The sequence below is a fragment of the Arthrobacter sp. UYCu712 genome (assembly GCF_040547005.1).
GTDB lineage: Bacteria > Actinomycetota > Actinomycetes > Actinomycetales > Micrococcaceae > Arthrobacter.
Genome location: NZ_JBEPOZ010000019.1, coordinates 1 through 57,377, shown reverse-complemented (window position 1 = coordinate 57,377; position 57,377 = coordinate 1). Strand labels below are relative to the sequence as shown.

At 67.4% G+C, this 57,377-nt stretch carries 48 protein-coding genes, 4 tRNA genes and 1 riboswitch (1 of these 53 running past the window's edge); of the genes, 28 read left to right on the top strand and 24 right to left on the bottom strand.

The window, feature by feature from the left end; all coding sequences use genetic code 11:
- The 3 genes in view from ABIB51_RS16840 to ABIB51_RS16830 are tightly spaced (at most 45 nt apart) and all read left to right on the top strand, a layout consistent with a single transcriptional unit that may run on beyond the window.
- Window positions 1-151 carry the 3' portion of an MFS transporter gene (locus tag ABIB51_RS16840; protein WP_354190034.1) on the top strand. 1,109 nt of this gene lie to the left of the window's left edge, so only the last 151 of its 1,260 coding nucleotides appear in the window; the start codon falls outside the window, past its left edge; its stop codon occupies window positions 149-151.
- Between the two features lie 45 nt (window positions 152-196).
- Window positions 197-1,195, top strand: a complete 999-nt coding sequence (locus tag ABIB51_RS16835; protein ID WP_354190032.1) for a hypothetical protein — start codon at window positions 197-199, stop codon at window positions 1,193-1,195.
- Between the two features lie 39 nt (window positions 1,196-1,234).
- Complete coding sequence (locus tag ABIB51_RS16830; protein WP_354190030.1) at window positions 1,235-1,414, top strand: hypothetical protein; 180 nt, start codon at window positions 1,235-1,237, stop codon at window positions 1,412-1,414.
- A gap of 136 nt (window positions 1,415-1,550) precedes the next feature.
- Here the strand turns inward: ABIB51_RS16830 and ABIB51_RS16825 are convergent, their stop codons facing one another.
- The 7 genes from ABIB51_RS16825 to ABIB51_RS16795 form a co-directional block, all read right to left on the bottom strand.
- Window positions 1,551-2,396 carry an aldo/keto reductase gene (locus ABIB51_RS16825; protein ID WP_354190028.1) on the bottom strand — a complete coding sequence of 282 codons (846 nt, stop codon included), beginning with the start codon at window positions 2,394-2,396 and terminating at the stop codon, window positions 1,551-1,553.
- Window positions 2,397-2,501: 105 nt separating this feature from the next.
- Window positions 2,502-2,957 (bottom strand): hypothetical protein, encoded by a 456-nt coding sequence (locus tag ABIB51_RS16820; protein ID WP_354190026.1) that lies wholly within the window; start codon window positions 2,955-2,957, stop codon window positions 2,502-2,504.
- 7 nt (window positions 2,958-2,964) lie between these two features.
- Window positions 2,965-3,609: a bacterial proteasome activator family protein gene (locus ABIB51_RS16815; protein ID WP_354190024.1), complete on the bottom strand. Its 645-nt coding sequence runs from the start codon at window positions 3,607-3,609 to the stop codon at window positions 2,965-2,967.
- Between the two features lie 147 nt (window positions 3,610-3,756).
- A complete protein-coding gene (locus ABIB51_RS16810) occupies window positions 3,757-3,948 on the bottom strand; it encodes a YbdD/YjiX family protein (RefSeq protein ID WP_354190022.1) in 192 nt (63 codons plus the stop codon).
- A gap of 13 nt (window positions 3,949-3,961) precedes the next feature.
- Window positions 3,962-6,262 (bottom strand): carbon starvation CstA family protein, encoded by a 2,301-nt coding sequence (locus tag ABIB51_RS16805; RefSeq protein WP_354190020.1) that lies wholly within the window; start codon window positions 6,260-6,262, stop codon window positions 3,962-3,964.
- A 166-nt stretch (window positions 6,263-6,428) separates the two neighbouring features.
- Entirely contained in the window at window positions 6,429-6,965 is a 537-nt protein-coding gene (locus ABIB51_RS16800; RefSeq protein WP_354190018.1) for a PadR family transcriptional regulator, read from the bottom strand.
- A 163-nt stretch (window positions 6,966-7,128) separates the two neighbouring features.
- Window positions 7,129-8,112, bottom strand: coding sequence for an NAD(P)H-quinone oxidoreductase (locus tag ABIB51_RS16795; protein WP_354190016.1), 984 nt, complete (start codon window positions 8,110-8,112; stop codon window positions 7,129-7,131).
- A 160-nt stretch (window positions 8,113-8,272) separates the two neighbouring features.
- Between ABIB51_RS16795 and ABIB51_RS16790 the strand changes: the two genes are divergently transcribed.
- The 3 genes from ABIB51_RS16790 to ABIB51_RS16780 all read left to right on the top strand — a co-directional run bounded on the left by ABIB51_RS16790 (window position 8,273) and on the right by ABIB51_RS16780 (window position 14,875).
- A tRNA-Ser gene (locus ABIB51_RS16790) sits at window positions 8,273-8,360 on the top strand.
- Between the two features lie 734 nt (window positions 8,361-9,094).
- Window positions 9,095-9,898: a VOC family protein gene (locus ABIB51_RS16785; RefSeq protein ID WP_354190014.1), complete on the top strand. Its 804-nt coding sequence runs from the start codon at window positions 9,095-9,097 to the stop codon at window positions 9,896-9,898.
- A 423-nt stretch (window positions 9,899-10,321) separates the two neighbouring features.
- Window positions 10,322-14,875 (top strand): ExeM/NucH family extracellular endonuclease, encoded by a 4,554-nt coding sequence (locus ABIB51_RS16780; protein ID WP_354190012.1) that lies wholly within the window; start codon window positions 10,322-10,324, stop codon window positions 14,873-14,875.
- A gap of 117 nt (window positions 14,876-14,992) precedes the next feature.
- On the opposite strand, the gene ABIB51_RS16775 is transcribed toward ABIB51_RS16780, so the two are convergent.
- A complete protein-coding gene (locus ABIB51_RS16775; RefSeq protein WP_354190010.1) occupies window positions 14,993-17,005 on the bottom strand; it encodes an FAD/NAD(P)-binding protein in 2,013 nt (670 codons plus the stop codon).
- A 95-nt stretch (window positions 17,006-17,100) separates the two neighbouring features.
- On the opposite strand from ABIB51_RS16775, the gene ABIB51_RS16770 reads away from it, so the two are divergent.
- From ABIB51_RS16770 to ABIB51_RS16755, 4 genes are all read left to right on the top strand, one after another.
- On the top strand, window positions 17,101-19,392 hold the full coding sequence (locus tag ABIB51_RS16770) for a prolyl oligopeptidase family serine peptidase (protein ID WP_354190008.1): 2,292 nt from the start codon (window positions 17,101-17,103) through the stop codon (window positions 19,390-19,392).
- Window positions 19,393-19,477: 85 nt separating this feature from the next.
- A tRNA-Ser gene (locus tag ABIB51_RS16765) sits at window positions 19,478-19,565 on the top strand.
- 216 nt (window positions 19,566-19,781) lie between these two features.
- The gene (locus tag ABIB51_RS16760; protein WP_354190006.1) at window positions 19,782-21,494 is read left to right on the top strand and encodes a phytoene desaturase family protein; all 1,713 of its coding nucleotides are present in this window, start codon (window positions 19,782-19,784) and stop codon (window positions 21,492-21,494) included.
- Window positions 21,491-22,990: an MFS transporter gene (locus tag ABIB51_RS16755; RefSeq protein WP_354190004.1), complete on the top strand. Its 1,500-nt coding sequence runs from the start codon at window positions 21,491-21,493 to the stop codon at window positions 22,988-22,990. The genes ABIB51_RS16760 and ABIB51_RS16755 overlap by 4 nt, the downstream gene beginning before the upstream one ends.
- Here ABIB51_RS16755 and ABIB51_RS16750 read toward each other — a convergent pair.
- Window positions 22,935-25,136, bottom strand: coding sequence for a RecQ family ATP-dependent DNA helicase (locus ABIB51_RS16750; protein WP_354190002.1), 2,202 nt, complete (start codon window positions 25,134-25,136; stop codon window positions 22,935-22,937). The genes ABIB51_RS16755 and ABIB51_RS16750 overlap by 56 nt on opposite strands.
- A gap of 146 nt (window positions 25,137-25,282) precedes the next feature.
- Between ABIB51_RS16750 and ABIB51_RS16745 the strand changes: the two genes are divergently transcribed.
- From ABIB51_RS16745 to ABIB51_RS16725, 5 genes are all read left to right on the top strand, one after another.
- The gene (locus tag ABIB51_RS16745) at window positions 25,283-26,695 is read left to right on the top strand and encodes a phosphomannomutase/phosphoglucomutase (RefSeq protein WP_502916162.1); all 1,413 of its coding nucleotides are present in this window, start codon (window positions 25,283-25,285) and stop codon (window positions 26,693-26,695) included.
- Between the two features lie 7 nt (window positions 26,696-26,702).
- Window positions 26,703-27,230 carry a hypothetical protein gene (locus ABIB51_RS16740; RefSeq protein ID WP_354189998.1) on the top strand — a complete coding sequence of 176 codons (528 nt, stop codon included), beginning with the start codon at window positions 26,703-26,705 and terminating at the stop codon, window positions 27,228-27,230.
- 20 nt (window positions 27,231-27,250) lie between these two features.
- Window positions 27,251-27,700 (top strand): RrF2 family transcriptional regulator, encoded by a 450-nt coding sequence (locus ABIB51_RS16735; protein ID WP_354189997.1) that lies wholly within the window; start codon window positions 27,251-27,253, stop codon window positions 27,698-27,700.
- Between the two features lie 270 nt (window positions 27,701-27,970).
- On the top strand, window positions 27,971-29,101 hold the full coding sequence (locus ABIB51_RS16730) for a metallophosphoesterase family protein (RefSeq protein ID WP_354189995.1): 1,131 nt from the start codon (window positions 27,971-27,973) through the stop codon (window positions 29,099-29,101).
- Window positions 29,102-29,243: 142 nt separating this feature from the next.
- Window positions 29,244-30,404: a globin domain-containing protein gene (locus tag ABIB51_RS16725; RefSeq protein WP_354189993.1), complete on the top strand. Its 1,161-nt coding sequence runs from the start codon at window positions 29,244-29,246 to the stop codon at window positions 30,402-30,404.
- Window positions 30,405-30,553: 149 nt separating this feature from the next.
- Here ABIB51_RS16725 and ABIB51_RS16720 read toward each other — a convergent pair whose 3' ends face one another.
- On the bottom strand, window positions 30,554-32,380 hold the full coding sequence (locus ABIB51_RS16720) for a phosphoenolpyruvate carboxykinase (GTP) (protein ID WP_354189991.1): 1,827 nt from the start codon (window positions 32,378-32,380) through the stop codon (window positions 30,554-30,556).
- Between the two features lie 277 nt (window positions 32,381-32,657).
- Between ABIB51_RS16720 and ABIB51_RS16715 the strand changes: the two genes are divergently transcribed.
- The 5 genes from ABIB51_RS16715 to ABIB51_RS16695 all read left to right on the top strand — a co-directional run bounded on the left by ABIB51_RS16715 (window position 32,658) and on the right by ABIB51_RS16695 (window position 37,839).
- Window positions 32,658-32,731: transfer RNA gene (locus tag ABIB51_RS16715), tRNA-Arg, on the top strand.
- 112 nt (window positions 32,732-32,843) lie between these two features.
- Entirely contained in the window at window positions 32,844-34,301 is a 1,458-nt protein-coding gene (locus ABIB51_RS16710) for a dihydrolipoyl dehydrogenase family protein (RefSeq protein ID WP_354189989.1), read from the top strand.
- A gap of 135 nt (window positions 34,302-34,436) precedes the next feature.
- The gene (locus ABIB51_RS16705; RefSeq protein WP_354189987.1) at window positions 34,437-35,138 is read left to right on the top strand and encodes a P-loop NTPase family protein; all 702 of its coding nucleotides are present in this window, start codon (window positions 34,437-34,439) and stop codon (window positions 35,136-35,138) included.
- Entirely contained in the window at window positions 35,135-37,180 is a 2,046-nt protein-coding gene (locus tag ABIB51_RS16700; RefSeq protein ID WP_354189985.1) for a YhgE/Pip family protein, read from the top strand. The genes ABIB51_RS16705 and ABIB51_RS16700 overlap by 4 nt, the downstream gene beginning before the upstream one ends.
- A complete protein-coding gene (locus ABIB51_RS16695; protein ID WP_354189983.1) occupies window positions 37,177-37,839 on the top strand; it encodes a TetR/AcrR family transcriptional regulator in 663 nt (220 codons plus the stop codon). Before ABIB51_RS16700 ends, ABIB51_RS16695 begins: the two co-directional genes overlap by 4 nt.
- Before the next feature lie 433 nt (window positions 37,840-38,272).
- On the opposite strand, the gene ABIB51_RS16690 is transcribed toward ABIB51_RS16695, so the two are convergent.
- The 5 genes from ABIB51_RS16690 to ABIB51_RS16670 all read right to left on the bottom strand — a co-directional run bounded on the left by ABIB51_RS16690 (window position 38,273) and on the right by ABIB51_RS16670 (window position 42,169).
- On the bottom strand, window positions 38,273-39,427 hold the full coding sequence (locus ABIB51_RS16690) for an EamA family transporter (RefSeq protein ID WP_354189981.1): 1,155 nt from the start codon (window positions 39,425-39,427) through the stop codon (window positions 38,273-38,275).
- A gap of 97 nt (window positions 39,428-39,524) precedes the next feature.
- Window positions 39,525-40,052: a hypothetical protein gene (locus ABIB51_RS16685; protein WP_354189979.1), complete on the bottom strand. Its 528-nt coding sequence runs from the start codon at window positions 40,050-40,052 to the stop codon at window positions 39,525-39,527.
- Window positions 40,053-40,168: 116 nt separating this feature from the next.
- The gene (locus tag ABIB51_RS16680) at window positions 40,169-40,696 is read right to left on the bottom strand and encodes a SixA phosphatase family protein (RefSeq protein ID WP_354189977.1); all 528 of its coding nucleotides are present in this window, start codon (window positions 40,694-40,696) and stop codon (window positions 40,169-40,171) included.
- Between the two features lie 55 nt (window positions 40,697-40,751).
- Window positions 40,752-40,955, bottom strand: a complete 204-nt coding sequence (locus tag ABIB51_RS16675) for a dodecin family protein (protein WP_354189975.1) — start codon at window positions 40,953-40,955, stop codon at window positions 40,752-40,754.
- A 353-nt stretch (window positions 40,956-41,308) separates the two neighbouring features.
- On the bottom strand, window positions 41,309-42,169 hold the full coding sequence (locus ABIB51_RS16670; RefSeq protein ID WP_354189973.1) for a winged helix-turn-helix domain-containing protein: 861 nt from the start codon (window positions 42,167-42,169) through the stop codon (window positions 41,309-41,311).
- 632 nt (window positions 42,170-42,801) lie between these two features.
- On the opposite strand from ABIB51_RS16670, the gene ABIB51_RS16665 reads away from it, so the two are divergent.
- From ABIB51_RS16665 to ABIB51_RS16655, 3 genes are all read left to right on the top strand, one after another.
- Window positions 42,802-43,542: a response regulator transcription factor gene (locus tag ABIB51_RS16665; RefSeq protein WP_354189971.1), complete on the top strand. Its 741-nt coding sequence runs from the start codon at window positions 42,802-42,804 to the stop codon at window positions 43,540-43,542.
- Between the two features lie 97 nt (window positions 43,543-43,639).
- Window positions 43,640-45,118, top strand: a complete 1,479-nt coding sequence (locus ABIB51_RS16660) for a HAMP domain-containing sensor histidine kinase (protein WP_502916161.1) — start codon at window positions 43,640-43,642, stop codon at window positions 45,116-45,118.
- Window positions 45,119-45,314: 196 nt separating this feature from the next.
- A riboswitch (cyclic di-AMP (ydaO/yuaA leader) is annotated at window positions 45,315-45,474 on the top strand.
- Window positions 45,473-46,273, top strand: a complete 801-nt coding sequence (locus tag ABIB51_RS16655) for an aggregation-promoting factor C-terminal-like domain-containing protein (protein ID WP_354189967.1) — start codon at window positions 45,473-45,475, stop codon at window positions 46,271-46,273. Its footprint overlaps the riboswitch before it by 2 nt.
- Before the next feature lie 78 nt (window positions 46,274-46,351).
- Here ABIB51_RS16655 and ABIB51_RS16650 read toward each other — a convergent pair whose 3' ends face one another.
- From ABIB51_RS16650 to ABIB51_RS16640, 3 genes are all read right to left on the bottom strand, one after another.
- Entirely contained in the window at window positions 46,352-46,729 is a 378-nt protein-coding gene (locus ABIB51_RS16650) for a VOC family protein (protein WP_354189965.1), read from the bottom strand.
- Between the two features lie 93 nt (window positions 46,730-46,822).
- Window positions 46,823-47,458, bottom strand: coding sequence for a uracil phosphoribosyltransferase (gene upp, locus ABIB51_RS16645; protein WP_354189963.1), 636 nt, complete (start codon window positions 47,456-47,458; stop codon window positions 46,823-46,825).
- Window positions 47,459-47,470: 12 nt separating this feature from the next.
- Window positions 47,471-48,334: a phosphatase PAP2 family protein gene (locus ABIB51_RS16640; protein ID WP_354189961.1), complete on the bottom strand. Its 864-nt coding sequence runs from the start codon at window positions 48,332-48,334 to the stop codon at window positions 47,471-47,473.
- A 61-nt stretch (window positions 48,335-48,395) separates the two neighbouring features.
- Between ABIB51_RS16640 and ABIB51_RS16635 the strand changes: the two genes are divergently transcribed.
- Entirely contained in the window at window positions 48,396-48,899 is a 504-nt protein-coding gene (locus tag ABIB51_RS16635; RefSeq protein WP_354189959.1) for a nucleoside deaminase, read from the top strand.
- Here ABIB51_RS16635 and ABIB51_RS16630 read toward each other — a convergent pair whose 3' ends face one another.
- From ABIB51_RS16630 to ABIB51_RS16615, 4 genes are read right to left on the bottom strand one after another with little or no spacing between them, the layout of a single operon-like run.
- Window positions 48,900-50,192 carry a DNA glycosylase AlkZ-like family protein gene (locus ABIB51_RS16630; protein WP_354189957.1) on the bottom strand — a complete coding sequence of 431 codons (1,293 nt, stop codon included), beginning with the start codon at window positions 50,190-50,192 and terminating at the stop codon, window positions 48,900-48,902.
- A gap of 4 nt (window positions 50,193-50,196) precedes the next feature.
- Entirely contained in the window at window positions 50,197-51,372 is a 1,176-nt protein-coding gene (locus tag ABIB51_RS16625; RefSeq protein ID WP_354189955.1) for a glycosyltransferase family 4 protein, read from the bottom strand.
- Between the two features lie 9 nt (window positions 51,373-51,381).
- Window positions 51,382-51,780 carry a 6-pyruvoyl trahydropterin synthase family protein gene (locus tag ABIB51_RS16620; protein ID WP_354189953.1) on the bottom strand — a complete coding sequence of 133 codons (399 nt, stop codon included), beginning with the start codon at window positions 51,778-51,780 and terminating at the stop codon, window positions 51,382-51,384.
- 3 nt (window positions 51,781-51,783) lie between these two features.
- Window positions 51,784-52,806 carry a zinc-dependent alcohol dehydrogenase gene (locus ABIB51_RS16615; protein WP_354189952.1) on the bottom strand — a complete coding sequence of 341 codons (1,023 nt, stop codon included), beginning with the start codon at window positions 52,804-52,806 and terminating at the stop codon, window positions 51,784-51,786.
- A gap of 139 nt (window positions 52,807-52,945) precedes the next feature.
- Between ABIB51_RS16615 and ABIB51_RS16610 the strand changes: the two genes are divergently transcribed.
- The 4 genes from ABIB51_RS16610 to ABIB51_RS16595 all read left to right on the top strand — a co-directional run bounded on the left by ABIB51_RS16610 (window position 52,946) and on the right by ABIB51_RS16595 (window position 55,546).
- Window positions 52,946-53,030: transfer RNA gene (locus tag ABIB51_RS16610), tRNA-Ser, on the top strand.
- A 212-nt stretch (window positions 53,031-53,242) separates the two neighbouring features.
- Window positions 53,243-53,947: an SOS response-associated peptidase gene (locus ABIB51_RS16605; protein ID WP_354189950.1), complete on the top strand. Its 705-nt coding sequence runs from the start codon at window positions 53,243-53,245 to the stop codon at window positions 53,945-53,947.
- On the top strand, window positions 53,944-54,993 hold the full coding sequence (locus tag ABIB51_RS16600) for a hypothetical protein (protein WP_354189948.1): 1,050 nt from the start codon (window positions 53,944-53,946) through the stop codon (window positions 54,991-54,993). Before ABIB51_RS16605 ends, ABIB51_RS16600 begins: the two co-directional genes overlap by 4 nt.
- Before the next feature lie 115 nt (window positions 54,994-55,108).
- Window positions 55,109-55,546, top strand: a complete 438-nt coding sequence (locus tag ABIB51_RS16595) for a hypothetical protein (protein WP_354189946.1) — start codon at window positions 55,109-55,111, stop codon at window positions 55,544-55,546.
- Between the two features lie 39 nt (window positions 55,547-55,585).
- Here ABIB51_RS16595 and ABIB51_RS16590 read toward each other — a convergent pair whose 3' ends face one another.
- Both ABIB51_RS16590 and ABIB51_RS16585 read right to left on the bottom strand, forming a co-directional pair.
- Entirely contained in the window at window positions 55,586-57,085 is a 1,500-nt protein-coding gene (locus ABIB51_RS16590; RefSeq protein WP_354189944.1) for a hypothetical protein, read from the bottom strand.
- 110 nt (window positions 57,086-57,195) lie between these two features.
- A partial coding sequence (locus tag ABIB51_RS16585; protein WP_354189942.1) for an IS3 family transposase occupies window positions 57,196-57,377 on the bottom strand: 182 nt, incomplete at its 5' end.

Sequence of the window (57,377 nt, the reverse complement as noted above, 5' to 3'; positions counted from 1 at the left end):
GGCCTTCGAGGGGGCGGGATTGCTGGCGGGCGGGGCCCTGTACGGTGCGCTCTACAACACGATGCCCCTGCTGATCGGGGCGGTGGCAACGCTGCAGGCGGTCGCCTTTGTGGTCCTCCTGGTGACCCTGCGGACCTCGCGTCACTCTTGAGACCGCGGTAGCCAGGGGCGGGGCCACTGCTTCTATGATTCATGCATGGGAGAGCTGGAGCTAGCGGGCATTGCGGCAGGACTCTATGCCCTGCCATTCGACGACTTTGTGGCCGCCCGGACGGCCGCGGCGAAAGACGTGGCCGCCGCAGCGCCCGCAAAGGGACCGGCGGCACAGCAACAGCGGTCCCTCGCCGCGGACGTGCGGTTGCTGCCCAAGCCGTCCGTGGCAGCGTGGACCGTGAACATGCTCGCGGTGCAAAGGCCCGAAACGCTCCGTGAACTCGCCGAGCTGGGGCAGTCCATGCGCGCCGCGCAATCGGCCCTCGACGCGGCGGAACTCCGTCAGTTGGCCCAACAACGGCGGCAGCTCCTGGCCGCGGCCGTCCGGGATGCCCAGGCAGTGGCAGCTGGGAACGGCCGGAAGATCAGCGGTGCGATCGCTACGGAAGTGGAAGAGACACTGCGCGCCGCCACGGCGGACGAAGGCGCCGCGGCGGCGGCACAGAGCGGGCGCCTGCTCCGGGCACTGTCCGCCGACGGCGTCGACGTCGTCGACCTGGCCGGCGCCGTGGCGCTGCCCTCCGTTGCTGTCCCCACGACAGCTCCGTTTTCCTCGACAGCCTCGTCCGGCGCTTCCCGGACCGCAGCCCTTTCCGGACCTTCCCGGACGGCGCAACCGGCGGCCCAACCCCGGCTGCGGGCAGTGAGGGAGGAACCCCGGCCGGCCACGCCGTCGGCGCTGGAGCGCGCCCGGGCCGCGTTCGACGAGGCCGAACAGGCCGCGCGGGAGGCCACCGAAGAAGCCCTGCGGTCCGGGCACGAACTGGGCGAGGCTCGGTCGCTCGCGGCCGGGCTGGCCGATGCGGCACGCCGCCTCAGGCAGCAGCTGGAGCAGACTGAACTGGACCTCAAGGCGGCGCGCAAACGGCACGAGGTGGCCGCCGCACAGGCACAGCAGGCAGTCCGGGCCTCGGACAGGGCACAGCGCAAGGAGGACCTCGCCCGGGAGCGGGTGCTGCGGCTTGGCAACACGCCGGGCTAGGGACCGGATACTGTCGTAGGCCGGTTGCACACTTAATTCATGGAAACGAACCAGTACTTTGAAGTGACGTATCTGGACACCGACTGCGGCCGGGTCCGCACCGAGGCCTTCGACGCCGCCGCCGATGCCGAGCGTTTCGCGAGCCGCCGGGTTCAGGACGAGGACGGCTGGGCGGTCATCGACGCCGTCCCGCTGCTGCAGCACAAGAAGGCCGCCTGAGCCGCCGGAGCATCGGACGGCGAACCCGACGGACCTGCCCAGCAGAAAGGGCCCCCACCCGTATCGGGTGAAGGCCCCTGCCGCGGTCCGTGGTTCAGCTGCCTAGTTTATCCGGCGGCTGAGGCGAACCGTTGGGCTAGGCGAAGTCGGAGACTGCCGGGTCGGGGCCGATCCGTCCGGCGCCCTCCGCCGAGTTGTCCAGGCCGTTGATGGCCTGCACGTCGGTCTCATCCAGCGTGACATCCAGCGCCGCGTAGTTCTCGCGGATCCGGGACTCGGTCACGGACTTGGGGATGACGACGTTGCCGATGGCGAGGTGCCACGCGATCACGATCTGGGCCGGCGTGGCGTTGTGCTTCGCCGCGATCTGGGCGATCACGGCGCTCTCCAGGAGTTCGCCGCCCTGGCCCAGCGGCGACCATGCCTGGGTGAGGATACCCTTGGAGGCGTTGAACTCACGGAGGTCGGCCTGGTTGAAGAACGGGTGCAGTTCGACCTGGTTGATGGCCGGCACAACGCCGGTCTCGTCGATCAGGTGCTGCAGGCCTTCCTTGGTGAAGTTGGAGACGCCGATGGTCTTCACACGCCCCTGCTTCTGCAGCTCGATGAGCGCCTTCCAAGTGTCGACGTACTTGTCCTGCTTCGGCTGCTGCCAGTGGATCAGGTACAGGTCCAGGGTCTCGAGGCCAAGCCGCTCCATGGAGGACTCGAACGCCTTCAGCGTGGACTCGTAGCCCTGGTCCGCATTCCACAGCTTGGTGGTGATGAAGATTTCCTCGGGCTTGAGGCCGGAGCGCTCGATCGCACGGCCGACTCCTGCTTCGTTGCCGTAGATCTTCGCGGTGTCGATATGGCGGAACCCGGCTTCGAAGGCCTGGACAACCACCTTTTCGGCTACATCGTCTTCAACCTGCCACACCCCGTAGCCGAGCTGGGGGATGGTGTTGCCGTCATTGAATGTCAGTTCCGGAGAAGAAGTCATCCGCCCATCCTGCCAACCTCCGCGCGGTCCTGCCAGTGCAGAGGCAACGCTAAGCTAGCCGCGTAACCGGGAATACCTGCAGGCCGCGGTTCGTCGCAGGAGGTCTCAGTCCCCGGCGGAGGCTTCGGCAAGACGCCTTTCGGCGTCGCTGACGTGTTCCTGCACCGATTCTGCCCGCCGCCTGACCGACACCGCGCCGACCGGGACGGGCCCGACGGCGAGCCGGAGCATCGCCGCCGCCTCGGCCGTAGTGGCGAGGGAGTTTCCTGCGGTGGACAGCGAGCGGTGGACGCCGGCCAAGGCGCCGGGGATGTCGAGGCCGTCGCTGGGCGAGCGCCGCTGGGCCTCGACGCAGACCACCCTGACCCGGACGGCGAGTTCGGACAGCTCATTGGCGATGTCCACGAGTTCGTTATAGAGCGCTTCGTCCTCCACGCCTTCCAGGACCTGATGGTACCGGTCCAGGCCGCGGGTGAAGCGGTCATGGGCACGCCGCCAGAGGCCTTTGCCGAGTTCGGCGTCGTCTTTCTTGCCCTGCCGGGCGGTACTGAAGAAGCCCAAGGGTGTCCTAGAGGTACTGGCCGGGACCGTGGTCCGGATCGGCGGGCTCGGGCGTTTGGGCGGGGACCGCTCCGGGCCTGGGCGCGGCGGCCCGCTGCGGTTCGCCGTTCTCTCCAATGACGACGCCGGGGGCAATCACCGTTCCCGGCGGCAACTGGCGTAGCTGCATCTGCGCGAAGGTGTGCTCCCTGGCAGCGTGCTGCGTCGCGATGGCCGTCTGAATCCCGTGGAAGAGTCCTTCGAGCCAGCCGACCAGCTGGGCTTGGGCGATCCGCAGTTCTGCATCCGAGGGAGTGGCGTCATGCACGAAGGGCAGGTTGATCCGCTCAAGCTCGGCAACGAGCTCGGGTGCGAGGCCGTCCTCAAGTTCCTTGATCGAACGTTCATGGATGGCGGCAAGCCGGGTCCGGGCCGCGTCATCAAGGGGCGCGGACTTCACTTCGTCCAGTAGTTGCTTGACCATGGTGCCGATGCGCATGACCTTCGCGGGCTGGTCCACCAGGTCCTGCAGCTGGGTGCCCCTCAGGTGCTCGGACGAGGCCGGCCCGGGCTGCGGCGTCCGCGGTTTGTCGGCCAAGGGCGCGGCCTCGTCCAGGGTGGTGCCCTCGACGGGAACGTCTTCGGCAGGGTGCGTGGCGTTCGGATCGCTCATGGCTTCATACTCTCACGCGCCGGTCCGGAAACCTGCCGGCCGCTGCGTCCGCGAAACCGCAGGGACATACCAACGGAGGAGGACGCCGTCGGGCACTATTGTGCAAGACGGCGTCCTCCCGAAAAGCGGCCGGATCAACAACCCGGGTCAGCAGCACCTGCCCTGCGGGTTGCTGTCCTGCCGGTCCGTCTGATCACGCCAGAACTCCCGCTCCGTCATGGGCTGGGAGCCGTGACCGGCCTCGGCGTGGTGTGCCAGGTACTTCGTATAGGCATCCGCGCCCATCACGCCGCCGAGATACCGGGCGAAGCCCCGGAATGCTGCAAGCACCGCATTCATGACTTTCTCCGTATCAGTGGTGGGCGGCCTTTTCGAACCGCTTGTCCGCCGGGAGCTTGTTCCATTCGGCCAGGAGCTCACGCTCGGACGCCGTAGGCAGCGGACCCGCCGGGGCGAAAACGCGGGACGGCAGGGCGGGATCCTCGTGGTCGTTGTTGGCCACGCCGGCCCTGGCGTTGCGGAACGCCTTGTAGGTGGCCAGCAGCGCCGTCGCGATGACGATGATGCTGAGCACCACGAAGATGACCGAGAGCCAGCCCTGGATCGCGGTGTTGCGGACTACGGCCTCCATGGCCGGGACCGTCTTGGCCGTACCGAAGGATGTCTTGCCTTCCGCGAGGGCCTTGGAGAACGCCGCGTTGTTTGCGAAGTAGCCGACAGCGGGGGTGGAGGAGAAGATCTTCTGGTAACTGGCCGTGATGGTTACCACGGCTGCGAAGGCCAGCGGGAGTGCCACAATCCAGAGGTACTTGAAGGAACCGCGTTTCGCCGCAATGGCCATGCAGACGGACAGGGCGATGGCAGCCAGCAGCTGGTTCGCGATGCCGAACAGTGGGAACAGCGTGTTGATGCCGCCCAGCGGGTCGGTGACGCCCATCAGCAGCACGGCACCCCAGGCGCCGACCATGACGGCGGTGGCCAACCAGGCCCCCGGACGCCAGGAGTGCTCCTTGAACTTCGGGATGAAGTTGCCGACCGAGTCCTGCAGCATGAAGCGGGCAACACGCGTGCCGGCGTCGACCGCGGTCAGGATGAACAGCGCCTCGAACATGATGGCGAAGTGGTACCAGAAGCTCATCAGGGCGGTGCCGCCGATGAACTGCTGCATGATGTGGGCCAGGCCCACGGCCAGGGTGGGCGCGCCGCCGGTACGGGAGATGATGCTTTCCTCGCCCACGTTGGCTGCCGTCTCCGTGAGCAGGCTCGGGCTGATGTTCACGCCGGAGAGTCCGAGGCTGTTGACCCAGGCGGCGGCCGATTCCGCGGTGCCGCCGGTGAGGGCGGCCGGAGCGTTCATGGCGAAGTACAGACCGCGGTCGATCGAGATGGCGGCCACGAGGGCCATGATCGCCACGAAGGACTCCATCAGCATGCCGCCGTAACCGATGTAACGGCTCTGGCGTTCCTTCTCGATGAGCTTCGGCGTGGTGCCGGAGGCGATCAGCGCGTGGAAACCGGACAGGGCGCCGCAGGCAATGGTGACGAACAGGAACGGGAACAGGGCACCCGGGAAGACCGGACCGTTGTCGCGGCTGGCGAACTCGCTGAAGGCCGGGACGGTGATTTCCGGGCGGACCACGATGACGGCCAGGGCCAGCATCACAATGACGCCGATCTTCATGAAGGTGGAGAGGTAGTCGCGCGGTGCCAGCAGCAGCCAGACCGGCAGGATCGCGGCGATGAAGCCGTAGACAATGAGAGCCCAGGCGAGAGTGACCTTGTCCAGGGTGAAGAGCGCGGCACCCCACTCGGTGTTGGCGACGGCGCCGCCGCCGATGATGGCCGCCATCAGCAGCACGAAGCCGATCAGGGAAACTTCCATGATTTTCCCGGGCCGGATGAAGCGCAGGTACACACCCATAAAGAGGGCGATCGGGATGGTCATGCCGACGGAGAAGACACCCCAGGGGCTCTCGGCCAAAGCGTTCACTACGACGAGGGCGAGGATGGCGACAATGATCACCATGATCAGCAGGGTAGCGATCAGTGCGGCCGCGCCGCCGATGACGCCGAGTTCCTCGCGGGCCATCTGGCCCAGGGACCGTCCGCCGCGGCGCATGGAGAAGAACATGACGAGGTAGTCCTGGACGGCCCCGGCCAGTACGACGCCGAAGATGATCCAGATGGTGCCCGGCAGGTAGCCCATCTGGGCTGCGATGATCGGGCCCACCAGCGGGCCGGCACCGGCAATGGCGGCGAAGTGGTGGCCGAAGAGCACGTTGCGGTCCGTGCGGACGTAGTCCTTGCCGTCGGCCTTGTACTCGGCCGGGGTGGCACGCCGGTCGTTCGGCTTGAGCAGGTAGCGCTCAATGAACTTGGAGTAGAAGCGGTAGCCGATCAGGTAGGTGCAGACGGCCGCAAAGACGAACCAGATCGCGTTGACGGTTTCGCCGCGGACGATGGCGAGCATGAACCAGGCAACGGCGCCCAGCAGGGAGATTGCCACCCAGATCGCAATCTTGGTCGGCGTCCACTTGCGCTCATCGGCTTCGCGGACGGAGTCGTCCACCGAGGTGGGCGGCAGAGTCGGATCCGGCGTAATGCCGTCATCGACCTGTACGTTTTTTGGCGTGCCATCTGGCATTGTGCCCATGTCTCCTCCTTGAGAAACCCAGCCGGACAAATCCACTGTACGAATCCGTCCCAAGGCACCCTACCAATCCGGCAACTCCAGGGGTATGGCTTCACGGTAGTCGTGCGCCGGACGGTCCGGAGGCGGCGATGAACGGTCGCGGAAACGGCGGAAATGCGCCGAAGGATTAGCGCGGCGGGTTGGCCAGCTGCATCAGGCGGGCCTCGCAAAGATCGAGCCAGCGGACCTCGGCCTCGGTCTGGAAAATGAGCGAATCCAGGACCAGGAGCCGTGCGGTGTCGGCGGGGCGTCCCTGCGCCGCGGTCTCGCGGCGGGACTTCGTGTAGTCCTGCAGCGCCCTGATCGAAACTCCGCGCTGGGCCTGGATGATGGCCCCTACGTCGACGCCGGGAACGGTCAACCCGAGTGCCAGTTTGATGGCCAGCTCATTGCGTGGCGGGGTGGCGCGGGGAACGGGCGAGCCAAACCAGTTACGGACTTCGGCCAGGCCGTCGGGAGTGATGCTGTAGACCACGTGGCCTTCGCCGTCGGCGCCCTCTTTGCGGACCAGGCCGTCCCGTTCCAGCCGGTCCAGCGTGGTGTAAACCTGACCGATGTTGACGGGCCACGAGGCTCCGGTCCGGTCCTCGAACTCGATCCGCAGCTGGTATCCGTAGCGCGGGCGGTCCCGCAGGAGGGCGAGGAGGCTGTGGCGGATAGACATGATGCTCCCGGAGGTAGCGAGGACGACAGCATACACGCGCCCCAAGACGCGTGTATACCGCGTATAGAGTCACCCTACCGTCCTTGAGGGTCCCGAAGCAAAAGGCGTATGCCGGAAGCGGCATAGATCGCCTGGGCTGCCCGGCTCCGCCCCAACGTCGCCGCTACATCACCAGGAGGATCTTGCCTACGTGGTCGCCCGAGTCGAAGTAGCGGTGTGCCGCCTGGACCTGGTCCAGCGGGAACGTCTTGGCGACGAGCGGCCGGATCCGGCCGTCGGCCAGCAACGGCCAGACGGCGTCGCGGACCGCGTTCATGATGACGGTCTTTTCCTCCACCGGCCGTGGACGCAGTGCGGTCGCAATGATCGCGGCGCGCTTCCTGAGGAGCTGGCCGAGGTCCAGCTCGCCCTTGGCCCCGCCCTGCAGCCCGATCACCACCAGCCGTCCGTAATCTGTCAGGGCGTCAACGTTCTGGCTGAGGTATTTGGCCCCGACGACGTCGAGGATGACATCCGCGCCCTTGCCGCCGTTCTGGGCGCGCAGGCTCTCCGGGAAGTCCTCCTCGGCGTAGTTTATCGCGATGTCCGCGCCGAGGAACGCCTTCGCAGTGCCGACCTTCTCGGCGGTGCCGGCGGTAGTGGCCACGACGGCGCCCAGGGCCTTCGCGAGCTGGATGGCCATGGTGCCGATGCCGCCGGTGGCGCCGTGGATGAGCACCGTCTCGCCCGGCTGCAGCTGGGCCGTCATGATGAGGTTGGAGTAGACCGTGGCCGCGACCTCCGGCAGGGAAGCGGCGGTCACCAGGTCCACGCCGTCGGGGATCCTCAGGACCTGCCCCGCGGGTACGGCGACCTGCTGAGCGTAACCGCCGCCGGCGAGCAGCGCCACAACCTTGTCTCCTATGGAGAATGGCTTCGTCACGCCGGGGCCGAAGCCGGCAATCCGGCCTGACACCTCCAGTCCGGGGATGTCCGAGGCGCCGGGCGGCGGCGGGTAATGGCCCTTGCGCTGCTGGACATCGGCGCGGTTGAGTCCTGCGGCGACGACGTCGATCAGCACCTCGCCGGTGCCGGGTTGCGGGGCCGGGACTTCGCGGACTTCGAGGGCCTCGGGTCCGCCGGGCTCAGAGATGTAGACAGCCTTCATGGAGAACTCCCGATTCCTTGCTTGCTTAGTGCAGGATGCGCCTGCGGCAGGCCGCGTCCGGCGGCACTTCCTCCAGAGTATGTGGGGGAAGCGTCCGTGTCGGCGAGCGCGCGCACGATTTTTTGTGGCAGCCGACTGCCTATGGAACACTACTCGTTAGGGAAGGTTGTCCGAGCGGCCGATGGAGCTGGTCTTGAAAACCAGTGTGCGGTGACCCCGTACCAAGAGTTCGAATCTCTTACCTTCCGCGAATAATGCCCCTGGTTCTTGCGATTGCCGCAGAGCCGGGGGCATTTTTGCGCCCCGGGCCAACCCTGTTCCCGCAACGCCTGCCGGACACGCATCAGCACCCAGTCTTCGCCGTTTCTGACATCGAGCTTGGTGAGGACCAGCTGCCGCCAGCCGGCGCTGGCTGTGCGCTCATTGCCCAGCGCATCGGAATGCTGCTGTGCCGGCGTCAGGTGGTGGCCGCCGTGCAGGAGCTGTCCGGAAACCGGCCCGGACACTTCCGTCAAAGTGCCGGGCAGTTTCAAGCGATGAATTGCCGCCGCCGAGAAAAGGCTCACGCAGTCCGGCGGACCCAGCTGCGTGTACGGCCGGGCCCGTGCCGGGAGGGACTGCTCCCGTGCGGTGGGGACCCGGATGCCGAGGCTGGGGACGTGCAGATCCTTGGCCTTGGCCCGGCATGGGGAGAGGCCGTGGTGCCGCGCTTCGCCGATGGTGAAGGAGCGGGCCGCCAGTTCCGCCGGAAGGGGTTTCGCTGTCGCCATCCGCCCATTAGGCCATAGGCCGGGCAGAGTCGGCCCGGGTTATGCACAGGCCCGCCGCACGCGGGCAGTTCCGTGCGAATGTGCGCCGGCGAACCGGCGAACCATTGAAACCGTCGGTCCCCCGGCATAGTCTCTCTGATGTCTCCACCACCCACACGAATCCGGCGCCCGCCGCAGCGCGCATGTGCCGCCACAAAGAGCAGGAGCCTGCAATGCCAACACCTGACCACACCAACGGCGCACCATGCTGGATCGATCTGATGACCTCGGACTCCGACAAAGCCAAGGCGTTCTACGGGGAGCTCTTCGGCTGGACCTTCCAAACCGGCGACGAGGAAAAATACGGCGGGTACATCACGGCGGCGAAGGGCGGTAAAACAGTTGCCGGCATGATGCAGAAGGACGAGTCCATGGCGGGCATGCCGGACATGTGGAGCACCTACCTGCGCTCTGGGGACGCGGCGGCGACCGTGGAGGCCGCGGCCCAAAACGGCGGACAGGTCCACATGCAGCCCATGGACGTGCCGGACCAGGGCCGCATGGCCATGATCGCCGATGCCACCGGGGCCTCCATCGGCGTGTGGGAGCCGGCTGAAATGAAAGGCTATGAGCTGGCGGCGGAGGCCGGCGCCCCGGCGTGGCACGAGCTCCACGCCAAGGACTACGCCACCGCCGTCAAGTTCTATCAGGACGTGTTCGGCTGGGACACCGACGTCATGAGCAACACTCCTGAATTCCGCTACACCACGCTGGGAGCCGGGGACGCCGCCAAGGCAGGGATCATGGACGCCTCGGCCTACCTCCCCGCCGAGGTCCCGTCCAACTGGCAGGTCTACTTCGCCGTTGACGACGCCGACGCCTCCATCACGAAGGCCCTGTCCATGGGTGCCCGGGTAGTCGACGGGCCGGACGACACCCCGTTCGGACGGCTCGCCACCCTTGCCGATCCCACCGGCGCCATGTTCAAGATCGTGGCTGACACGGGACAGGGGGCCCAAGCCGCCGCGGGCGCCTAGCCGTAGCGGGGCCGACCGCCCAGCCGTGGCGGGGCCGAAGAGGAATCCGAAAGCGGGACCGGACAGCCCTTCCCGCTCCACTTACAAAAATTGTTGTAAGAAATACCGGCCAGACCCTTTCCCAAGGGCTACTGGCCGGTATTCTGCTGTGGAGCGCCCGGTGGAGGCACCCGGATACCGCTCACCTGCATCACCAGTCACCATTGCCCGGGGCTTTCGAGCCGCTCCGGGAAGGCTGCGGCGCGTCTCGCTGGGGGACGTCCCGCCGAATGCACGTTTAATCCACACGTTGTTCATTCACCCCTGTTTTGATGGGCCCGGCACGACTTGACCAGGAGTTCAGGCCGGCTACTATCCGCTGCACCCGGCGGACGCACTGCACCCTGCCCCTTACCCGTTGCACCCTAATGAGAGTTCGAGCGGATGAAACAAACACCCTGGAAAACAGCGCTGGGCACAGCACTGTCGGCGGCGCTGATCGCGGCCCCGCTGACGGCCGTGCCGGCGTTCGCCGTGGAGGTCTCCCCGGCAGCGGCCGGCACGTCGCCGGTCACCATCAATGAGGCGTACCTCAGCGGCGGCAGCGCCGGAGCCGCCTTCAAGAACAAGTTTGTCGAGCTATACAACACCTCCGATGCCCCGGTGTCGCTCGAGGGCTGGTCCCTCCAGTACCGCGCCCCCGGAAATTCCGGCGCGCCCGGCAACGTAGCGGTCCTCGCCGGCTCCATCCCGGCCAAGGGCTACTACCTGCTCAAGGGTGGCAGCAACGGAGCCAACGGCCTGGACCTGCCGGCAGCAGAAGCCACCGCCACCGGTTTCAACCCGGGCGGCACAGGCGGAACAATCGTGCTCGCCAGGCAAGCCACTGCCATCACCGACCTCGGCACCGGATCCGTCATTGAGCAAGGGACAGTGGCTGACCTGCTCGGCTACGGCAGCTCGCTGACCTTTGAAACCCAGGCGGCAAAGGCACCGTCCGGCACCACAGACGTCAAGAGCCTGAATCGCACCGACGGCGCGGACAGCAACAACAACTCCACCGACTTCGCCCTCAACGCGGCCGTCACCCCGAAGGCCCCCAACGGCGCCGCCGACCCCGGCCCGGTTGACCCGGGACCGGTCGATCCGGGCCCCGTCACTCCCCCTGCCACCAAGACCATCGCCGAGATCCAGGGCAACGGCGCAGCAAGCCCGCTGGCCGGCGCCGCAGTCGTCACCCGCGGCAAGGTCACCGCGACGTTCCCCACCGGCGGCTTTTCCGGCTACTACATCCAGACCCCCGGCACCGGCGGCGATCTGACGCCGGCCAACCACACGGCGTCGGACGCCATCTTTGTCTTCTCCCCCTCGACGGTCGACTCGGTCCGGATCGGCGACTACGTCGAGATCACCGGCGCCGTCAGCGAGTTCTTCGGCATGACCCAACTGACGGTCGCCGCCGCGACGGACCTGAAGAAGCTCACCGAAGCCGCGCCCGAGGTCAAAGCCACCGGCTTCACGCTCCCCGCCGACGAGGCGTTCCGTGAGTCCCTCGAGGCCATGCTGCTGACCCCGGAAGGACCGGTGACCGTCGCCGACAACTTCTCGCTGAACCAGTACGGCGAGCTCGGCCTTGCCGGCGGCAGCAGCCCGCTCGAGCAGCCCACCGCCGTCGCACCCTACGGCTCCGCCGACTACACCGCCACCGTCGCCGGGAATGCCGCCCGCGGCATCAAGCTCGACGACGGTGCCACCACCAATTTCCTCAAGGACGCCGCCACCAAGGGACAGCCGCTCCCGTACCTGACGACGGCGGACCCCGTCCGGGTCGGCGCCCCGGTGACCTTCAAGACCAACGCGGTGCTCAGCTACGCCAACAACTCCTGGAAGCTCCAGCCGCTGGGCCAGCTGACCGCCGCCAACGCCGGCACGGTCCAGCCGGCCACCTTCGGCGCCACCCGCGCGGACGCCCCGGCTGCCGTGGGCGGCAACCTGAAGATCGCCTCCTTCAATGTGCTGAATTACTTCCCCACCACCGGGGACCAGATCGCCGGCTGCACCTTCTACACGGACCGTGCCGGGAACCCGATAACCGTCAGGGGCGGCTGCGATGTCCGCGGAGCCGCGAACGCGGAGAACCTCAAGCGCCAGCAGGACAAGATCGCGGCCGCCATCACCAAGTCCGGCGCCGACGTCGTGTCCCTCATGGAAGTCGAAAACTCCGCCCAGTTCGGCAAGAACCGGGACGACGCCCTGTCAAAGCTGGTCGACGTGCTGAACATCGCCACCCCCGGCATCTGGGACTACGTCCGCACACCCGCCAACGCACCCCCGCTGGCCGACGAGGACATGATCCGCACCGCCTTCATCTACAAAAAGGCCGCGGCGGAACCCGTCGGCGAGTCCATCATCCACAACGACACCGTCGCCTTCACCAGCGCCCGCAAGCCGATGGCCCAGGTCTTCAAGCCGGCAGGCGCCGCCGATGACAAGAAGTTCATCGCGATCGCCAACCACTTCAAGTCCAAGGGCTCCGCCGCCACCCCGGAGGACACCGACAAGGGCCAGGGCGCTTCCAACCTCGCCCGGACCGCCCAGGCCAAGTCCCTCCTGGCGTTCTCGGACGAACTGCAGAAGTCCAAGGGCACCGACAGGGTCTTCCTGATCGGCGACTTCAACTCCTACGCCAAGGAGGACCCCATCAACGTCCTCACCGGCGCCGGGTACGTCAACCAGGACGAGAAGGCAAAGAACGCGGACGGCTCCGCTAAGCACTCCTACCTCTTCGGAGGCATGGTGGGTTCGCTGGACCACATCCTCGCCTCGCCGGCCGCCAACGCCGTCGTCACGGGCGCGGACATCTGGAACATCAACTCGGTGGAGTCCGTCGCGCTCGAGTACAGCCGCTACAACAACAACGTCACCGACTACTACGCTCCGGACCCGTTCCGCGCCAGCGACCACGATCCGGTGGTCGTGGGCCTGAACTTGCCCGTCACCCCGGCCAGCGTGGAGCTGAACTTCCTCGGCATCAACGATTTCCACGGCCGCATCGATTCGAACACCGTGTTCTTCGCCGGAACCATTGAGAAACTGCGGGCCGCGGCGGCCCCGGGCGCCACGGCATTCATTTCCGCGGGCGACAACCTCGGAGCCTCGCTCTTCGCCTCCGCGGTGGCCAAGGACCAGCCGACCATCGACGTGCTCAACGCGCTGGAACTGCGGACGTCCGCGGTAGGCAACCACGAGTTCGACGGCGGCTGGACCGATCTGCGCGACAGGATCGTCGCCGGCGGAGCCAACGCCAAGTTCCCCTATCTGGGCGCCAACGTCTACAAAAAGGGCACCACGGAGCCGGTCCTGCCGGAATACACCGTGCTCGACCTGAACGGCATCAAAGTCGCGGTGATCGGCACCGTCACCCAGGAGGTCCCCTCCCTGGTCACCCCCGCCGGGATCGCCGACCTTGAATTCGGCGACGCCGTCGAGGCCGTCAACGGGGTGGCCGCGAAGATCAAGGCGGAGAAGCTGGCCGACGTGATCATCGTGGAGAACCACGACGGCGCCGGGTCCGGTGCGCCCGAGGGGTCCAGCCTGGCGCAGGAGGTCGCCGCTGGCGGCCCCTTCGCCAAGATGGTCACCGGGGTCACCCCGGATGTTGCCGCCATCTTCAACGGCCACACCCACAAGCAGTACTCCTGGGATGCTCCGGTACCCGGCGTTGAGGGCAAGACCCGCCCCATCGTCCAGACCGGAAACTACGGCGAGTACATCGGCCAGATCCAGCTGACCATCGACACCAAGACGATGTCAGTGACCGGCTACAAGGCCGGCAACGTCCAGCGCACCACGACGGCGGAACAGCCGGCGGCGGACCTCGTGGCGAAATATCCGCGGGTCGCGGCCGTCAAAACCATCGTCGACAAGGCAATCGCGGACGCCGCCGTGGTCGGCAACCAGCCGGTAGGTAAGGTGACGGCGGATATCACCACGGCCTTCGGCGGCTCCCCCGCAGTGCGGGATGACCGCGCGAGCGAATCCACCCTCGGCAACCTCGTCGCGGATTCCCTCGTGGACTCGCTCAAGGCACCGGAACTCGGCGCCGCCGAAATCGGCGTCGTGAACCCGGGCGGGCTGCGCACCGAGCTGTACTACGCACCCGACGGCACCATCACCTACGCCGAGGCCAACGCGGTCCTGCCGTTCGTAAACAACCTTTGGACCACGTCCCTGACCGGCGCCCAGTTCAAGACGCTCCTGGAGCAGCAGTGGCAGACCAATCCTGACGGCACGGTACCCAGCCGCGCCTACCAGCAGCTGGGCCTGTCCAAGAACGTCAACTACACCTACGATGCCGCCCGCACCGCGGGTGACCGCATCACCTCCATCCGGGTCAGCGGTGCACTGATTGACCCGGCGAAGTCCTACCGGATCGGCACGTTCAGCTTCCTGGCAACGGGCGGTGACAACTTCCGGATCTTCAAGTCCGGCAGTAACACCAAGGACTCCGGGCTGGTGGACCGGGACGCGTGGATCAAGTACCTGCAGGGCCACAACCCGGTCTCGCCGGACTTCGCACGCCGTTCGGTGGCTGTGGTGAACACCACCGCGGCCGAGGTCAAGGGCGGTGACGCCATCGCGCTGGCGGTTTCCAAACTGGACCTCACCTCGCTGGGCAGCCCGGCCAACACCTCGCTGCGCGCCGAGTTCACGGATGCGAAGGGCACCGTGACCACGCTGGGCACGGTCCCGGTATCCGCCGGCGCCGCCAAGGTGGACCTGACGGTTCCGGCCGGCGCAGCCGCCGGGACGGGCACCCTGGTGCTCACCGCCGTCGAATCCGGAACGCTGGTGAAGGCGGGCATCCTGGTCGCGGCCAGCACACCTGTCCCGCCGATGTGCAAGGCGCCGGTGCCGCCGAAGAAGTGGTACGACGTGTTCGGCTGGATCAAGTACTCGATCGCCTGGATCCAGTACCAGAAGTGCCTGAAGAGCTAGTTCCGTAGCCTTTCAGGCACTGATCATGCCCTCCCCTGGGCCGCACCACTGGACATATTGTTATTATGTCCAGTGCTCAGCCCGGGGGTGGGGCATGCTCATTTTTGTGCGGGGAACCTAGGCCCGCAGGATGTCGCGGGCTATCTCGTCAGCGTCGTGCAGGGTGCGCTGGCCGCTGCGGTAGGCCGGGCCGGTCTTTTGCCGGGCCTCGGCCGCGATGGCTGTCCCCCACTGCGCTGCGGACAGCTGCAGCCCGAGGACGTAAAGCCCCTCCGTCACGGAACCGTTGGAGGCCAGCGGCCGGTATGGGTGCGGGGCCACGTCCAGGCCCGAGGTCTGCACCGGAACGCCCTCCACCGTCATCATGAGGCGCGGGCGCACCAGCCCTTCGCCGAGCAGCTGTTCCAGCAGCGCCGACTCGTTGACGGCGACTCGGTTCGCCGGGGCGAGCGCCTCGATCAGCACGCCGGCCGACACGGCCTCGCCCTGTGCACCGCCGGCACCCGTCCCGCCGGAGCCGCCGGCCCGGCTGCCCACCCACGGTGAGGATGCGGTGAAGGCTCCGGCCGTGCGGTCCACCCCGAATTTGGGATCGGGGCCGACAAAGCGGACGACGCCGGCCCGTGCCAGCGCTGCCAGCTGTTCGGCACGCAGGGCGGGCGGCCCGCTCGCCAGTCCCTCCACGAAGGATTCGAACCAGCCGCGCAGGCCGGCCACCCATGACTCGTCGGTGATGCCGCCGTCGGCCACCGCCGTTTTGAGTACCGCCCGACCGTGGTGCAGGGCCCCGATCGTCATCTTCACGGGATCGTCCTCCCCCAGTGCGGAACGCCGGGCATCGTCGAGGAGATACTGGACGACGGCGGCGTCCAGCTCCTCCCGGGACCCGAACGACCGCCCGGCCAGCGGTGCTGCCAGTCCCAGCAGCTCCAGCCGGTGGGCCGGGCGGACATGCGCCGCGATCACGGAATCCACGGCGTCCTCCCATTTGGCCGCGCTGTGCGCGTGCGGGCGCAGCGACTCCTCCAGCGCGCGCAGGAACTCGGCCGGATCGATGAGGAGGGCGCCGGGCTGCGAGCGCGTGAGGGTCGAGTAATAGGCCCAGATCGCGTCGCGGTGCAGGAGCGGCCAGAGGTCGTGGTCGAAGGCCGGCTTGATTCCGGCCTCGGCAAACCTCGTCAGCGCGCTTTCGGTGCAGTACCGCAACGTCACGGCGGAGGGGTAGTACCCGGCGAGGGCGGCCTTGGCCCGGTACGGCGTGCCGCGGCGTGAGGCTGCGATGATGAGCGGTTCACGGCCCGAGGGCCGGTAGCTCAGCGCGCCGTTCTCCCCGGCCTGGAAAGTACCGCCGCGGCCCTCGGTCAGCTGCCCCATGACGTCAAAAAAGTTCAGGCCCATCCCGCGCACCAGCGCGGGCTGGGCCGCCGGCACCCGGGACCAGTCGACGTCGGCCGGCGCGGCCGGCGGGAGGTACAGCAGCCCGAGCTCTTCAGCGGCGGCCTTCAGCTCCCGCTGTTCCGGGTTCAGCCGCGATTCGAGGTGGCCCATGGCGAGGACCACGGAGTCGACGGTGAGCGCGGCGCCGCCCTCAAGCCCGACGTCGAACGTCCGGCGCCCGATCCCGGCGGCGGGTGCCGTCCCGGCTGCCGCAGTGTGCCGGACGGAGAGCGCCGTGGATTCGTGGAATTCGACCGAGACGCCGGCGGGCAGGCGGGAAAGCAGCTGTTCCACCGTCCATCGCAGGTAGCGGCCGTACAGGGCACGGCTGGGGAAGTCCGCGGAGCCCAGCCGGGCGAGTTCGGCCCGTTCCTCGGCGGTCAGCGCCGGGTGGGGATGCCGCTGCTGCTGTTCGCGCCAGCGGTCAAAGGTGTCTCCGGCCAGCGGGGGCGCCAGCTCGGGGTCCTCGGGAACGATCGTCGGGTAGAACGACTGGGTGTTCATCAGGTACAGCCGCGACTGGCCCGGCTGCCATACATGGCCCGGGCCGGCGGGGTAGGGATCGACAATATCGACGTGGAGCCTGGCGTCCGGGCCGCTGGGAACCCAGTTGGCGAGCAGCCGCTCCAGTACGCTCGTGCCCCGGGGACCGGCGCCTATCAGTGCCGTCCGGATGCTTTGCGTTATGCCCACAGGATCCAGCGTATCGGCATCCGGCAGCCCGCCCGACCGGCGGCCGGGCGCCGCGTGACTTGCTACCGGCGCGCAGATGTTGCTTGGATGGAATTATGACCACCACCGAAGCTGCTCACCCGCCCGTGCCCGGCGATCCGTCCGGAACGGCCACCGGAGCAGGAACCGCCGCCGAACCCGTCGATGAGAACATCTGGCTGGAGGAGATCTACGGCGAAGAGCCACTGGCCTGGGTCCGCGAGCAGAACGCCCGCACCGAGGACCTGCTGGAGGACGCCGAGTACGCCGGACTCGAAGGCAGCATCCTGGAGGTGCTGGACTCCACCGACCGGATTGCCATGGTGGGCAAACACGGCGAGTGGTACTACAACTTCTGGAAGGACCGGGACAACCCCAAGGGACTGTGGCGCCGCACCAGCTGGGAAAGCTACCGCGGCGGGTCACCGGAGTGGGACGTCCTCCTGGACGTGGACGCGCTGGTCGCGGCCGAGGGCCAGGAATGGGTCTTCCATGGCGCCAACTTCCTCCGCCCGGCCGACGGCGAACCGCACCGGCGGGCCCTGCTGGCCCTCTCCCCCGATGGCGGTGACGCCAACCGCTACCGTGAGTTCGACGTCGAGAGCCGCAGCTTCGTGGACCCCGCCGCCGGGGGCTTCGACCTGCCCACGGCCAAGGGAAACGCCTCCTGGCTCGACGCCGACACCCTACTGGTGGCCACGACCGCCGAAGGCCTGCCCAGCACCACCTCCTCCTACGCGCGGACCGGCGTGAAGCTGCCGCGGGGCGGTTCCCTGGCCGCGGCTGAGCGTCTGTTCGAGATTCCCGAGGACCACATGATGGCGCTCGTGGCCCACGACTCCACCCCCGGTTTCGAGCGGACCTTTGCCGTGGACTGGATCAGCTTCTTCGAGAGGAACACCTCCGTGCTGCGCGACGGCCAGTGGGTGCAGTTCGACGTCCCCGCGGACGTGAACCTGAGCTCGCACCGCGAATGGCTGCTGTTCCGTCCGCAGAAAGACTGGACCGTCAACGGGACGGTGTACCCGGCAGGGTCCCTGCTCTCGGCCGGGTACGAGGACTTCCTGGCCGGCAGCCGGGACCTGTCTGCGCTCTTCACCCCCGACGCGCACAGCTCGCTCCAGTCCTGGAGCTGGACCAGGGACTTCCTCCTGCTGAACCTGCTCCGCGACGTCTCCTCGGAGATCCGGGTCCTGGATCCGCAGCGCCCCGGCACCGACTCGGCCTGGGCTGCCACCGTCCTGGACGCCTGCCCGCCGCTGCACGACGTCAACGCCTACGCCGTTGACGACGAGGACGACGCCGACAGCACCGACGACGACGGCACCGGCGGCGACACCGCGGTGTCGGAGGGCGAAGCCCCCGGCGCAGGGAACGACTTTTGGCTTGTGGCCACCGGCTTCACGACGCCGAGCACCCTCACCCGCGGGACGCTCAAACGTGAGGGCTCCGGCGCTGAAACTCACGTGTCCAGCACACACGCGGTGATCCGCTCCTCGCCGTCGTTCTTCAATGAAGGAGCCTACGAGGTCCAGCAGCACTTCGCCGTGTCCAAGGACGGCACCCGGGTGCCGTACTTCCAGGTGGCGTCCAAGGACCTGGTGCTGGACGGCCAGAACCCCACCCAGCTCTCCGGGTACGGCGGGTTCGAGATCTCCCGGACCCCGGCTTACAGCGGCGCGGTCGGCAGAGCCTGGCTGGACCGGCGCACGGAGGAATCCGCCGGCCATGACGGGGACGGACCGCACACGCGCGGTGGCGTCTACGTCGTGGCGAACATCCGCGGCGGCGGCGAATACGGACCGTCCTGGCACCGCGCCGCGCTGCAGGAGAACCGGCACCGGGCGTACGAGGACTTTGCAGCCGTGGCGCAGGACCTGATCTCCCGCGGCGTCACGTCGCGCCAGCGCCTGGGCTGTGTGGGCGGCTCCAATGGCGGCCTGCTGGTGGGCAATATGCTCACCCACTACCCGGAACTGTTCGGTGCCGTGTCCTGCGGGGTCCCGCTCCTGGACATGCGCCGGTACACCAAGCTGTCCGCCGGCTACTCCTGGATAGCCGAATACGGCGACCCGGATGTGCCCGAACAATGGGAGTTCATCAAGACGTTCTCCCCCTACCATCTTCTCCGGGACGGCGTGGACTACCCGGAGACGTTCATCTGGACCGCCACCTCGGATGACCGCGTCGGCCCCGTCCAGGCCCGGAAGATGGCGGCCCGCATGCAGGCGATGGGGATCCCCAACGTCTGGTTCCACGAGGCCCTCGAAGGCGGCCATGCCGGCGCCTCGGACAACCACCAGGCTGCGGCGCTGCAGAGCCGCAGCCAGCATTTCCTGTGGCGTGCACTGGCTGGCCGGTCCGCCTGAGAGCCGGGGCAAACAGCCGGGCGCGCGCCGTTTTGCACTGCATGGCACCTTCTGCGTATTCTTGGTTGGCTAGTTCATAGCAATTGGAGACGTGCCAGAGCGGCCGAATGGGCTTCACTGCTAATGAAGTGTGGGGCACAACTCCACCGGGGGTTCAAATCCCCCCGTCTCCGCGTTTGGCCCCGGTCCCTGGACCGGGGCCTTTTGCGTGCCCGGGGACCGTCGGCGGCTCCCGGGTGCGCCTGTTTTCGGGTGCGCGGGCAGATCAGGGCGGATCGATGCCGCACATTCGCCCTGATCTGCCCGCCGGCTCCGGGAACGCCCGCCGGGGTGCGTCCGGGTGCCGGACACCCGAGGCCAACCCGCGGCCCGGGTGGCAGGATAGGCCCATGTCGAGCAACAACGCGTTTGACGCGATCATCGTAGGCGGCGGCCACAACGGCCTGGCCGCGGCAGCGTACTTGGCCAAGGCCGGCCGGAAGGTACTGCTGCTGGAAAAGCTTGAGCATCCCGGCGGCGCCGCGGTGTCCGCCCAGGCGTTCGACGGCGTCGACGCCCGGCTCTCGCGCTACTCCTACCTGGTCAGCCTCCTGCCGCGGCAGGTCATCGAGGATCTCGGCCTGCGCATCGAACTGGCCCGGCGGCGCTATTCCTCCTACACCCCGGACCCGCAAGACGGCGGCCGCGCCCTGCTGATCGACAACGGGGATACCGGCTCCACCGCGGCGTCCTTCGCCGCCGTCGGCGCTTCCGACGACGAGTTCACCGCCTTCAATGACTTCTACGCCCGGTGCCGCAAACTCACCGAAGCGCTCTGGCCGACCATGACCTCGCCGTTGCGGACCAGGTCCGAGGCCCGCGCGCTGGCAGTCCAGGCCGGGGCGGAGGAAGCGTGGGACGCCATGATCGAGCAGCCGATCGGGACCGTGATCGCCAAGGAACTCCAGCACGACCTGGTCCGCGGCGTGGTCCTGACCGACGCCCTGATCGGAACCTTTGCCCGGGCCGGCGACGAGGATCTGCAGCAGAACATCTGCTTCCTGTACCACCTGATCGGCGGCGGAACGGGCGACTGGGACGTGCCCGTGGGAGGAATGGGCGCCGTCTCCGGAGAACTGGAACGCGCCGCCCGCGCCGCCGGAGCCACGATCCTCACCGCCGCCGAAGTCACCGCCGTCCGCTCGGAGGGTGCGGTCAGCTACCGCCACGATGGCGCCGAGCACACCGCCACGGCCCAGTGGGTCCTCGCCAACGTGGCCCCTGTGGTGCTGGACCGGCTCAGGCGCTCCGGCCCTTCCGGCGACGTTGCCACGCCCGCCACCCGGAACCCGAACCATCTCCGCGAGGGTGCCCAGGTCAAGGTCAATTTGCTGCTCAAGAGGCTCCCCCGGCTTCTTGACCCGGGCGTCAGCCCGGAAGCGGCCTTCGGCGGGACGTTCCACATCAACGAGACATGGTCGCAGCTCGACGCGGCCTACCTCGCCGCCGCGGCCGGAACCATTCCCGACCCGCTGCCCTGTGAGATCTACTGCCATTCCCTCACGGATCCCAGCATCCTGTCCCCGGAACTGCAGGCCGCCGGCGCGCAGACCCTCACCGTGTTCGGGCTGCACGTCCCGGACCGGCTGATCACTGAGGACAACAACGAGGCCAGGCGCGCAGAGCTGCAGGCCGCCGTCCTGAAGTCGCTGAACTCGGTACTGGCCGAGCCTGTGGAGGAGCTGCTGCTCACGGGCCCGGACGGACGTCCCTGCATCGAAACCAAAACGACCCTGGACATCGAACGTGCAGTCGGGATGCCGCGGGGCAACATCTTCCACGGCGGCCTCGACTGGCCCTTCGTCGAAGACGGCGCACCCCTGGACACCCCGGCGCAGCGCTGGGGCGTCGCGACGGATGACCCGCGGATCCTGCTCTGCGGGTCCGGCGCGCGGCGCGGCGGGGCGGTCAGCGCCATCGGCGGGCACAACGCGGCCATGGCATTGCTGGAAGCCGGGCCGGCCGAGTCCGCGCCAGCCGAGTCCGGTTTGGCCGAGTCCGAGCCGTTGGAATCCGGCCGTGTCTCCCAGGGCGGAGTCTGGCGCCGCAGCGATCCTGCATGAGTGAGCCCTCGCCGCCCTCCAGCCCGCCCGCGGCGAGTCCCGCGGACAGGCCCGCGGACAATTGGAGTCCCCGTCTGGCACTTCTGGTCGCGGCGACGTTTTTTATGGAGTTCCTGGACGGTACCGTCCTGACCACCGCGATCCCCAGCATCGCGGCGGACTTTTCGGTCCCGTCGGCCGACGTCAACATCACCATGACCGTTTACCTGATGACGGTGGCGATGGGGATCCCACTCAGCAGTTGGCTGGCAGAGCGCCTCGGGGCGCGGCGGGTGTTCTGCCTCGCCGTCGCGGCGTTCACGGTGGCCTCGCTGCTTTGCGCACTGAGCCAGGACCTGGCCATGCTGACCCTGAGCCGGGTGCTGCAGGGCGCGGGCGGCGCCATGATGGTCCCCGTGGGCACCCTCGTAGTGCTCCGCGGGACGGCAAAAAAGGACCTGCTCCGCGCGACGGCCTACCTGGTGTGGCCCGGGCTGCTGGCACCGGTCCTCGCCCCCCTGGTGGGAGGCGCGCTCACGACGTTCCTGTCCTGGCACTGGATCTTCCTGATCAATCTCCCGCTGGGCCTCGCGGCGTTCCTCGCGGCGCTGCGGCTGGTCCCGACCGCCCCGGGTGACCGCACCCGGCGCCTGGACTGGCGGGGACTTGCCCTCACAACCCTGGGCGTAGGGTGCCTCGTGGTGGGCCTTGAGCTGGCCGGCGGCCACGACTCCGGCGCCCCGGCCGCCCTCAGCATCGCCGCAGGGTTGCTGTTCCTTGGCGCGGCAGTCTGCTGGCTCCGGCGGGCGCGCTCCCCCTTGTTCGATCTGGGGGTCTTTTCCACGCGGACGTTCCGCGCCACGGCGACCGGCGGCTTCATCTACCGCCTGACCATCAGCGCCGTGCCCTTCCTGCTGCCTCTCATGTTCCAGAACGGCTTCGGCTGGGATCCGCTGCGTGCCGGAGTCCTCGTGGCGGCGGTGTTCGTTGGCAACATCGGGATCAAACCGGCAACCACCCCGCTCATCCGGCGCTTCGGCTTCAAACCGGTGCTGGTCTTCGCGTCCGTGGCGTCGGCGGCAACCTTTGCGTTGTGTGCCCTGCTCGACGCCGGCACCCCGGAACCGCTGATCTTCGCACTGCTCGTAGCCAGCGGCGCCTTCCGGTCCATCGGTTTCTCGGCCTACGCCTCGGTGCAATACGCCGACGTCGTCCCCGCCCAGCTGCCGTCCGCCAACGCCGTTTCCGCGACGCTGGTGCAGCTCGCGGCGGCAGCCGGAATCGCGATCGGGGCCCTGCTGATCCGGGTTTCCGAGTCCGGCGGCCCGCTGCTGGGCGGGGCCGTCGACGCCGGCGGGGATCCGGTGGCACCGTACCGGGCGGCGTTCCTGGCGATAGCGGCGATCATGCTCCTGAGCACGCTGGACAGCCTGACGCTGCCCCGCCACGCCGGAGCCGAGGTCAGCCGGCCTGGCCAAGCACCAGCGGCAGCACCGCGCCGGCGCCCGCGAGCCTGAGGGCCCGGCCGGCGACGGTCACGGTCCAGCGGCTGTCAACGAGGTCGTCTATCAGCATCACACTCTGGCCCTGGATGCCGGCCAGGGCTCCTTCGAGTTCCGGTCCCACTACAAGGCGGTCCCAGACGCCGGCGAGCCGGTAGGCGCTGTTGCCGCCGCGCCCGCCCGTGGGGCCGCCGTGTTCGAGCTGCAGCTGGCCGAGGTACGGGATGCGGCCGATCTCCGAGATGCCCCGCGCCAGCGAATCCACGAGGGCCGGTTTGGTGCGGGAGGGGACACTGATGATCGCGGCCGGCCGGCCCGCGCCGCTCCACCCCTCGGTGCGGGCGTCGCCGGTTCCCCACTCCCGCAGGACCTGGACACAGGCCTGCAGCATGCCGGCGTCGACCGTCCGGTCCGGGGCACCGGCGGCGAAGGTTTCGCGCAGCGCGCCGCCCCAGCCGAGGTCCGTGAGCCGGGCCAGCGCGCGTCCGTTGGCGACACTTTCGTCCGGCTTGATTTTGCCCTTCACCGTCACGCCGAGGCGGTCCATGCCGCTGGGCCACTGCAGCCTCGGCTCCAACGGCACACCGGCGCGGCTCAGCGTCTGGCCCGCCGCCTCCGTGGCGGACGCTGCGATGTCTGCCGGGAACCACTGACCGGCGCAGTTGTCGCAGCGTCCACAGGAGTGTGCGGTCTCGTCGTCGAGGACCGAGGTGATGTATTCCATCCTGCAGCCGGCGGTGTCCTGGTAGATGACCATGGAGTCCTGTTCGTCCACCCGGGCCTCCGCGATCCGGCTGTACCGCTCGGCGTCGTAGCTCCAGGGCTGGCCGGTCGAGCGCCAGCCGCCGCCGACGCGCTCCACGGCGCCGTCGACCGCGAGCACTTTCAGCAGCAGTTCCAGCGGCGTCCGGCGCAGGTCCACCCGGGCCTCCAGCGCCACGGTGGACACTGCCGTCCCCGCTTCGGCGAGGGCGGTCAGGACTGCGGCGGCCTTTTCCTCCGAGGGCATCGATGCTGTGGCGAAGTATTGCCAGATGTCGCGGTCCTCGGAGCCGGGCAACAGCAGGACGTCGGCGTTCGCGGCGCCACGGCCGGCACGTCCCACCTGCTGGTAGTAGGCCACCGGGGAGGACGGCGCGCCCAGGTGGACCACAAATCCGAGGTCCGGTTTGTCGAAGCCCATGCCGAGGGCCGAAGTGGCCACGAGGGCCTTGACCTGGTTGTCCTTGAGCAGCTGTTCCGCTCGTTCCCGGTCCGCGGGGTCGGTCCGGCCCGTGTAGGCGAGCACCTCGTGTCCAGCTTCGGCCAGGAGGCGCGCTGTGTCCTCCGCAGCGGACACCGTGAGCGTGTAGATGATGCCGCTGCCGGGCAGGTCCTTCAGATGCGTCAGCAGCCAGCCCAGCCGGTCACGGGAGTCCGGTAGGGTCAGCACGCCCAGCCGGAGCGAATCACGGCCCAGGGCACCGCGGATGGTCAGCACACCGGCGCCCAGCTGCTCCTCGATGTCGTGGACCACCCGGGAATTGGCGGTTGCGGTGGTCGCCAGGACCGGCACCGAATCCGGCAGCTGGGTGATCAGGTCCGCGATCCGCCGGTAGTCGGGACGGAAATCGTGACCCCAGTCCGAGATGCAGTGCGCCTCATCAATGACCAGGAGTCCGGTGCGGCGGATCAGCTCGGGCAGCTGGTGCTCGCGGAAGGAGGGGTTGGTGAGCCGCTCCGGCGAGACCAGCAGGACGTCGACCTCGTCGGCCGCCAGCTGCTCGCGGACCGTGTCCCACTCCAGCTGGTTGGCGGAGTTGATGGCCACGGCGCGGACCCCTGCCCGGGCGGCGGCCGCGACCTGGTCGCGCATCAGCGCCAGCAGCGGCGAAACAATCAGGGTGGGTCCGGCGCCGCGGCGGCGCAGGAGCAGGGAGGAGACAAAGTAGACCGCCGATTTTCCCCAACCCGTGCGCTGCACCACGAGGGCCCGCCGGCCGCCGTCGACCAGCGCCTCGATAGCCTCAAACTGGCCGTCGTGGAACTCTGCCGCCGGGTGCCCGACCAGCTCCCGCAGCACTTCCTGGGCCTGCTCCCGGGTCCCGGAAACCCCGGCGGAATCGGCGGCAAGTGCGGTGTCGGAAGCGGGAAGGAGTGCAGCGTTCTGGTTATTGGCCATTGCTTCAGTATCCCAGCCCCCTCCGACAGTCACGAAGTCCGGGTGCCTGCCAGGTGGATAAACAGGCGGGCACCCTCGGCCGGCCGGGACCGTCACTGCTCCTCCACAGGGCTTGGGGCCTTCCACGTAAGATAAGACGCGTGACTATGGACAAGCTCAAGACTTTTGACCTCTCGGCCTCCTTCAAGGCCTACGACGTGCGCGGAATTGTGGGCGAATCCATCACCCCCGAAATCGTCGAGGCCGTAGGGGCCGCGTTCGTCGACGTGCTGGAACTCGAAGGGCAGACCGTGCTGGTCGGCGGCGACATGCGGCCGTCCTCCCCCGAGTTCAGCAAGGCCTTCGCCAATGGCGCCGCCGCCCGCGGGGCCAATGTGCAGCTGCTGGACCTGATCTCCACCGACGAGCTGTACTACGCCTGCGGCGTCCTCAACGCTGCCGGCGCCGTGTTCACCGCGAGCCACAACCCGGCCGAATACAACGGCATCAAGATGGCCAAGGCTGGCGCCGTTCCGATCTCCTCGGAAACCGGGCTCAGCGAAATCCAGGCCCAGGCCGAAAAGTACCTCCACACCGGCACCATCCCCGCGGCTGCCAGCCGTGGCCTGATCGGCGTCCAGGACGTCCTGAAGGGCTACTCCGAGTACCTGCGCAGCCTCGTGGACCTCAGCGGATCACGGCCCCTGAAGGTCGTGGTGGACGCCGGCAACGGCATGGCCGGCCTGACCACGCCGGCGGTGCTCGGCGATGCCCTGCTGCCCAAGCTCCCGCTGGAGATCGTCCCACTGTACTTCGAGCTCGACGGCACCTTCCCGAACCACCCCGCCAATCCCCTGGAGCCGGACAACCTGCGCGACCTGCAGGCCGCCGTCGTCGAGCACGGCGCGGACATCGGCCTCGCCTTCGACGGTGACGCCGACCGCTGCTTCGTCATTGACGAACACGGCGACCCGGTCTCGCCGTCCGCCGTCACCGCGATGGTGGCCCGCCGCGAAATTGCCCGCGCCCAGGGCCTGGGCGAGGCGAACCCCACTGTCATCCACAATCTGCTGACCTCCCGCGCTGTCCCCGAATTGGTCGAGCGCCACGGCGGCCGCGCAGTCCGCACCCGTGTGGGCCATTCCTTCATCAAGGCCGTCATGGCCGCGGAGGGCGCCGTCTTCGGCGGCGAGCACTCGGCCCACTTCTACTTCCGGGACTTCTGGAACGCGGACACCGGCATGCTGGCCGCCATGCACGTCCTCGCCGCCCTCGGCGAACAGGACGGCGCGCTGTCCGAGCTGGGCCGCGAATACGAGCCGTACTTTTCCTCCGGCGAGATCAACTCCGAAATCGAAGACAAGGCGGGCGCCGTGGAACGGGTCCGGCTGGACTTCCAGACCGACGACGTCAACGTGGACCACCTCGACGGCAGCACCTTCACCGCCACGGATGGCAGCTTCTGGTTCAACCTGCGCCCCTCCAACACGGAGCCGTTCCTGCGCCTCAACGTCGAAGCCACGGACGCTGCCACCATGGAACGCGTGCGCGACCGCGTCCTCGCGCTGGTCCGGGGCTAGGCGCCGCATGAAAACTCCCGAGACCGGACTGCAGACCGTTGTGACAGGGCCTGACTCCCTGCTGCCGGCCGATCCCGCTGAGGACTCCTGGCGCGGATCGGTGCCGGAAGCCAGCGCCACCGACCTCGAAAACCTGCTGGGCACTGGCGTCGGAGCCGCCCAGGAGCAGCTGGAACGCAACGGCGGCTTCCTGCCGTTCGCCCTTGTAGTGGAGAACGACGGCGAGGTGCGGCTGGTTGCCGTGACTCCCGCCGACGCTGCCGAAGGCACCGACGCGGACTTCGACGCGGATTCGATGATCAGCGACCTCACCGAGCTTCTCCGGCAGCACCGGGATGAGTTCCGCGCCGCCGCAGTGGTCTGCGACATCACCCTGCTGGAAGAGGACTCGGACGCCATCCACGTGGCCACCGAGCACCGGGACGGTTCAGTTTTCGCTGCCGTCCTGCCCTATTCCGCGGATCCCGCCACCCACGAATGGGCCTTCGGCCGGCTCGCCGCCGATACGAATGAGCCTGCCGTTTGGGTGGACTAGACCGCCCGTAAGCTGGTGTCATGAAGATCAATGCCTTCGCGGACGTGAGCCTGCGCGCCCTCATGGTGCTGGCAGCCGCCCCTGGCGGCGGCTTGATGACCACCCAGAGCGTCGCCGACGCCGTCCGCACGCCGTACAACCATGTCAGCAAGGCCATGACGAAGCTCCGCGCATTGGGCCTGATCGACGTTGAACGCGGCCGGCACGGCGGCGCCCGGCTGAGCAGCGCGGGCCGGGTCGCCACAGTCGGCCAGCTCCTGCGCCAGCTCGACACCCGGACGGATCCGGCCGACTGCGTGGCGGCGACCGGCACCTGCCCGCTCATCAATGAGTGCCGCCTCCGCCGTGCGCTGGCCCGTGCGCGCGAGGCGTTCTACCGCGAGCTCGACGACGTCGTTGTCGCCTCGCTGCCCACGTCGCGCCAAATGGACCCGGTATTCCAGGCAATCGGCCTGCGCCCGGGGCTCTGAGGGGCCTCCCGGGCAGGCTCCCGGCTCAGCCCGGACGCGGCCCGATCTGAAGAAAACCTTTGGTTTGGCCCTTGGACGTGCCTCCTGGCGGGCCCGCCCATTGACTTCAATGCGGCATGTGATGACAAAGCACCCCTAGGGAACGTCACCACGCCGGTATTTTTTTGTCTTTCCGGCCAGCCGAAGGGCCGCTGATCAAAAGTATCCGAGGGCTTGCCACTGCCGGCGCCGCGGCGCTCCTCCTCACGTTCATCACCGCCCCCGCGGCGCTTGGGGCGCCGACGGCACTGGGCATGGAAGCTGCGGCCGATACACCGCTCCACCACCACCGGCTTCACCCCCGCCGCCACCACCAGGGTCGCCGACGCCACCGGACTCAACTACACCGACCCGAACCGACCCGCCGGAACCTGGTACTACCGAGTCACCGCCACCGACGCCGCCGGCAACACCGGACCCGGCTCCAACGAAGCCACCGCCACCATCCAGCCCCCGGCCGTCGGGACCGCGACGGTGCTGGCTGTCGGCGACATTGCCTGTGCCCCCGGCGCTGCGGTGACCCAATCAACGTGCCGCTATGGCGACGTCGCCGCGATGGTCGCGGCCCAGTCGCCCGACCGGTTCGTCGCCCTCGGTGACATGCAGTACCAGAACGCCACGCTGGCAGAGTTCATGGGGTCAGGCAGCTACAACGACAAATTCGGCGCCCTCAAGCCCATCACCCTTCCGGTGCTCGGCAATCATGAATACCTCGACGGCACACGCGGCTATTTCGACTACTTCTACGGCCCCGGAGGCACAACTGGCGCATTCGGGCCGCGTCCGGACGGCTACTACGCCACGACGGTCGGAGCCTGGACCGTCATCGCTTTGAACAGTGAGTGTGGGGCCGGCGGGGTGACGGGCGGGTGCGGTGTCGGCAGCCCGGAATATCTATGGCTGCAGGACCGTCTTACCAACTCTCCGACCGCGTGTAGCCTCGTGGCGGCGCGCCATCCGCGCTGGTCAACCGGGAGTAACCACGGTTCGTACCCGGAGCTGGGAGCCATGTGGGACCTGATGGCAACCCATGGCGTCGACGTCATGATCTCTGCGCACAACCATGTGAGCGAGGTCTTCAAGCCGATCGGGGTTTCCGGCTCCGGAGCGACTCCAGCGCTGTCCCCGACCGGGATCCGGTCCTTTACCGCAGGCGGCGGCGGCGCGAAGCTGCAGCAGCTGACGCCGAACAGCAACCCCCTCCTGACGGCGATGGAGGCCCGGGCCAGCAACGCCTTCGGGCCGCTCAAGTTGACCCTGAACGAGACCTCTTACTCCTGGCAGTTCCTCCCCCTTACCGGCATGATCTTCACGAACATGGGCACAACGGGTTCCTTCTCCGGCAGCGATACCTGCCACTGACACCGCCGCCACGCCCGGGAATTCCGCCGATTTGGCATCATTTTCTACACCGTGTAGAACTGAGGTATAGATACTCGTATTTCATATACAAGTATCGCCGCGGTCCGGCTGAAGACACCGGGCCACTATCTCAGGAGTCAACATGCTCTCGGACAAGTCCTTCCCCGTCATCGAGGCCACCCTGCCGCTCGTCGGATCCCGGATCGGGGACATCACCCCCAAGTTCTACGCCCGCCTCTTCGCCGCCCATCCCGAACTGATGGACGGCCTGTTCAGCCGCTCCAACCAGCGCTCGGGCAATCAGCAGCAGGCCCTGGCCGGAAGCATCGCCGCTTTCGCCAGCCACCTGGTCAGCCACCCGGGCACCCTCCCCGAGACGGTGCTTTCCCGGATCGCGCACCGCCATGCTTCGCTCGGAATCACCGAACCGCAGTACCAGGTGGTCTACGAGCACCTCTTCGCCGCCATCGCCGAGGACCTCGCCGAGGTCATCACCCCGGAAATCGCCGAAGCCTGGACCGAGGTCTACTGGCTCATGGCGGACGCGCTGATCAAGCTGGAGAAGGGCCTCTATGCGGCCCAGGCCAACGGCAAAATGTGGGCGCCCTGGAAGGTCGCCGCCAAGACCCCGGCGGGAACCGGATCCACCACCTTCGTGCTCGAACCGGCCGATGACACTGCGATCACCGCCGCCCTGCCGGGCCAGTACATCAGCGTCAAGGTCCGGCTCCCGGACGGCCTCCGCCAGGTCCGGCAGTACTCGCTGTCCGGCGATGCCGGCACCAGCCGCAGCTTCACCACCAAGCGGGATGACGGCGGCGAGGTCTCCCCCGTCCTGCACAACAGTGTGGAGGTCGGCGACGTCCTCGAGATCTCCAACCCCTATGGCGAAATCACCCTGAAGGACGCCGACGGTCCGGTGGTCCTGGCCTCGGCCGGCATCGGCTGCACGCCCACGGCGTCGATTCTCCGCTCCCTCGCGAGCACCGGCTCGGACCGCCAGGTCCTGGTGCTGCACGCCGAAAGCGACCTCGACAGCTGGGCCCTGCGCAGCCAGATGACGGACGACGTCGAACGCCTCGAAAGTGCCGACCTCCAGCTCTGGCTGGAAGAACCGCAGGCCGGCTCGAACACCGGTTTCATGTCGCTGCGTGAGGTGGACCTGCCGGCCAACGCGTCGCTGTACCTCTGCGGGCCGCTGCCGTTTATGAAGAGCATCCGCAACGAAGCCATCAACGCGGGCATCCCCGCCACGAAGATCCACTACGAGGTCTTCGGCCCGGACATCTGGCTGGCCAGCTAGATCCCCACCGCCCCCGGGCAGGTCAGGGCGTATGCGCATCGGCCATTCGCCCTGATCTGCCCCCGGGGCGAAGACCCTGTTAGCGAACGACGGCGGCCCCGCACCTTTCAGGGAAAGGTGCGGGGCCGCCGTCGTACTGAACGGGGGACCTAGCCGAGGCGGGCCTTCAGGCCGTCCAGCTCGGACTGCAGCGCCTCGGGCAGCGAGCTGCCGAAGTTGGCGAACCATTCCTCGATGGAAGCGAGCTCGGTGGCCCACTCCGCCGGGTCGACACGGACGGCCTCTTCAACCTGCGCCGGGGTCATGTCCAGGCCCTTGAGGTCGATGGCATCACCGGTGGGGACGAACCCGATGGGGGTCTCCACTGCGTCAGCCTTGCCTTCGAGCCGTTCGATGGCCCACTTCAGGACGCGGGCGTTGTCACCGAATCCGGGCCAGGCGAATCCGCCCTCGGAATTGCGGCGGAACCAGTTGACCAGGAAGATCTTGGGCAGCCGCTCCGGGTTGGCCTTGGCGGACAGGTTGACCCAGTGGTTCAGGTAATCGCCGGCGTCGTAGCCGATGAAGGGCAGCATGGCCATCGGGTCCCGGCGGACAACTCCCACGGCGCCGGCTGCCGCGGCAGTGGTCTCGGACGACAGGGTGGAGCCCATGAAGATGCCGTTGGACCAGCTGCGCGCCTCGGTGACCAGCGGGATGGTGGTCTTGCGGCGGCCGCCGAACAGGATCGCGGAAAGCTCCACACCGTCCGGGTTGTTGTACTCCTCGGCCAGCATGTCGATCTGGTCGATCGGCGTGCAGAAGCGGGAGTTCGGGTGGGCAGCGGGCTTGTCCGAATCGGGCGTCCAGGAGTTGCCCTGCCAGTCGGTGAGGTGCGCGGGCACTTCCTCGGTCATGCCTTCCCACCACACGCCGCCGTCGTCGGTCAGCGCGACGTTGGTGAAGATGCTGTGGCCCTTGGCGATGGCGCGCATCGCGTTGGGGTTGGTGCCCCAGCCGGTGCCCGGAGCCACGCCGAACAGGCCGGCCTCGGGGTTGACGGCGCGGAGCTCGCCTTCCTTGCCGAAACGCATCCAGGTGATGTCATCACCCAGGGTCTCAACCTTCCAGCCCTCAATGGTGGGATCGAGCAGCGCAAGGTTGGTCTTGCCGCAGGCAGACGGGAAGGCCGCAGAGACGTAGTACGTCTTCTGCTCCGGCGACGTCAGCTTCAGGATGAGCATGTGTTCGGCCAGCCAGCCTTCGTCGCGTGCCATCACGGAGGCGATGCGGAGGGCGTAGCACTTCTTGCCGAGCAGCGCGTTGCCGCCGTAGCCGGAGCCGAAGGACCAGATGGAGCGCTCCTCGGGGAAGTGAACGATCCACTTGTCCGGGTTGCAGGGCCACGGCACGTCCGCCTGGCCTGCTTCGAGCGGCGCACCCAGGGAATGCAGGGCCGGCACGAAGAACGCGCTGGTCTCGGTGATGCGGTTCAGCACGTCGGTTCCGATGCGGGCCATGATGCGCATCGAGGCAACAACGTAGGCGCTGTCGGTGATCTCGACGCCAAACTTAGGATCTTCGGCATCCAGGTGACCCATGACGAACGGGATCACATACATGGTGCGGCCGCGCATGGAACCTGCGAACAGCCCGCGCAGCTTCTGCTTCATCTCGGCCGGGGCCATCCAGTTATTGGTGAAGCCGGCGTCATGCTCCTTCTCGGAGCAGATGAAGGTCTGCTCTTCGACGCGGGCTACGTCCGCGGGATCGGAGAATGCCGCGAAGGATTTGGGGAACAGCTCCTCGTTCAGCCGGGTCAGGGTGCCTGCGGCCACGAGCTCATCAGTGAGCTTCGTGTTCTCCGCTTCGGAGCCGTCCACCCAGTGGATCCGGTCCGGCTGGGTCAGTTCAGCTACCTCTTCGACCCATGCCAGCAGCCCGGCATGTGTGGTGGGTGCTTTTTCAAGCAACGGCAGTCGCGCCAGATCGCCCATTACGGTTCCCTTCCTCGGGTTCAGTGGTGTGTCCTAAATGTAGGGCCAGATCACCCCGTCAGAATTGGCCCAGACATGGGATGTGCGGGAAGCCGGAAATCAAAAACCCCGGAAAATCAAAGAAGTCCGGTTGTGGACTACCCCCATTTTGTGACTAAGGTCACATAGACCGGTCTAGTTGGCTAGATTACACCCGTTTCGATTTGGCAGTACGGCCCCACCTCGCGTAAAGTAATTCGAGGTTCGGGGAGCGAGAAGTTCCCCAAGAGCCAAGAACGCGCCCATAGCTCAGCTGGATAGAGCGTCTGTCTACGGAACAGAAGGTCAGGGGTTCGAATCCCTTTGGGCGCACAGAGAAAAAGATCCGCACCGGTCCGCCGGTGCGGATCTTTTGTTTAAGCGCTCCCGCTCAGCGGCCCGCCGCCAGCGCCCGGCAAGGAATGCCCGGGCGTAGGCTTTTGCCATGACAGCACAGCTGGAACAGGAATTCGATGTCATTGTGATCGGCGCGGGCGCCGCGGGTGAGAACGTTGCGGACCGCGTGGTCCAGGGCGGGCTCTCCGCGGTGCTGATCGAGGCTGAACTGGTCGGCGGCGAGTGCTCGTACTGGGCCTGCATGCCGTCCAAGGCGCTGCTGAGGCCGGGCACCGCGCTCCACGGCGCCCAGACCGTCCCGGGTGCCGCGGAGGCAGTGACCCGGACCCTTGATGCCGCCGCCGTGCTGAAACGCCGCGACTACTTCACCGCCAACTGGCAGGACGACAGCCAGGTCAAGTGGGTCCGGGAGACCGGAATCGAACTCATCCGCGGCCACGCCTGGCTCACCGGCCCGCGGAATGTTGAGGTTGCCGGGCTGGACGGGAACACTTACAAGCTCGCGGCGCGGCACGCCGTCGTCGTCGCGACCGGATCCACCCCGAACGTGCCGCCGGTCGACGGACTGGCCGACGTCGAGTACTGGACCACGCGCGAGGCGACCTCAGCCCACGAGATCCCCGAACGGCTGGCCGTGCTCGGCGGCGGCGTCGCCGGCACCGAACTGGCCCAGGCCTATGCGCGCCTGGGATCGGTTGTGACCCTCGTGGCCCGCGGCGGACTGCTGGGCACCTTCCCCAAGGAGGCCTCGAAGCTGGTGGCGGCCGGACTCCGCGCCGACGGCGTCAGACTCCACCTGAATATGGGCACGCAAAGCGTCCGCGAGAACAGTAACGGCTCCCTCAGCCTAGACCTCGACGGCGGCGGCACCGTCACGGCGGACAAGCTGCTGGTTGCCACCGGCCGCCACCCGGCACTCGAGGGGCTGGGCCTGGAGAGCGTGGGGCTCGCGGCCGCGGAGGGCAAAGCGCTGCGGCTCAGCACCGACACCACCGGTGCCGTCATCGGCGCAACGGACGGCGGCGGCGCACCGTGGCTCTACGCCATCGGCGACGCGGCCGGTAAAGTCCTGCTGACCCACCAGGGCAAGTATGAGGCCCGGGCCACGGGCGACGCCGTCGCGGCGCGGGCGAAGGGTGAACTCACGGGCGACCCGAAGCCGTGGAGCCGGTATGCCCAGACGGCCGATGACCACGCCGTCCCGAACGTGGTATTCACCGACCCGGAACTCGCCAATGTGGGGCGGTCCGTGCAGCAGGCCGAAAAGGACGGCTTCAGGGTCTCCTCCGTGGAGCTCCCCATCCAGGTGGCAGGATCCTCGCTCCACGCCGAGCACTATGAGGGCTGGGCCCAGCTGGTGATCGACGAGGACCGCAGGGTGTTGCTCGGCGCCACATTCGCCGGCCCCGACGTGGCCGAGCTGCTGCACGCCGCCACAGTAGCGGTCGTGGGCGAGGTTCCGCTGGACCGCCTCTGGCACGCGGTGCCGTCCTACCCGACCATCAGCGAAGTCTGGCTCCGGCTGCTGGAGGCCTACGGCCTCTGAAGGCTGGCGGGGGACGTCGGCGGGGCCGCGCAGGGCCACGGTCCGTCCGCTTCGTCACACCACCCACCATCTATTTGAACTGACTGGTCAGTTCAGTTAGCCTTGGAGCAGACATTCCTCTGCGAAAGGCCCTCCTTGCTCTCCGTGCAACAGCTCACCGTGAACGGCCGGCGGGACCCCCTGCTTCCGGCCACCTCACTCCAGGCCGCGCGCGGCGGGCTCCTGCTGGTTACGGGCACCCGCCAGGACCAGCGCACTGCCCTCGCCCTCGCCCTGAGCGGCCGCATGAAGCCCTCCGGCGGGGCCATCGAATGGGACGGCAACGCCAGGATCAAACAGCTGCGCGCGGCGAGCGCCGTCGTGGACTCCCCCGGCGTCAACGAGCCCGAACAGCACCTGAGCGTCCGGGACCTCGTCACGGAGGACCTCGCCCTGATCCCCCGCCGGTACCGGGGCGCCCTGCTGAGCAAACCCTGGCTTAAGGTCAACCGGTTCGAGGACATCGCCGGACTCTGGGCCGAACAGCTCGACGCCGGCCGGCGCATCGAACTGCTGACGGCACTGGCCCTCGCCAACCCCCACACGGACCTCCTGGTGGTCGACTCCCCCGACCGCCACAGCGGCGATCCCGCGGACTGGCTGCCTCGCCTTGAGGAACTGGCGTACGACGCCGGGCGGCCGCTCGCCGTCGTCGCCACCGTCACCACCCTCCCGGACGGCTGGGCCGGGCCCGCCGCATCGATTGGCAACGCCCGCCCCGAACCACAACACCGGCCCGAACCATCCGCGGAGGAAAGCCTCCCGGTCCGGACACTCCAGGAAGAGGACGCAAAGTGACTGTGCTTCGGCTGGCCCGCTCCGAACTCAAGCGCATGACCGGGGGCCTGCTCCCCAAGCTGACCATCGTGGCCCTGGCCCTGGTCCCGCTGCTCTACGGCGCCGTATATCTCTACGCCAACTGGGATCCCTACGGAAAACTGAACCAGATCGACGCGGCACTCGTGGTCGAGGACACCGGTGCCACGTCCGCCGACGGCACCCGCCTCGAGGCCGGGAACAAAGTGGCCGAAAGCCTCATCGACGGCCACGTCTTCAACTGGCAGACCGTCTCCGCGACGGACGAAGCGGACCAGGGCGTGAGCACGGGCAAATACGCCTTCGCGCTGAAAATCCCGAAAGACTTCTCTTCCAACCTGGTCTCCCCCGGCAGTTTCGATGCCGCCAACCAGGCCATGCTGAACGTCACCACAAACGACGCGAACAACTACCTCCTCAGCACCATCGTGGACAAGCTCACCACCGCCGTGCACACCACGGTGGCCACCGAGGTGGGCGAGGAAACCGCCAACCAGCTCCTCACCGGCTTCGGCACCATCCACTCCCAGATGCTCAAGGCCGCCGACGGCGCCGGGCAGCTCGCCGGCGGCGTCGCCAGACTGCACGACGGCACGGTGACGCTGCACCAGGGCACCGGCGAACTCAAGACCGGCGCCGCGGACCTCTACGCGGGCCAGGTCAAACTCCGGGACGGCGCCAACACCCTCAGCTCCGGCGCGGCCCAGCTCAGCGGCGGCCTTGCCCAGCTGCAGGCCAAGACCGCCACCCTGCCGGCCGACTCACAGCAGCTCGCAGCCGGCGCCGCGCAGGTGGCGGCCGGCAACGCGACGCTCAATGCGCAGCTGCAGGGCATCGCCGGGCAGCTCGGCTCCAGGGAACAGGCCGCGGCGCAGGCGCTGCGCGGCCGGGTGCTGGCATCGAACAGCAGGCTCATGGCCGCCGGTGTCATCAGCCAGGACCAGGCGGACCGGATCCTGGCCGATTTCGACGCCACCCCGGCCCCGCCCGCATCGGCATCAGCCGACAAGCTGAAGCTGGCCGCCGCCCAGGTCCAGCAACTGGCAGACGGTTCCGCGGCGGTCAGCGCCGGGGCCGCGAAACTCGCCGGTGCAACACCGGCCCTCACCGACGCCGTCGCCAAGGCCTCCTCCGGGGCCGGACAGCTCGCGGGCGGCGCGTCCACCCTCGCAGCCGGACAGCAGAGCGCGCTGGACGGCGCCGGGAAACTCTCCCAGGGCGCGCAGACACTTGATGAGGGTGCCGCCCAGCTGGAGACCGGGGCTGCCACCGCCTCCGACGGCGCCGGCACCCTGGCGGGCGAGCTCGCCAGCGGCGCCGGGAAAGTCCCCAACCCCGACGACGCCCAGAAGGACAGCCTCGCCCGGGTGATGGCCGATCCGGTCGCCGTCAGCAACGTCTCGCAGGCGAAGGCCGGTTCCTACGGGGCCGGACTCGCGCCCTTCTTCCTCACCCTCGCCCTGTGGATCGGTGTTTTCATGCTGATCCAGGCGATGCGTCCGGTCACCCAGCGGGCCCTGGCCTCAAACGCCCCGGCGTGGAAGATCGCCGTCGGGGGCTGGCTTCCCTTCCTGGCCGTCGCCGCCATCCAGGCAAGCCTGCTGACGCTGGTGGTGGACGTGGGACTCGGACTCAATCCGGCCCATCCGGTGCTGATGTGGTTCCTCATGTTGGCCGCGGCGATGGCCTTCAGCGCGATCATCCAGGGTGTGGTGGCGCTGCTCGGATCGCCGGGCAAGCTGGTGGTCCTCATCCTGCTGGTCCTCCAGCTGGTCTCCTCCGGCGGCACCTTCCCCTGGCAGACCACGCCCGAGCCGCTGCATGTGGTGCACCAGATCCTGCCCATGGGCTACGTGGTCAGCGGCATGCGGCACCTGATCTACGGAGCCGACCTCGCCATCATCCTGCCCACCATGCTGGGGCTCCTTGGCTACACTTTGCTGGGTATGGCGATGTCAACCGTGGCCGTGCGCAAGCACAAGTACTGGACCCTCAAGACCCTGAAGCCGGAGATCGCCGTATGAGCAACAGCCCTTTGGATCGGGGCCCGGGGTCCTCCGGCGACGCGGACTCCGCCGGCGATGCCGGCAAGAGGCTCCGCCCGGCGCGCACCAACGCCACCAAGCAGAAGCTGTTCGAGGCGTCCATGGAGCTGATCGGCGAACGCGGCGCGGCCGGGGTCACCGTCGATGAGATCGCGGCGGCCGCCGGGGTGTCCAAGGGCACGGTGTATTACAACTTCGGCAGCAAATCGGACCTGATCGCCCAGTTGCTGCGCCATGGCGTGGACATCCTGCTGGCGCGGCTGTTGAGCGTGAAGGACACTTCCGACGACCCCCTTGCCGCCATGGGCGAGATGATCGGCCAGGCCATGGACTTCATGGCGGAGTACCCCTCGTTCGCGCGGCTGTGGGTCAGCGAGAACTGGCGGACGCCCAGCGAGTGGCAGGACACGTTCACCGAACTGCGCGGACGCCTGCTCGCCGTGATCGGGGCCGCCATCGACGGTGTGGCGGCGGTGTACCGGGTCGATCCTGCGGTTTCCCGCGGCAGCCTGGAGACCGCGATCTTCGGCGCCTGCTTTGTGGTTGGCCTGGACCGGCAGACCTACAACCCGGAACGGACACGCGAGCAAAGTGTTGCAGCAATCATGGCGTCCATGCGCGGCTACGTGGTGAAGTAAGCCCTTGCTCAGGGATGATAGGCCACATGCGCCACATGGGTAACAGCGGCAGGATTGCCATCGGAGCGGTTCTGGCTGCCCTCGGGTTGCTGACGCTGACCGGCGTCACCCTGCATGAGGCCGTCTTCGTGTGGTTCCTCGCCGCCTGCGTCGCCGCCTATGTCGCGTGCGTGGCCGAGGTGGTCATCCGCCGGCGGCACAAGACCCTGCTGGCCTGCGGAATCGGCAGCGTCCTTTTCATCGCGTTCGCCATTGCGTTCCTGCGGCAGTGGGGCCTGGCGTTCACCTCAGACCCGGACGCCATCTCCACCCAGGTGGATTCCGAACATCCTGATCTCTACTTCTATCTCGCTGCCGCATCCGGTGCCGCCACCTTGGTCCTGCTCTTCGCCGGGACTGTCCTGCCCGGCAGGGGCCGTCCCCGGGCTGCCCGTTACCCCTCGAGGCGCCGGCCTGTATCGGCCTCCCGGGGGCCCGCCAGGGGCACAGCTTCGGGGGGCGCATCCGCCAGGCCCTCCTCGGCACGGGGCGCAGCTCCCGGCACCTCGGCGGCACGTCCCGCGCCGCGGGCCGCGGGTTCCCGTTCGGCAGCCCCCCGGCCCACGCCGCGGCCGGCGGCCAAGGCACCTGCCAAAGCATCTTCGGGTAAGTCTCCGGCCCGGCCGGCGGCCAGGACGTCCCCCCGCAGCTGAGCGTGCTGCGCCACCGCACTGCCGCTGGGGCGCCGCGGGCGGAGCACCGCCGTCGCCACTCCGCCCAGAAGCAGCAGTCCGCCGGCCACCTCGGCAGGGGACGGTACCTCACCCAGCACCAGCCAGGCCGCCGTCATACCGACCACGGGGACCAGCAGCGTGAACGGCACGACGGCCGAGGACGGATAGAGCCCGAGCAGCCGGTTCCAGATTCCGTAGCCCACCAGCGAGCCGAAGACTGCGGTATACAGCGCGCTGGCCAGGCTGACCGGCTGCACGCCGATGAGGGCGGCAGACACCGCCGCCGGTCCGTCGAGCAGCAGTGAAAGCCCCAGCAGCGGCAGCGGCACCACGGCCGCGGACCAGACCACAAGCCCGAGGCCGGACGCCGCCTTGGTCTTGCGGACGAGGACGTTTCCGGCTGCCCAGGACAGGGCGGCCGCCAGGACGATCATGAGTGGCAGCATGGGAGCCACCAGGCTGCGCCCTACGGCCACAACCGTAAGGCCCGCAACACCCAGGACGACGCCGGCGAACTGCCGCCTGCTGGGCCGTTCACCGAGGATGCCGGCGGCAAGGAGCACCGTCAGGAGGACCTGGGCCTGTATGACCAGGGAGGCGAGTCCGGCCGGCATGCCCAGCGCCATGCCAAGGTACAGGAGACCGAACTGGCCGGCGCTCATGAGGAGCCCGACGCCGATGATCGCCTTCCAGCTCACGTCCGGCTTCCGGATGAAGAAGATGCAGGGGATCACCACGAGTGTGAAGCGCATGGCGACAAACAACAGCGGCGGCATCTCCGCCCCGTCCGGGTGCAGGCCAAGATCGATCGCGACGAAGTTGACGCCCCACAGCACGGCAACGAGCAGGGCAAGGGCTGAATGGCGAGGGTTCACAGTGCCACTATGCCGGTTTCAGCAGCGCCCCGCTCCTCCAAGGGGGTTCCCGGTCCGGAGGAGGTGCCGTTCCCGCGGTATGCCGGGAGGGCTATTGTCAGAGATTCCGCGGCCGTTCGCCGCCCGGGTGGTTCTCGTCCGGCTTGTGCGTGCCGGGTTCTCCCTCGACGTGGTTCCGTGCGTCGCGGTCCCTCCGCGGCTCCTCGCCGGTCAGGCCTTCGCGGGGTGCCTCGTCCCGGGCTACATCGTCCCGGGGCACATCGTCCCGGGACCGGGCGTCGCTGCCTTCGGTGGTCACGACGTCAGGGTCAAGTTCATCGGCCTTCCGCAGTTGCTCCTGGGCGCCGGCACGGACTGTCTCGGCCTCCGTCTGCCGGCTCTGGGCTTCTTCGCGCAGGCGCTCGGCCTGGACTTGCGCCTGCTTCGCATCGGCTTCGGCGCGGGCCGCCTTCGCCTCACGCTCCCTGGCGCCGATTTCGTCGGTTTTTGCCTGCTCGCGCATCTCCACTGCCCGGTTGCGGTCTGCTTCCACTTTGCGTTTGCGGCTGAGCATGACTCCCACCACAACGATGGCGATCACCACAATCACGGCGATGATGATCCCGATGAGCTGTCCTGAATCCACGATGATCCACCTTTTCTCTCGAACACAAAAGTCGACGAGTAAACAGCATCAGTAAACCGCACAATTGATTCCGTGACTATGGATTCGGGCCCGGGAAGCCCGCAGCCGGCGTGGGGCTATTTAGCCCGGGGAACCTTGAAGTGGGTGAGCCTCGCGTCCTGGCCGTCCAGCTCGGCCCAGGACTTCTCCGTCTCCATCACCGTCAGCCCGCTGGTGGGGTACCGGGTCGCGGCATCCATGTAGGCATCGTGGCTGGAATCCCGGGACGCCAGGTGCATGGCAAGATCCTGCACCCCTGGCATGTGGGAGATCACCATAAGCGTGGTGACGGTGTCCGGGACGTGGTTGATGACGCTGAGCATCCGCAGCGCCGGGGCGGCGTAGAGCCCGTTCTCAAGTTTTGGCGTCGGGGCCTTGTCGCCGAGTTCACTGCATACCCACGTGCACGTTTGGCGGGTCCGCAGCGCGCTGGAGCAGAGGATGAAGTCGGGCACCACACCGTGCTTGAGCAGCCATTTCCCGGCCATCGGAGCGTCCCGGTGACCGCGCTCTTCCAGCGGCCGGTCATGATCCGCAACGCCTCCGGGCCAGTCGGCCTTGGCATGCCGCATGATCACCAGCCGTTTGATGTGATGCGCGCTCATGCCCCAATCCTAGTGCGGACAGGATTCCACGGGCGCGCATCACCCCGGCCCCGGGTCAGTCCTCCAGAACGAACGTCACTTCCAGCACCACATGCCAGGCAACAACAGCGCCGTCGCTGATCTCCACCTTCTGTTCCTTGACCCACGCCCCCGTGACATTGCGCAGTGTCTTGTTGGCCCGCTCGATCCCCTCCTTGATGGCAGCATCAAACGAGGTCTTGGAGTTCGAGCTCAGGGTAGTAATACGTGCAACAGACATGCTTCCTCCCAATGGTCGGTTCAAACGCTCAGAGCCTACGCCGCACCCCTCCGCGCCAACAGGGTCCAACGACCACCCCACCCACCCCACCGCCGCGGAGGCCAAAGCCCGTCAGCCCGCCCACCCAAAGCGGCCGTCCGGGAAGGGATCGGAACTGCCCAGCGGAAGCGAAGCGGCAGAGCAAGCGCGCGAGGCGACATTTTGCGTAGTGCCGCGTCGCCGACCGAGGAACGAGGGAGGTGTCTAAGGCACGGCAAAATGCCGTCTTGTGCGCGGAAATCCGCTGAAGCTTCCGGAAACGCAAAAAGCGCCCGCCCCCAAACTGGGAACGGGCGCTTTGCGTGGAGCGAAGGCTAGATCGAGTATTCCGGAGCGGCCCAGACTACGACTTCGGGGTGCTCGTAGAACCGGTAACCCTGGCCGCGGACGGTACGCACGGTGTTGGCGAGCCGGCCCAGCTTGGAGCGCAGCCGGCGGATGTGGACGTCGATGGTGCGCTCGTTCGGCACTTCTTCGGCGTTGCGCCACAGTCCTTCGAGGAGTTCGTCGCGGCCGACGGTGCGGGTGCCGTTCTCCACAAGGTAGTTGAGGAGCTCGAATTCCTTGAAGGTCAGGTTCAAGGATTCGCCGTCGAGGGCGACTTCACGGCGGGCAAGGTCGATGAGAACGCCGGAGGGGCGCGGGTCCTGCGGCTGCTGGCGGGCCGTCTCGGCACGCTGCCGGGCGCCCACGGTGGGGTCACCGAAGGTGGAACGGACGACGTCGAGTGCGGAACCGGGGGCGCTGGCCGGCGCGACGGCGACGGCGGCGTAGCTCTCCGCGCCGGAGACGAGCGACTGGGCATAGGCCCGGATCTCCTGTGCCAGCTTCGCGATGGAGGTCCCGGCAGCTGCTGCGGTTTCCTCATCGATGCCCATGTAGAGCACGAAGCCGCGGGCGACGTTGTCGCTCGGGACGGGACGGACCGGGCTGCCGTTGCCCGGTGCAATCACGGGGGTGGGCGCCGTGGCCGGGGCCGGCGGAACCGCGCGGAGCTGGCCATAGGAATTGGGGTTGTAGCCCTGCGCTGCATAACCCGGGGCCGGGAAGCTGTTGCTGGGCGCGGCGGGGGCGAACGACGGGCGGCCGCCGAATCCCTGGCGGATGCCGGAGGCCTGGCCGGCCTTGCTGGCGTTACGGACGGAGATGTGGACGTATCCGGATGCAACTGACATGAATGCTTACCTCAATGTGAATGGCCGTCATCGCGGCTCGAATGCTACTTTCCCCGCAATGAGTTCTGGGGAGGGGCGCCCGACACTGGGCTGGGGCGAATGCCTAAAAACTTTTGGGGTGTATAAGTTAGGCGTGCATTCGGCAACAGCGCATCTTGGTATCAGCGGGTGGGCTGATCCAGGAAGCTGCGGCTGCAGGTGCTGTTGAGTTCTTGTTCACAATTGAAGTGTGCAACGTAACAATGAAAACTTGCAAGTAACAAAGGGTCGCCACGTCCGCATGGTGAGACAAGATGCGAGTTTGTTGCCTAAATCACAATTCTGCCGGGCCGTTGAAATAACAGATGTTTTTCCGACCGACAGGTCAGTCTTGGAGTTTTGCCGAATATTCTTCGATCCGATGGCCCTGTCGGCAAAAATCATTCACCGCAGGGCAGAATGGCGAAACCCTCGCCTAGCTATCTCGCCAAGTCCACCGTCCACAGAGTGGTCATATCCCCGGGAGCCGAATTTCCCGGCGGAACGGCCCGGACGCCGCCCCGCGGATTCATCTAGCTCGCTAGGCTGGGATTCACAGGTGCCGCATAGGATCCCCAAAGCCCCGCCTAACCGGTAGAACGGAGAGTTGTCCCATGGCCACCTCGCACTCCATGACAAACAACCTTCCCCACCTCACCCACCCGGACGGATCGCCCATCCGGGCCTTGGTGGTGGATGACGAACCCAGCTTGTCCGAGCTCATGAGCATGGGGCTGCGGATTGCCGGCTGGTCTGTTGCCGTCGCGGCCGACGGCCCCGAAGCGGTCAAGCTCGCCAAGGACTTCCGCCCCGACGTGCTGGTGCTGGACGTCATGCTTCCCGGCTTCGACGGCGTCGAACTGCTGGGCAGGATCCGCGCCTTCGCACCGGAGATCCCCGCCCTGTTCCTGACGGCGAAGGACGACGTCCACGACCGGATCATCGGCCTCGCGGCCGGCGGGGACGACTACGTCACCAAGCCGTTCAGCATGGAGGAGGTCCTCCTGCGCCTGCACCGGCTGGTGCAGCGTTCCGGCGTCGCCGCCATGGATACCGCGGAACTCGTGGTCGGTGACCTAGTACTCAACGTCGACACCCGCGAAGTCACCCGGGCCGGCGAGGAACTGCACCTCACGGCCACACAGTTCGAACTGCTGCGCTACCTCATGGAGAACCCGAAACGCGTCATCAGCAAGGCCCAGATCCTGGACCGGGTCTGGGACTACGACTTCGGCGGTCAGGCGAACATCGTCGAACTGTACATTTCCTATCTCCGCAAGAAGATCGAGGCCAACCACCCGCCGATGATCCATACCGTGCGCGGCGCCGGGTACGTCCTGAAGCCCGCGGAGTAACCCCGTGCCCGCCTTCTCCGGCAAGACCCACCTGCCCCGGCGCAACTGGCGCGACCCGTCCACCTGGCACCTGCGGACCCGGCTGGTCCTCGTTGCCATGGCGCTCCTGGTGGCCATCTGCGGCGCCATCGGGCTGTTCAGCTACGCCTCCATGGACGTGTTCCTCACCCGGCAGCTCGACACCCAGCTGAAGCAGGCTTCGGACCGGGCCCGCGATTTCGGCGGCCGGCCCACGCCCGGCAATGCCGGCGGGCGCCAGGACCCGCTGGAGGCCCGGGGCCAGAGCATCGGCACCCTCAACGCACGGATCGTGGACGGTGCCGTCAGCAGCGCCGGCGTCCTTGCCGCGGACGCCACCCGGAAGAGCCTCTCGCCCGAGGACGCACAGGTCCTCGTCGCCGTCACGCCCGACGGCATCCCCGTTGACCGCACGCTCTCCTCCGGGGACTACCGGCTCAACGCCGCGCAATCCCCCCAGGGTGATGTGATCGTTACCGGGCTTCCCCTAGCGGAAAAGCAGAACACGCAGTCTTCGCTGGTCTGGACCATGGTGGTGGTGTCCGCCGGCGGACTCGTCCTTATCGGCCTCGCCGGCACGGTACTCATCCGCCGCACCATGAAGCCGCTCGAACAGTTGTCGGAGGTGGCCACGAAGGTCTCCCGCCTCCCCCTCGACGCCGGCGAGGTGGCACTCGCGGTGCGGGTTCCGGCGTCGGCCGCCCATCCCGGCACGGAGGTCGGCAGCGTGGGCTACGCGCTGAACCAGATGCTGGACAACGTCTCCAACGCGCTCGAGGCGCGGCAGCTCAGCGAAATGAAGGTGCGCCAGTTTGTTGCCGACGCCTCGCACGAGCTGCGGACCCCGCTGACCGCCATCCGCGGCTACACCGAGCTGATGAAGATGACCGAGCACTTCACCCCGGATGGCGAGAAGTCCCTGGCACGGGTGCAAAGCCAGTCCCAGCGGATGACCACCCTGGTGGAGGATCTGCTCCTGCTGGCCCGGCTCGACGAACGGCAGCCGCTCAAGCTCGGCGAGGTGGACCTCACCCAGCTGGCGATCGAGACGGTCAGCGATGAGAAGGTCATGGCCCCCGACCACATCTGGCGGCTGAAACTCCCGGAGGAACCGGTGGTGGTCCGCGGCGACCCGACCCAGCTGCACCAGGTGCTGGCCAACCTGCTGTCCAACGCTCGCAAGCACACCGCTCCCGGGACCACGGTGGTCACCGGAGTGACGCGTTCGGCCGATGGCAGCGCGGTGGTCACGGTGACGGACAACGGCGACGGAATTGCCCCCGACTTCATGAACCACGCCTTTTCCCGCTTCGCCCGTGCGGACGCCGCGCGGAAGAACCCGGCGGCCACGACGGCGGCAGCCACCCGTTCCGCGCCGCCCGGCAGCTACGGCGCGCCGGCGCTGGCCCCGGCGCCCACCGCCGAAGGGACCAGCGGGCTCGGCTTGTCGATCGTCCAGTCGATCATGGAAGCCCACGGCGGCACCGTTGATGTCACGTCGCGGCCCGGCCGTACGGAGTTCGCCCTCCGTCTTCCCGCCGGCCTGCCGGCCACGTAGCCCGCGTGGCCCTGTAGCCCACGGGGCCCTGGCCGCCGTTCGCGAGTCGGTGGTTGCGGCCTGGCGGCGCAAGGCGACACTCCGTCTGCAGTGATCTCCGTTACCAAAATGTGACTCCATCATGAAACTCCTGTACCGTCTTTAGGGTGCGGCCACCACTGGCGCCGCATATCCGGATGGACGCCAAACTCTGCCGCTTCCCGGATCGCTGGACCAGGCAGAGGCGGGGGACCCAGAGTTCCCGGGCATTCTGCATCCATGCGCCCTTGGGGTTAAGCCGACACGCGATCATCCGTGCGGCCGGATTTCTCATCCGAACCCGACAGCTAACTCCGCAGGCGTTTGAGAGGCATCATGACTGACTTCAAGGTACAAACGCGCCCAGAAGGCGCTTCAGGCACATCCCGCTCAACTCGTTCACGCCACCGTGCCGAGTCAGCCACGCCGACGTCGGCCCTGTCCCGGTTTGCCGCGGGCCTCGGTTCAACCGGCCGCCGCGCCGCCGTGGTCGCCACGGCCTGCGCGGTCCTCGTCGGAGTCGGCGCTGCCGGGTACGCCGCCGAGCCGGCCAACCGGCCCTCTGCTGCCATCAGTTCCAGCACTTCCGCCACCACGGCCGATCCGCTGACCCAGCTGAACTTCGAACAGGTCCGCGTCGACTCCCAGACCACTGCGCCTCCCGGCGCCAGCGTCCAGGCGCAGTCCGCCGAAGTGGAGCCGGCCGAGGCCCCTGCACCCGCCCCAGCACCGGCCCCCGCGCCGGCACCCGCTCCGGCACCCGCTCCGGAACCTGTTCCTGCTCCGGCCGCCGCACCCGCACCCGCACCGGAACCGGCGAAGCCCGTCGATGATCCCGCCGGGGCGCAGGCCTACGCCGCCTCCCAGCTGGGATCCTACGGCTGGGCGTCCGGCCAGATGCAGTGCCTGCAGAAGCTCTGGACCAAAGAATCGGACTGGAAGACCACCGCCACGAACAAGAGCAGCGGTGCCTACGGTGTGGTCCAGTCCCTGCCGGCCGAAAAGATGGCCAGCGCGGGCGCTGACTACCGGACGAACTATGAGACCCAGATCAACTGGGGACTGAACTACGTCAAGCAGCGCTACGGCTCGCCCTGTGGCGCCCTGAACTTCCACTTGGCCCACAACTGGTACTAAGCCGGCGGCCCGTCCCGGACGTACCCGCATCAGTACGAAAGCCCCGAACCCTGCGGTTCGGGGCTTTCGTGTGTGCGGCTAGCTGGTGGGCCGGTTCGGAATGTACTGCACCGCCCATTTGTTGCCGTCGGGATCCGCAAAATAGACGAAGTGACCCCAGTCCTGGACATCGACGTCGCTGACGTCCACGCCGTTGTCCTTGAGCTTCTTGTGCGCGGACCGGATGTCGCTGACCACGAGCTGCAGGCTGGGAGCGGTGCCCGGCGGAGCGTCGTTGAGCCCCTCGCCGATGGCGATCGAGCAGCCGGAGCCCGGCGGCGTCAGCTGGACGAAGCGGATGCCGTCCATGGGACGTTCGTCGTAGTCGGCGTTGAAGCCGACCTTGTTGACGTAGAAGTCCTTGGCGCGGTCCACATCGGACACGGGGACAAACACAAGTTCAAGCTTCCAGTCCATGGCCCACAGGCTAGCGCGGGCCATCGCATTCCGGAAGGGGACTGCAGGCGCAGCTTGCAGGCGGGGCGCCCGCGGGACCCCTGCGGCTGCTGCCTAGCCGGCGATTCCGTAGAGGCGGTCGCCGGCGTCGCCCAGGCCGGGCACGATGTAGGACTTCTCGTTGAGCTTCTCGTCGATCGAGGCGAGCACGATAGTCACGTTGGCGTCCGCGAGCTCCTCCTCCAGCTTGGCGAGGCCTTCGGGGGCGGCGAGCAGGCAGATGCAGGTGACATCGGAGGCGCCGCGCTTGAAGAGGAACTTGATGGCCTCGCGCAACGTGCCGCCGGTGGCCAGCATGGGGTCCAGAACGAAGATCTGGCGGTCCGTGAGGTCCTCGGGGAGACGCTCGGCGTAGGTGATGATGTCCAGGGTTTCCTCGTCCCGGGCCATACCCAGGAAACCGACCTCGGCGGTGGGGACCAGCTTGGTCATGCCTTCGAGCATGCCGAGGCCGGCGCGGAGGATCGGGACCACCAGCGGGGTGGGCTTGGTGAAGGCGGTGCCGATGGTGGTGCTGACCGGCGTTTCGATGGTCACGGGCTCGGTGCGGACCTCACGGGTGGCCTCATACGCCAGGAGCGTCACGAGCTCCTCGGTGAGCTGGCGGAAGACCGGGGACGGGGTGTTCTTGTCCCGCAGAACGGTGAGCTTATGGGCGACCAGCGGGTGGTCCACAACGAGAGTGCGCATGGGTCAAAACTATCACCCGGCGGAGGATGACTTTCCCGAGGGCCCGGGCGTATCGGCGTCGTCCTTCTCGGCGGTGCGGCCGCCCACGGAGCGGTCGCTGCCGGCCGCCGCGGCGCCCTCACCGAGGTGGGCGGGGTGGTCAAAGGTGGGCGCGGGACCTGTTTGTTCCCGGTGCCGCAGCACGTGGAAGAGCCTGTGGGCCAAGATCACGATCCCCACCCAGGCCAGCCCCAGCACCCACCCGATGATGACGTCCGTCATCCAATGATGGCCCAGATAGACCCTGCTCATCCCCATCGCGAAGATGAAGATCACACCTGCGGCGATCAGGCCGACGCGGGCAATGGTGCGCTTCACCTGCAGGCAGGCGAGGTAGACCACGAGTCCGATCACCACCGTGGTGTTGAGCGTGTGGCCGCTGGGGAACGACGGCGAGTTCTCGTAGGGCGGCACCGCGTCAGCGTGGTCCGGGCGGACGCGGCCGATCATTTTCTTGCCCAGGGTTGTGGCGGTCACAGAAACGGCGGCGGCGCCGCCGATCAGGATCAGCGGCCGCCAGGTCCGGGAGGTCCAGGTCAGCCAGGCCGTCAGGATGCTGGCCAGGATGGGCATCCCGATGCCTCCGCCGATGTTGGTGAACCCGGTGATAAAGGCGTCCAGTCCGGGGCTGCGCAACTGCTCCATGAACGCCAGCGCCGGCTTGTCCAGGTTCGCGAGGCCGGCGTCGTCCACGACGTTGTCGTAGACCCCTGCACTCACCCGCGCCAGAATCACCACCACCACCCCGCCGATCAGCATCGTGATCCACAGGGCCGCGTAGGGCACCACCCATTTGCCCCAGCGCTGCGTCAACCAGGTCTCAGTTCGGGTGCTCACGGCCGTCTCCTGACTATTCTCTCTTGCACAGCTTGCTTAGGGTCGAAACTATCATTGAGCCATGACTTCCCCGGAGCCGCGCCATGCCGCATGGATGGGCCTTGCCCTCGACGAGGCCCGGCGGGCACTTGCCACCGACGACGTGCCAATCGGCGCCGTCGTGATTGGACCCGACGGCGCACTGCTTGGTTCCGGACGCAACGAACGGGAGGCGCTCGGGGACCCGACGGCGCACGCAGAAATGGTCGCCATCCGTGAGGCCGCGGCGCGGCTGCGGGTCCGACGCGCGCAGCGCGGGCAACGGGACGACGGCTGGCGCCTGGCGGACTGCACCCTGGTGGTGACGCTGGAGCCTTGCGCGATGTGCGCCGGAGCGGTGGTGCTGGCCCGGATTCCGCGGGTGGTGTTCGGGGCCTGGGACGAGAAGGCCGGGGCTGCAGGCTCCGTGTTCGATATCCTCCGCGAGCGCCGGCTCAACCACTGGGTGGAAGTGTATGCCGGAGTCAGGGAGCAGGAATGCGGGACGCTGTTGCGGGACTTCTTCGCCGGACACCGCGGAGCCTGACTAGCTGCCGGCCGCGGAGCCCGTTGCGGCTGCTACCAGGCGGTCGACCCGTTTCTGCCGGGTGGCCGGTGAGTCCAGGCTGAAGGCGCGGAAGTCACCAAGGTCTTCCCGGATCCAGGCCTCCACCTCGGCGATCCTGCGCGTCACCGCGGGCGTCGCAGCGTGGAACAGCCAGGGCACGATCCGTTCCTTGCCCGGTTCGTACTGCCAGAGCCCGATGATTCTCCCGCGGTCCAGGATCGGGTGGTCCGGAAGATCCGCCTGCAGCGCGAGCGAGCCCATGACCGCCCTGCCGGCGGTGTCCCCTCCCGCACTGTCACCTCCGGGGCTGTCCGATGCCAGCAGGTCGGCCGCGTTGCGCCGCAGCAGCACGAGGGAGTCCGTTCCGGCGAGAAGCTGGATCTGTTCCTCCTCCGGTTCTTCGAACCCGGCGAGGCGTTCGACGTCGTCGGGCAGCATCCACAGCGCGTCGCCCCCCGCGGCGGTCAGCGCGGTCGGCACTTCAACGGCGCCGGCGGCGGCCAGCGCCGCCTTGCTCTGCGCCACGGTGAACCCCGTGAACCATTGCGACTGCTTGAGGGTGGCCCCGCCGGTCCAGCCGAGGTAGCGGCTGATCAGTTCGGTGCGCGCCGCCTCGTCATCAAGCGGGCTGGCGGGCAGGTTCCAGAGCTCGTAGGCGTAGCGCTGCTGGTCCAGCCGGCCGTTGGCCGGGACGCGGCGGATCCGCCCCTGCGCCTGCAGGATCCCGAGGGCTGTCGGCAACGTGGTGGTGGCACCCTTCTTCTTGCCTTCCTCCCCGAGGTTGCGGATCGAGTCGCCGAGCTCGTCTTTGAGTTGCCGCGGGTCCATCGGCGCTGCTGCTTCGGCGAGCGTGTGCAGGATCTGTTCCTCCAGGAGCGTGATTTCGCCGCGGTCCACGCCGAGCCGGCCGAGCACCCGGATCGCCTCGGCTGCGTCCTTGCCGAGTTTCAGGGCCCAGGCGAAGTCGTCGCGGCCCAGCACATACGTGCAGCCGCGGGCTGTCGGAAGTTCAAGGATCCGGTGGGAGAGAACATCGGCGTCCACCTGTTCCCGGCGGATGCCTGCGCGGGCAAAGAGCGTAAGGTACGGGTTGGCGCCGCCCACGGACCGGGCCCAGCCGGCCCTGGCGAAGACCTGCTCCGCCGTGCACCCGGCGAGGGAGCCGTCCAGGCCCTGCTTGTGCCAGGCCCAGGCGCGGAGCCGCCCGGGCGTCAGGGTTCCCGCCGGCGGGATGTTCACGGCCGGGGATACGGTGCTGAGCTCGGGCGTCATGGGCTCATTGTCCAACAGCCGGCGCGGCAGGGGAATCATCTGGGGCAGGGAGTCCGGTGGACATGTCCCCCGGACTCTTGGCCCGCAGGCCTGCGTCCAGGGCCGCCAACACCGTCCGGGCCGTGGAATCCCAGCCGGGCAGACGGTCCCGCGCAGCGACCGCACTCGCGCGCCACCGGGTGCGGAGCGACGGGTCCGTGAGCCAGGTCCGCAGGACTCCGGCCAGCGGAGACGGGTCCGTGCCGAGTGCGACGGCGGTGCCCGGCAGCCCCGGCCGCTCCCGCGCCGGCGCTGTCGGAGCTGCCCGCCGGACGCCGGACGCCACGCCCGGCGGGGTCCCGGCAGCAAGCGCCTCGACGGCTCCCGTGCCGGCGCGGACGATCACCGGGACGCCGCGGGCGATCGCCTCCGTGACGACGAGCCCGTAGGTCTCGGTCCGCGAGATGAGCAGGCTGAGGTCCGCGGCGGCCCATTCGGCCTCCAGTGCCCCGCCGCGCAGTTCCCCCGGGGTCCGGATGCGGTCCTGCAGCCCAAGCTGCCGGACGGTGTCCCGGAGTTGCGCGGCATAGGCAGGGTCGGCGGAGTCGGAGCCGACCAGGGACGCCGTCCACGGCAGGTCGGTGAGCCCGGACAGTGCGGCGAGCAGAAGCGGCTGGTCCTTGTTCGGCAGCAGGGCGGCGACCGCCAGGAGGTGCGGTGGCGCCGAGCCGGCGGCCAGCGGGGCGCCCCGAGCGCCCGGGACGGCCACGGTGATGCCGTCCCGACCGTGCCTGGCCCGGAGTTCGGCCGCCGCGAAGCTGCTGGTGCAGATCACGCCGGCAGCTTCCTGCAGCGCCCGGCGTTCCAGCTGCGCGTCTTCCAGCGGCATGTGCAGCAGGATCCAGGCCGGCCGGCCGGCGGCCGCCGCGGCCGCGAGTTCCGCCGGCGCCCCGCAGGCCAGCAGCCCGTCGACGAGAGTCACGCGCCCTGTTGTCCCGGAGTCGTCCAGCAGCAGCGCGCCCAGCCGCCGCCGGTCCGCCGGGCTGCCGCCGGGCCACCCGCCGTCGAGCGGGCACGTCTCCACCTCGGTCCCCAGCCCGGACAGCTCCCGGGCGAGGGCGGCGTTGTAGACGTTGCCGCCGGAGTTGTGCCAGACGTTTCCGGGCACCACCAGCCTGAGGCGGAGGCCTGCCCGGTCCACGGCGGGTTCCTATCGGGCGCCGAAGTCGAGTGAGTAGCTGGCCCACGCGTCGGGGGTCTCGCGGAGCGTGACGTCCAGCCCGGCCAGTTCCTGCCCGTCCTGGCCCCCACGGATTCTGGCTGCCACGGCGTCAGCGACGTACTGTGCCACGGCCTCGGTGGTGCTGAGCTTTCCGGCGAAGTCCGGGTGCTCGTCGAGGTTCTTGAAGTTCAGGCCTTCGAGGACGGAGTCGAGCACCTCACCCGCCTCGCCGATGTCCAGGACGATCGAGTCGTCGTTCAGGGCACGACGCCGGAACGTCACCTCCGTGACGAAGGTGGCGCCGTGCATGCCCTGGGCGGGGCCGAAGGACGGGCGCGGGAGGCTGTGGGCGATCATGAAGTGGCGGCGGACGGTCAGGCTGAACACGGATTACCTCGTGGCTTCTGGGGTCGGGGAATCGCTGGCGGGGTATTCGATGACGTGGCACAGCGCGTCGAGGCTGCCCTCGGAAAGGTGCTGGACGGCGTCGGGGAGCTCTTCGAAGGAGGAGGACCCGGTGAGGAACACGTCGAAGGCGGGGTCCTTCAGGAGGGAGACGGCGAGCCCGAGCCGGTCCGCATTGCTGCGGCGGTGGCGGCGGGCGCGGGCCACCACCCCGACCTGGCTCGCGCGGATGGAGAGCCGGCGGGCGTGGAAGTCTTCGCCCAGCGGGACTGTGACTTTGCGGTCCGCGTACCAGGACATTTCGATGACGTCCCCGTCGTCGCCGGCGAGTTGCAGGCTGCGTTCCAGGCCCTCCTGCGAGGCGGAGCAGTGGATCACGATGTCGCAGTCCGGCAGGGCGTCGTCGGGGTGGCTGAACTCGACGCCGAGGGCTTCCGCGAACGCGCGCTTGGCGGGGTCGACGTCGATCATCTGCAGCCGTCCGAGCGGGAAACCGGCCAGGAGCTTGGCCACCATGCCGCCGACGAGTCCGGCGCCGATCACGGCGACCCTGTCGCCCAGCCGGGGTCCGGCCTCCCAGAGTCCGTTGATCGCGGTCTCGACGGTTCCGGTGAGGACGGCGCGGCGGGCAGGGACGCCGTCGGGGACGACGGTGAGCGATTCGACCGGGACCAGATAGCGGTCCTGGTGCGGGTAGAGGCAGAAGACCGTCTTGCCCTGCCAGTCCGCCGGGCCGGCCTCGACGACGCCGACGGAGAGGTAGCCGAATTTCACCGGGCCCGGAAACGAGCCTTCCTGGTTGGGGGCGGCCATTTCGGCCGCGACGCACTCCGGCACGTGGGCGTTGTGGACCACGAGTTCGGTGCCCTTGCTGATGCCCGAAAAGAGGGTGCGCACCAGCGCTTCACCCGGACCGGGTGCGGGCAGGTCTTCGCGCCGGAGCTCGCCTCTTCCGGGTCCGACGGTCCAGTACGCGGTTGCTGTGGGCTGCTGTTCAGAAATACTCATCTGGCTTATGAATCTAGTGCCCGCCCCCGGGTGCAGGGAAGCCTGTCCCCTCCCGGCGGGTCGCTTCCCGGCACTCCGGCTTCCGTGGGGGGCTGCCGTTTTGTGGATGGGCGCATTGCTCCGGTAGCCTATACAGGTTGGTGACGTGTCCGAGCGGCCGAAGGTGCAACACTCGAAATGTTGTTTGGTGAAAGCCAACGTGGGTTCAAATCCCACCGTCACCGCCGATGAGAAAGGTCCTGCTCCCCTTGTAAACAAAGGGAAGCAGGACCTTTTGTTTTGTCTAGGACAGGCCAGCGGTAACGCAGCAGTAACAGAATTCCTGCAGTGCTACGTTTCCAGCAACATCACTGGAACCCCGCCTCGTCCCTCCGCTCCCCTGCAATGCTGTCCTGCTCGCGGTGATGACCACGGCCCCGTCAGGCAGAATGGCCTCATGTGCGGCAGATACGTGATGTCCAAGGCCACCGGTGACCTTCTGAGCTACTTCGATGCCAAGGAGGTGGAGGGTACCCCTCCCCCGCCCAGCTGGAACGTGGCGCCAACCCAGGATGTCCCCATCATTGCCGAGCGTCTCGACGAAGGCAGCATCGAGCGGCATCTGCTGGTGGCCCGCTGGGGCCTGGTGCCGTCGTGGGCCAAAGACATCAAGATCGGCAACAAGCTGATCAACGCCCGCAGCGAGACCATCCTGGAGAAGCCGTCTTTCCGGAAAGCCGCCATCAAACGCCGGGCAATCGTGCCTGCGGACGGTTACTTTGAGTGGCAGAAGACCGAAGACGGCAAGAAGATCCCGAACTACCTGTACTCGGAGAACGAGCCCCTGTTGGGCTTCGCCGGCCTGTACGAGTTCTGGGCTGATCCTTCCCTGCCCGAAGGCGACCCCGGCCGCTGGCTCCTCAGCTGCACTGTCCTGACCACAACCACCCAGGATGCCTTGGGACACGTCCATGACAGGTCCCCGGTCATCATTCCGCGGGACCGGTTCGCTGAGTGGCTGGATCCGGACCTGACCGACAAGAACGACGTCCAGCACCTGCTTGACTCCCTGCCGGAGCCGACCCTGACACCAAGAATTGTCAGCACGAGGGTGAACAGCGTCCGGAACAACGGACCTGAGCTCATCGAGCCAGCCGAGTGAGCATTTCGACCGAAACCTTCAGCTGGCTACCTGAGGCGTTAGACCCTGTCGCGCTACGCTTGGCCAGAGCGGACGCATTTGCCTTCGAGATCGGTGACCTGGCCACCAAATGGTCCTTGGACGGACCATTGGACTTTGAACAGGTTCGAAGGGACGGCCTCGCGCAGATGGTCGTAAAGTCGCTGCGGCCGGTTCCTCCGGAGGCATCCTTGTTGTTCAGTGAGGCCGTAAACCATCTTCGCGCCGCTGTTGATAACGTCATCTGGTACATCGTCGAACAAGAACATGGCTCCATAGCCGGCCCGATGGCAGCCATGGTCAACATGCCGATTGTTGAGTCGCAGGAAGCCCTGGACAAGTGGCTCGGGAGACGAAACAAGATTCCCGCCTTTGGCCCTGAGACCCGATTGGGCCGACGCCTGCGCGCGCTCCAGCCCTTTGTCGATGTGCAGAGCTCGGTGCCATCAATGGGCGAGGTCCTAGCTGCCATAATGAGTCTGGACGTCGAATCAGCTCATCCCCTCCGCCTCTTGCAGGCCTACTCAAACGCCGACAAACACCGCTCGATTCGTGTCGCCGCGGGAAGAACCTTCAGCTCATGGGATGCCATCCCTCTGGCTGGCCAGGATCTTGCCCCCCGGGAACTGAAAGTGGGGGATCCCCTCGGGCGCCCATCACCTTGGGGCCAGCTGTCCATTGTGGAGACCAACACGGCGGTGATGGTCCAACGACCGGGACCCTTCTCGACTTGGGTAAATCCCGTCAAAGAGCTCAACGCAATGCGCCGGCACATCAGCCAAGTCGTCGTTCCCATGTTGCTCACAGGACTGGAGATGCCAAAGGGATTACCCCCTTCAATCGAAACGGGCGATAGCGGCAAGACCAGCCGGGAGCGACTTATCTCCGGCGAGTGGGACGACGCTGAAGCGCGCTTGATCCCACTTATGCGGACCCGATTCCAAGAGGCCGAAAAAAGAGGGGTCCAATTCGCCCCGGTGGTGGATGATTCGGGTTCGGTAACAAAGCCTGAGGCGGTAGGTCCATGAGCTCCGTCTCCCCCAAATTCTGTGGCGGCTTCCAGCAAAAGTTGGAGGAGTCCTGTCACGCTTGTAGTCCGGCAGACACTAAGCGAGGCCGGAGATGTGATAGGAGCTGGGGACCATGACGGAATTTACTAACCCGCCAAAAACGCCGACGCAAAGAGACTTCTTTGTGCCAGGCGCCGAGGGATCAACTGCGGACTCCTTGGATGCATGGCGAGCCTTTGCCACCGAGGCAGTCGGAGGGGCAACGGACCGGAAGGTTCAGCGGCTCGTCTACCGCCACAACGGTGAAGTACTCATCTCAGAAGTTGGTTACCGGGAGCATGATGGAACCGCGCCTTGGTTGGTCACTGCCATTTTTGAACCAAAAGAACCACAAGGCGCAAACAGTCCATGGAGTATCAGCATTGTCCGGATGGTCAACGGAAAGCTTGTCTCACGGAACCCTCCGATCATGGTTTCCCAGTCGGATGTTACTGAAGTTCTGGATTTCCCGGTACCTGAGGCAGTGCACGGCGAAGAAGGCGGCGACGAAACTGACAGCCAGCGCTCATAATGCAGTGCGGCAGGCACGTCTTCTGTCATATCCGCCACGCTACTGGTCCGGCCCTCCAGTCGGCCATCGTTCCGTCAGGGGCAGGAATGCCGTTTCGTATGCATCACTGAGGAGCGAGTTGTCACGATCCTCATGAAGATTCGGCAGAACTTTCGGGAGCGCCAGCGCCAGCGGCCAAGTGTACAACTCGTCATTGGCGACGATGTCTTCGAGGCCCGCTCCCACTTCTGACGGGGAAAGTGCCGCCAGCAGTTCCAACTCGCGCAGTGAGATTGTCATGGTGGGTATTCCTGGGTCCGGGAGCACTTCGCGCACCGGCGGAGTGTTCGCCGTGTAGAAGGGCTCAGCTGTGACAACAAGCCCAACCAGCGGTCGGTCGGCTGGAATGTGGGCGTAGGCGGGGTTTCCGGCGCGTATTTCGTCTGCATTGTTTCTGATCTGCCCGAATGCCTTTCCGAGGACAGTATTTGCCTGCTTTACGCCGTCAGGGGTTCCAGCCTTGGCTGCGTATCCCATCCGAGCGGACTTGCACTCGATAAGCACCGTGACCTGGGGTGTTACGAGGAACCAGTCCGACGAATCAACCCCACCCCGCTTCTTTTGCTCCCAACGGAATTCTTCAATGACCGTGTGCTCGCCGCTGTGCCGCAGCTGCCGGCCGGTGTACGCCTGAACCCGCATTCCGAGCGCGGCGCCGAAATTATCTCCGGCCCATTGACGCATTCCCCGGTAATACAGGTTCTCCGTGGTCATTGCCCGCAAAACAAACTGAGGCTGAGGGGCATATCGGAGCCCATCCCCTATATCAATCAGCGGCGTCTTCACGAGGGGGTTGTAGCTGTAGCGCTGAAGGTAGTCGGGAAGCTCCGGCGCCGAACGTCCGTCCTCCCTCGCTTCTTCAACGGTGGCAGTAAGAATATCGAGCACCCGCAAACCAACCTCGGACGGGACGACACGGTCTACCTGCGAGTACCAGTCAGCCGTGAAAACAGCCGGGTCAAAGACGCCGTTGTTATGCATCACGCCAACAAAAATGATGAACGAAGCACTCAGTGCCTGCTCGATAGTTCCGCCGAGGACGTCCTTCCACTCGTCCGGTTCCGGCCGACGGTACTGCTCCGGCACATCTGTGTCGGAAAACAGGATGTAGGGCCTGGCCAATTCCTCCATCACGGAGCTTTGGTAGGGAAACTGCTCGTATGCGTAGCGCCCAAGCATCAGCGCCAAGTCGGCCATGGTCATTGAGGCGCCAACTATTGGATTGTCGTGGGCTTCCGTGAACAGGTTTCGCATGGTGATGAAACGGCCCGGGCTCATTTCCCTGTTGCGGTGTCCGTTCACGTTCCCGTACACGAGCGAATCCCGGGCAGCGGCTGCTAAAAACCACGGTGGGAACCCCTTGACCCAACGGTCATCCCATGCCGTCGTAAGATCCTGGTGTCTTGTCGCCTCCGCAGCAAGGAACGGGATCAGATCATTCGGATTGTACTTCCGCACTTCCTCTCGGAAGTGGATGTAACGGACCTTCCTGGGCGCCATCAGTCTCCTTGCTCATCCACAGTTTAGAGTGCCCCGACCTGGATGGTCTGATCCTTAGGAGGGCGTACTGCGGTCGTCAAGTTCTTGAGACAGTTCGTGGTTGATTCGAGTTACGCGGCCAGGGGTTCCTGGGCACGGGTCTGATGGGTGGCGAGGGCTTCTGCCGGAGGGATGCCGCCGGCCCGCCGGTTTGGCCGGCGGCGGTTGTACCAGCCCTCGATATATTCCATGACAGCGGTTCTAGCGGCGAGCCGGTTGCCGAAGGTGTGATGGTGGTACATCTCGGTCTTTA

Bases quoted from the DNA above. Each gene is read 5' to 3' on its own strand.
- ABIB51_RS16835 (WP_354190032.1), top strand. From the start codon at position 197: ATGGGAGAGCTGGAGCTAGCGGGCATTGCGGCAGGACTCTATGCCCTG.
- ABIB51_RS16830 (WP_354190030.1), top strand. From the start codon at position 1,235: ATGGAAACGAACCAGTACTTTGAAGTGACGTATCTGGACACCGACTGC.
- ABIB51_RS16825 (WP_354190028.1), bottom strand. From the start codon at position 2,396: ATGACTTCTTCTCCGGAACTGACATTCAATGACGGCAACACCATCCCC.
- ABIB51_RS16815 (WP_354190024.1), bottom strand. From the start codon at position 3,609: ATGAGCGATCCGAACGCCACGCACCCTGCCGAAGACGTTCCCGTCGAG.
- ABIB51_RS16810 (WP_354190022.1), bottom strand. From the start codon at position 3,948: ATGAATGCGGTGCTTGCAGCATTCCGGGGCTTCGCCCGGTATCTCGGC.
- ABIB51_RS16805 (WP_354190020.1), bottom strand. From the start codon at position 6,262: ATGGGCACAATGCCAGATGGCACGCCAAAAAACGTACAGGTCGATGAC.
- ABIB51_RS16800 (WP_354190018.1), bottom strand. From the start codon at position 6,965: ATGTCTATCCGCCACAGCCTCCTCGCCCTCCTGCGGGACCGCCCGCGC.
- ABIB51_RS16795 (WP_354190016.1), bottom strand. From the start codon at position 8,112: ATGAAGGCTGTCTACATCTCTGAGCCCGGCGGACCCGAGGCCCTCGAA.
- ABIB51_RS16785 (WP_354190014.1), top strand. From the start codon at position 9,095: ATGCCAACACCTGACCACACCAACGGCGCACCATGCTGGATCGATCTG.
- ABIB51_RS16780 (WP_354190012.1), top strand. From the start codon at position 10,322: ATGAAACAAACACCCTGGAAAACAGCGCTGGGCACAGCACTGTCGGCG.
- ABIB51_RS16770 (WP_354190008.1), top strand. From the start codon at position 17,101: ATGACCACCACCGAAGCTGCTCACCCGCCCGTGCCCGGCGATCCGTCC.
- ABIB51_RS16760 (WP_354190006.1), top strand. From the start codon at position 19,782: ATGTCGAGCAACAACGCGTTTGACGCGATCATCGTAGGCGGCGGCCAC.
- ABIB51_RS16755 (WP_354190004.1), top strand. From the start codon at position 21,491: ATGAGTGAGCCCTCGCCGCCCTCCAGCCCGCCCGCGGCGAGTCCCGCG.
- ABIB51_RS16750 (WP_354190002.1), bottom strand. From the start codon at position 25,136: ATGGCCAATAACCAGAACGCTGCACTCCTTCCCGCTTCCGACACCGCA.
- ABIB51_RS16745 (WP_502916162.1), top strand. From the start codon at position 25,283: ATGGACAAGCTCAAGACTTTTGACCTCTCGGCCTCCTTCAAGGCCTAC.
- ABIB51_RS16740 (WP_354189998.1), top strand. From the start codon at position 26,703: ATGAAAACTCCCGAGACCGGACTGCAGACCGTTGTGACAGGGCCTGAC.
- ABIB51_RS16735 (WP_354189997.1), top strand. From the start codon at position 27,251: ATGAAGATCAATGCCTTCGCGGACGTGAGCCTGCGCGCCCTCATGGTG.
- ABIB51_RS16725 (WP_354189993.1), top strand. From the start codon at position 29,244: ATGCTCTCGGACAAGTCCTTCCCCGTCATCGAGGCCACCCTGCCGCTC.
- ABIB51_RS16720 (WP_354189991.1), bottom strand. From the start codon at position 32,380: ATGGGCGATCTGGCGCGACTGCCGTTGCTTGAAAAAGCACCCACCACA.
- ABIB51_RS16710 (WP_354189989.1), top strand. From the start codon at position 32,844: ATGACAGCACAGCTGGAACAGGAATTCGATGTCATTGTGATCGGCGCG.
- ABIB51_RS16695 (WP_354189983.1), top strand. From the start codon at position 37,177: ATGAGCAACAGCCCTTTGGATCGGGGCCCGGGGTCCTCCGGCGACGCG.
- ABIB51_RS16680 (WP_354189977.1), bottom strand. From the start codon at position 40,696: ATGAGCGCGCATCACATCAAACGGCTGGTGATCATGCGGCATGCCAAG.
- ABIB51_RS16675 (WP_354189975.1), bottom strand. From the start codon at position 40,955: ATGTCTGTTGCACGTATTACTACCCTGAGCTCGAACTCCAAGACCTCG.
- ABIB51_RS16670 (WP_354189973.1), bottom strand. From the start codon at position 42,169: ATGTCAGTTGCATCCGGATACGTCCACATCTCCGTCCGTAACGCCAGC.
- ABIB51_RS16665 (WP_354189971.1), top strand. From the start codon at position 42,802: ATGGCCACCTCGCACTCCATGACAAACAACCTTCCCCACCTCACCCAC.
- ABIB51_RS16660 (WP_502916161.1), top strand. From the start codon at position 43,640: ATGGCGCTCCTGGTGGCCATCTGCGGCGCCATCGGGCTGTTCAGCTAC.
- ABIB51_RS16655 (WP_354189967.1), top strand. From the start codon at position 45,473: ATGACTGACTTCAAGGTACAAACGCGCCCAGAAGGCGCTTCAGGCACA.
- ABIB51_RS16650 (WP_354189965.1), bottom strand. From the start codon at position 46,729: ATGGACTGGAAGCTTGAACTTGTGTTTGTCCCCGTGTCCGATGTGGAC.
- upp (WP_354189963.1), bottom strand. From the start codon at position 47,458: ATGCGCACTCTCGTTGTGGACCACCCGCTGGTCGCCCATAAGCTCACC.
- ABIB51_RS16635 (WP_354189959.1), top strand. From the start codon at position 48,396: ATGACTTCCCCGGAGCCGCGCCATGCCGCATGGATGGGCCTTGCCCTC.
- ABIB51_RS16630 (WP_354189957.1), bottom strand. From the start codon at position 50,192: ATGACGCCCGAGCTCAGCACCGTATCCCCGGCCGTGAACATCCCGCCG.
- ABIB51_RS16615 (WP_354189952.1), bottom strand. From the start codon at position 52,806: ATGAGTATTTCTGAACAGCAGCCCACAGCAACCGCGTACTGGACCGTC.
- ABIB51_RS16605 (WP_354189950.1), top strand. From the start codon at position 53,243: ATGTGCGGCAGATACGTGATGTCCAAGGCCACCGGTGACCTTCTGAGC.
- ABIB51_RS16595 (WP_354189946.1), top strand. From the start codon at position 55,109: ATGACGGAATTTACTAACCCGCCAAAAACGCCGACGCAAAGAGACTTC.
- ABIB51_RS16590 (WP_354189944.1), bottom strand. From the start codon at position 57,085: ATGGCGCCCAGGAAGGTCCGTTACATCCACTTCCGAGAGGAAGTGCGG.